Source organism: Priestia sp. JV24, from assembly GCF_025910025.1.
In the GTDB taxonomy this organism is placed as follows: Bacteria; Bacillota; Bacilli; order Bacillales; family Bacillaceae_H; genus Priestia; species Priestia megaterium.
Map to the genome: position 1 here is coordinate 173,015 of NZ_JAPCIN010000023.1, position 57,671 is coordinate 230,685.

Annotated in this window: 51 protein-coding genes and 1 other annotated feature (2 of these 52 running past the window's edge); of the genes, 1 reads left to right on the forward strand and 50 read right to left on the reverse strand. The window is 40.1% G+C overall.

The features are described from left to right. From rsgA to OK414_RS22190, 14 genes are all read right to left on the reverse strand, one after another. A protein-coding gene (gene rsgA / locus OK414_RS22125) for a ribosome small subunit-dependent GTPase A (RefSeq protein WP_013084823.1) crosses the window boundary here: on the reverse strand, positions 1 to 308 show its 5' end (the start). Its footprint begins 574 nt before the window's first position; only the first 308 of its 882 coding nucleotides appear in the window; the start codon lies at positions 306 to 308; the stop codon falls past the left edge of the window. Between the two features lie 13 nt (positions 309 to 321). Then, complete coding sequence (gene pknB, locus OK414_RS22130) at positions 322 to 2,367, reverse strand: Stk1 family PASTA domain-containing Ser/Thr kinase (RefSeq protein ID WP_028410789.1); 2,046 nt, start codon at positions 2,365 to 2,367, stop codon at positions 322 to 324. A gap of 5 nt (positions 2,368 to 2,372) precedes the next feature. Beyond that, positions 2,373 to 3,116, reverse strand: a complete 744-nt coding sequence (locus OK414_RS22135; RefSeq protein WP_034649180.1) for a Stp1/IreP family PP2C-type Ser/Thr phosphatase — start codon at positions 3,114 to 3,116, stop codon at positions 2,373 to 2,375. Between the two features lie 4 nt (positions 3,117 to 3,120). After that, positions 3,121 to 4,212: a 23S rRNA (adenine(2503)-C(2))-methyltransferase RlmN gene (rlmN, locus tag OK414_RS22140; protein ID WP_034649178.1), complete on the reverse strand. Its 1,092-nt coding sequence runs from the start codon at positions 4,210 to 4,212 to the stop codon at positions 3,121 to 3,123. A gap of 2 nt (positions 4,213 to 4,214) precedes the next feature. Then, a complete protein-coding gene (gene rsmB, locus OK414_RS22145) occupies positions 4,215 to 5,555 on the reverse strand; it encodes a 16S rRNA (cytosine(967)-C(5))-methyltransferase RsmB (protein ID WP_016765427.1) in 1,341 nt (446 codons plus the stop codon). After that, positions 5,548 to 6,486: a methionyl-tRNA formyltransferase gene (fmt, locus tag OK414_RS22150; protein ID WP_205661911.1), complete on the reverse strand. Its 939-nt coding sequence runs from the start codon at positions 6,484 to 6,486 to the stop codon at positions 5,548 to 5,550. Before fmt ends, rsmB begins: the two co-directional genes overlap by 8 nt. 10 nt (positions 6,487 to 6,496) lie before the next feature. Next, positions 6,497 to 6,970, reverse strand: coding sequence for a peptide deformylase (def, locus tag OK414_RS22155; RefSeq protein WP_013084828.1), 474 nt, complete (start codon positions 6,968 to 6,970; stop codon positions 6,497 to 6,499). Between the two features lie 70 nt (positions 6,971 to 7,040). Further along, a complete protein-coding gene (gene priA, locus OK414_RS22160) occupies positions 7,041 to 9,455 on the reverse strand; it encodes a primosomal protein N' (protein ID WP_047930796.1) in 2,415 nt (804 codons plus the stop codon). After that, positions 9,452 to 10,669 carry a bifunctional phosphopantothenoylcysteine decarboxylase/phosphopantothenate--cysteine ligase CoaBC gene (gene coaBC, locus OK414_RS22165; protein ID WP_263045060.1) on the reverse strand — a complete coding sequence of 406 codons (1,218 nt, stop codon included), beginning with the start codon at positions 10,667 to 10,669 and terminating at the stop codon, positions 9,452 to 9,454. The genes priA and coaBC overlap by 4 nt, the downstream gene beginning before the upstream one ends. Positions 10,670 to 10,849: 180 nt before the next feature. Next, the gene (gene rpoZ / locus OK414_RS22170) at positions 10,850 to 11,071 is read right to left on the reverse strand and encodes a DNA-directed RNA polymerase subunit omega (protein ID WP_013058926.1); all 222 of its coding nucleotides are present in this window, start codon (positions 11,069 to 11,071) and stop codon (positions 10,850 to 10,852) included. 2 nt (positions 11,072 to 11,073) lie between these two features. Continuing rightward, positions 11,074 to 11,688, reverse strand: coding sequence for a guanylate kinase (gene gmk, locus OK414_RS22175; protein WP_013058927.1), 615 nt, complete (start codon positions 11,686 to 11,688; stop codon positions 11,074 to 11,076). A 13-nt stretch (positions 11,689 to 11,701) separates the two neighbouring features. Next, a complete protein-coding gene (locus OK414_RS22180) occupies positions 11,702 to 11,962 on the reverse strand; it encodes a DUF370 domain-containing protein (protein ID WP_013084831.1) in 261 nt (86 codons plus the stop codon). Positions 11,963 to 12,008: 46 nt separating this feature from the next. Beyond that, complete coding sequence (locus OK414_RS22185) at positions 12,009 to 12,884, reverse strand: YicC/YloC family endoribonuclease (RefSeq protein WP_016765431.1); 876 nt, start codon at positions 12,882 to 12,884, stop codon at positions 12,009 to 12,011. A gap of 153 nt (positions 12,885 to 13,037) precedes the next feature. After that, the gene (locus OK414_RS22190; RefSeq protein WP_016765432.1) at positions 13,038 to 15,716 is read right to left on the reverse strand and encodes a calcium-translocating P-type ATPase, SERCA-type; all 2,679 of its coding nucleotides are present in this window, start codon (positions 15,714 to 15,716) and stop codon (positions 13,038 to 13,040) included. A 141-nt stretch (positions 15,717 to 15,857) separates the two neighbouring features. On the opposite strand from OK414_RS22190, the gene OK414_RS22195 reads away from it, so the two are divergent. Further along, positions 15,858 to 17,570: an NFACT family protein gene (locus tag OK414_RS22195; protein ID WP_034649169.1), complete on the forward strand. Its 1,713-nt coding sequence runs from the start codon at positions 15,858 to 15,860 to the stop codon at positions 17,568 to 17,570. Between the two features lie 50 nt (positions 17,571 to 17,620). Here the strand turns inward: OK414_RS22195 and pyrE are convergent, their stop codons facing one another. The 36 genes from pyrE to rsmH form a co-directional block, all read right to left on the reverse strand. Next, on the reverse strand, positions 17,621 to 18,259 hold the full coding sequence (gene pyrE / locus OK414_RS22200; RefSeq protein ID WP_013084835.1) for an orotate phosphoribosyltransferase: 639 nt from the start codon (positions 18,257 to 18,259) through the stop codon (positions 17,621 to 17,623). After that, on the reverse strand, positions 18,256 to 18,978 hold the full coding sequence (pyrF, locus tag OK414_RS22205; protein ID WP_263045061.1) for an orotidine-5'-phosphate decarboxylase: 723 nt from the start codon (positions 18,976 to 18,978) through the stop codon (positions 18,256 to 18,258). Before pyrF ends, pyrE begins: the two co-directional genes overlap by 4 nt. Further along, positions 18,950 to 19,891, reverse strand: coding sequence for a dihydroorotate dehydrogenase (locus OK414_RS22210; protein WP_013084837.1), 942 nt, complete (start codon positions 19,889 to 19,891; stop codon positions 18,950 to 18,952). Before OK414_RS22210 ends, pyrF begins: the two co-directional genes overlap by 29 nt. Beyond that, positions 19,888 to 20,661 (reverse strand): dihydroorotate dehydrogenase electron transfer subunit, encoded by a 774-nt coding sequence (locus OK414_RS22215; RefSeq protein WP_013084838.1) that lies wholly within the window; start codon positions 20,659 to 20,661, stop codon positions 19,888 to 19,890. The genes OK414_RS22210 and OK414_RS22215 overlap by 4 nt, the downstream gene beginning before the upstream one ends. Further along, the gene (gene carB / locus OK414_RS22220) at positions 20,658 to 23,870 is read right to left on the reverse strand and encodes a carbamoyl-phosphate synthase large subunit (protein WP_047930799.1); all 3,213 of its coding nucleotides are present in this window, start codon (positions 23,868 to 23,870) and stop codon (positions 20,658 to 20,660) included. Before carB ends, OK414_RS22215 begins: the two co-directional genes overlap by 4 nt. Further along, on the reverse strand, positions 23,870 to 24,955 hold the full coding sequence (locus OK414_RS22225) for a carbamoyl phosphate synthase small subunit (RefSeq protein ID WP_016765438.1): 1,086 nt from the start codon (positions 24,953 to 24,955) through the stop codon (positions 23,870 to 23,872). The genes carB and OK414_RS22225 overlap by 1 nt, the downstream gene beginning before the upstream one ends. Then, the gene (locus OK414_RS22230; RefSeq protein ID WP_034649165.1) at positions 24,940 to 26,229 is read right to left on the reverse strand and encodes a dihydroorotase; all 1,290 of its coding nucleotides are present in this window, start codon (positions 26,227 to 26,229) and stop codon (positions 24,940 to 24,942) included. The genes OK414_RS22225 and OK414_RS22230 overlap by 16 nt, the downstream gene beginning before the upstream one ends. Continuing rightward, on the reverse strand, positions 26,192 to 27,130 hold the full coding sequence (locus OK414_RS22235) for an aspartate carbamoyltransferase catalytic subunit (RefSeq protein WP_013058938.1): 939 nt from the start codon (positions 27,128 to 27,130) through the stop codon (positions 26,192 to 26,194). Before OK414_RS22235 ends, OK414_RS22230 begins: the two co-directional genes overlap by 38 nt. A gap of 148 nt (positions 27,131 to 27,278) precedes the next feature. Then, positions 27,279 to 28,586: a uracil-xanthine permease family protein gene (locus OK414_RS22240; RefSeq protein ID WP_034649161.1), complete on the reverse strand. Its 1,308-nt coding sequence runs from the start codon at positions 28,584 to 28,586 to the stop codon at positions 27,279 to 27,281. 156 nt (positions 28,587 to 28,742) lie between these two features. Then, positions 28,743 to 29,285: a bifunctional pyr operon transcriptional regulator/uracil phosphoribosyltransferase PyrR gene (gene pyrR, locus OK414_RS22245; RefSeq protein WP_013058940.1), complete on the reverse strand. Its 543-nt coding sequence runs from the start codon at positions 29,283 to 29,285 to the stop codon at positions 28,743 to 28,745. 190 nt (positions 29,286 to 29,475) lie between these two features. Further along, entirely contained in the window at positions 29,476 to 30,390 is a 915-nt protein-coding gene (locus tag OK414_RS22250; protein WP_263045062.1) for an RluA family pseudouridine synthase, read from the reverse strand. After that, positions 30,387 to 30,854: a signal peptidase II gene (lspA, locus tag OK414_RS22255; protein WP_013084844.1), complete on the reverse strand. Its 468-nt coding sequence runs from the start codon at positions 30,852 to 30,854 to the stop codon at positions 30,387 to 30,389. The genes OK414_RS22250 and lspA overlap by 4 nt, the downstream gene beginning before the upstream one ends. 80 nt (positions 30,855 to 30,934) lie before the next feature. Further along, entirely contained in the window at positions 30,935 to 31,222 is a 288-nt protein-coding gene (locus OK414_RS22260; protein WP_013084845.1) for a conjugal transfer protein TraR, read from the reverse strand. 170 nt (positions 31,223 to 31,392) lie between these two features. Then, the gene (gene ileS / locus OK414_RS22265) at positions 31,393 to 34,158 is read right to left on the reverse strand and encodes an isoleucine--tRNA ligase (RefSeq protein ID WP_263045063.1); all 2,766 of its coding nucleotides are present in this window, start codon (positions 34,156 to 34,158) and stop codon (positions 31,393 to 31,395) included. Positions 34,159 to 34,228: 70 nt separating this feature from the next. Continuing rightward, positions 34,229 to 34,449, reverse strand: a binding site (T-box leader). A 69-nt stretch (positions 34,450 to 34,518) separates the two neighbouring features. Continuing rightward, a complete protein-coding gene (locus OK414_RS22270; RefSeq protein WP_013058945.1) occupies positions 34,519 to 35,013 on the reverse strand; it encodes a DivIVA domain-containing protein in 495 nt (164 codons plus the stop codon). A gap of 84 nt (positions 35,014 to 35,097) precedes the next feature. Continuing rightward, entirely contained in the window at positions 35,098 to 35,871 is a 774-nt protein-coding gene (locus OK414_RS22275) for an RNA-binding protein (RefSeq protein WP_034649154.1), read from the reverse strand. Between the two features lie 51 nt (positions 35,872 to 35,922). Further along, positions 35,923 to 36,192 (reverse strand): YggT family protein, encoded by a 270-nt coding sequence (locus OK414_RS22280; RefSeq protein ID WP_241096561.1) that lies wholly within the window; start codon positions 36,190 to 36,192, stop codon positions 35,923 to 35,925. Between the two features lie 3 nt (positions 36,193 to 36,195). Next, positions 36,196 to 36,660: a cell division protein SepF gene (locus OK414_RS22285; protein WP_013058948.1), complete on the reverse strand. Its 465-nt coding sequence runs from the start codon at positions 36,658 to 36,660 to the stop codon at positions 36,196 to 36,198. A 16-nt stretch (positions 36,661 to 36,676) separates the two neighbouring features. Beyond that, positions 36,677 to 37,360 (reverse strand): YggS family pyridoxal phosphate-dependent enzyme, encoded by a 684-nt coding sequence (locus OK414_RS22290; protein WP_016765443.1) that lies wholly within the window; start codon positions 37,358 to 37,360, stop codon positions 36,677 to 36,679. A 7-nt stretch (positions 37,361 to 37,367) separates the two neighbouring features. Then, positions 37,368 to 38,189: a peptidoglycan editing factor PgeF gene (pgeF, locus tag OK414_RS22295; RefSeq protein ID WP_263045064.1), complete on the reverse strand. Its 822-nt coding sequence runs from the start codon at positions 38,187 to 38,189 to the stop codon at positions 37,368 to 37,370. A 74-nt stretch (positions 38,190 to 38,263) separates the two neighbouring features. Then, positions 38,264 to 38,518, reverse strand: a complete 255-nt coding sequence (locus OK414_RS22300; protein WP_013058951.1) for a YlmC/YmxH family sporulation protein — start codon at positions 38,516 to 38,518, stop codon at positions 38,264 to 38,266. A gap of 348 nt (positions 38,519 to 38,866) precedes the next feature. After that, positions 38,867 to 39,646, reverse strand: a complete 780-nt coding sequence (gene sigG, locus OK414_RS22305) for an RNA polymerase sporulation sigma factor SigG (protein WP_013058952.1) — start codon at positions 39,644 to 39,646, stop codon at positions 38,867 to 38,869. Between the two features lie 148 nt (positions 39,647 to 39,794). After that, on the reverse strand, positions 39,795 to 40,514 hold the full coding sequence (gene sigE, locus OK414_RS22310; protein WP_013058953.1) for an RNA polymerase sporulation sigma factor SigE: 720 nt from the start codon (positions 40,512 to 40,514) through the stop codon (positions 39,795 to 39,797). Between the two features lie 30 nt (positions 40,515 to 40,544). Continuing rightward, complete coding sequence (spoIIGA, locus tag OK414_RS22315) at positions 40,545 to 41,468, reverse strand: sigma-E processing peptidase SpoIIGA (RefSeq protein ID WP_013084851.1); 924 nt, start codon at positions 41,466 to 41,468, stop codon at positions 40,545 to 40,547. Between the two features lie 276 nt (positions 41,469 to 41,744). Continuing rightward, complete coding sequence (gene ftsZ, locus OK414_RS22320; protein WP_263045065.1) at positions 41,745 to 42,902, reverse strand: cell division protein FtsZ; 1,158 nt, start codon at positions 42,900 to 42,902, stop codon at positions 41,745 to 41,747. A gap of 41 nt (positions 42,903 to 42,943) precedes the next feature. After that, a complete protein-coding gene (gene ftsA / locus OK414_RS22325; protein ID WP_013058956.1) occupies positions 42,944 to 44,239 on the reverse strand; it encodes a cell division protein FtsA in 1,296 nt (431 codons plus the stop codon). Positions 44,240 to 44,664: 425 nt separating this feature from the next. After that, on the reverse strand, positions 44,665 to 45,423 hold the full coding sequence (locus tag OK414_RS22330) for a cell division protein FtsQ/DivIB (RefSeq protein WP_016765445.1): 759 nt from the start codon (positions 45,421 to 45,423) through the stop codon (positions 44,665 to 44,667). A gap of 153 nt (positions 45,424 to 45,576) precedes the next feature. Beyond that, positions 45,577 to 46,482 (reverse strand): UDP-N-acetylmuramate dehydrogenase, encoded by a 906-nt coding sequence (murB, locus tag OK414_RS22335; protein ID WP_013058958.1) that lies wholly within the window; start codon positions 46,480 to 46,482, stop codon positions 45,577 to 45,579. Positions 46,483 to 47,022: 540 nt separating this feature from the next. Beyond that, complete coding sequence (gene spoVE / locus OK414_RS22340; protein WP_013058959.1) at positions 47,023 to 48,123, reverse strand: stage V sporulation protein E; 1,101 nt, start codon at positions 48,121 to 48,123, stop codon at positions 47,023 to 47,025. Positions 48,124 to 48,184: 61 nt separating this feature from the next. After that, positions 48,185 to 49,534 carry a UDP-N-acetylmuramoyl-L-alanine--D-glutamate ligase gene (gene murD, locus OK414_RS22345; RefSeq protein ID WP_034649143.1) on the reverse strand — a complete coding sequence of 450 codons (1,350 nt, stop codon included), beginning with the start codon at positions 49,532 to 49,534 and terminating at the stop codon, positions 48,185 to 48,187. Further along, positions 49,535 to 50,509, reverse strand: a complete 975-nt coding sequence (mraY, locus tag OK414_RS22350) for a phospho-N-acetylmuramoyl-pentapeptide-transferase (protein ID WP_013058961.1) — start codon at positions 50,507 to 50,509, stop codon at positions 49,535 to 49,537. It abuts the gene before it with no gap. 61 nt (positions 50,510 to 50,570) lie between these two features. Next, positions 50,571 to 52,034, reverse strand: a complete 1,464-nt coding sequence (locus OK414_RS22355) for a UDP-N-acetylmuramoyl-L-alanyl-D-glutamate--2,6-diaminopimelate ligase (RefSeq protein ID WP_263045066.1) — start codon at positions 52,032 to 52,034, stop codon at positions 50,571 to 50,573. 211 nt (positions 52,035 to 52,245) lie between these two features. Further along, positions 52,246 to 54,162 carry a stage V sporulation protein D gene (locus tag OK414_RS22360; protein ID WP_263045067.1) on the reverse strand — a complete coding sequence of 639 codons (1,917 nt, stop codon included), beginning with the start codon at positions 54,160 to 54,162 and terminating at the stop codon, positions 52,246 to 52,248. Positions 54,163 to 54,231: 69 nt separating this feature from the next. Further along, a complete protein-coding gene (locus tag OK414_RS22365; RefSeq protein WP_263045068.1) occupies positions 54,232 to 56,490 on the reverse strand; it encodes a penicillin-binding protein in 2,259 nt (752 codons plus the stop codon). A gap of 5 nt (positions 56,491 to 56,495) precedes the next feature. Continuing rightward, on the reverse strand, positions 56,496 to 56,855 hold the full coding sequence (gene ftsL, locus OK414_RS22370; protein ID WP_013058965.1) for a cell division protein FtsL: 360 nt from the start codon (positions 56,853 to 56,855) through the stop codon (positions 56,496 to 56,498). A gap of 33 nt (positions 56,856 to 56,888) precedes the next feature. Further along, positions 56,889 to 57,671 carry the 3' portion of a 16S rRNA (cytosine(1402)-N(4))-methyltransferase RsmH gene (gene rsmH, locus OK414_RS22375; RefSeq protein WP_013084858.1) on the reverse strand. The gene runs 153 nt beyond the window's last position, so 783 of the gene's 936 nt are visible here — the last part of the coding sequence; the start codon falls outside the window, past its right edge; it ends in the stop codon at positions 56,889 to 56,891.

The following is a 57,671-nucleotide window of genomic DNA, read 5'->3' on the forward strand; positions in this document are numbered from 1 at the left end:
TTAGACTCCACTAACACTAAAAATCGGTCAAGAAGCATCGTGCTAAAATCAGGTTCAATCGCTGAAAAAACAAGCAGCGCCTGATCAACATTTGAAATTGGGGGACGAACTAATTCATTTTTACGTTCTTTAATTTCAAGTATATATCCTTCAAGCTTATTTTCTGCCTGAAATACTACATTGTCACCGACTAAAGGCGTTACTTTCTTTTTACGAAAAACACCTCGTCCTCGACATTGCGTTACTTGTCCGTCATGAAGAACATAATAAAATCCGCTAAGGGATTTAATAATTCTTCCTTCTGGCATAACCTCACTCCTATCACTCTGGATATTCAACGTCTTTTTCTTCAATAACTTCCCCGTCTCGGACAATTTTATAAGACGCTTTTTCATTTTCATCAACTAAAACATCGAACGATTCTTTTGTTGTTTCAGTAATCGTTAGTTCTTTAGCAGGAACGGACATATCGTTATCTGCATCTTCGATATAAATTTGTACTTTTTGCGGCTTTGGCTTTTCCTCTTCTGTTCCGGTGGCATCGCCTGTTTCCGTTGCGTCGCCTTGTTCCGTGCTTGCTTCGGTGTCAGTCTCTTCTTTATACGGAATAGTCACATCCACTGATACCGTTTGAGGAGCTTTTGGCTCCTTGCCCATTGAGACCGTAATGGTGAGCTTATCACCTTGCTCGATACTCTGCTCCGCTGCAGGCTTTTGAGACATCACAAGACCTTTTTCAACAGTGTCGGAATACGCTGTTTTTACATCCACTTCAATATCTTCATCTGATGCATAATCTTTTACGCTTTTTTCCGTCCAGCCCGAGAAATCCTTTAATGTAATCTTCGGCGGCCCCTTACTTACCCATAGCGTAACCGTTGTATCCTCTGGCACGACTTGTTCGGTTTCTTTAGGCGTCTGATCTGTAATATTGCCTTTTGGTTCTGTGCTTTCAACTTCGATGGATTGGATATCTTTATAATTCTGCTTTTCTAACAGACTTTTTACTTCCGTAAAGCTTCTTCCAATGTACCGGTTAAATGCTTCTTTTTTCTTTCCTGTACTTCGATAAATAATGACATTAGATCCTTCTTTGATAACGTCTCCCGCTTCTGGCATCGTTTTAACCACGTCGCCTTCTTCCACCTCATTATCGGATATATCTTTAGGATTCTTCACTTTAAAGCCTAAAGAAACTAAATCGGTTACTGCTGATTCATAATCTTGATTATGTAAATCAGGAACCTTTACGTCTTTTGGCAGTAATAAAGCCGGAATAAATGTAACGGCGGCTACGCTAGCAGCTGCCAGCAGCAAAAAAATTAAAACAAGCGTTACAATCAGCTTGCTTTTGCCTTTTTTCTTTTTCTTCTTTTTTTTCTTCGGCTTTAACTCTTCTTCCTCTTGTTCTTCGCGCTCTAAGTGAGGAGGTTTTCTCACAGGTACGTGCGTTTCTTCGGATTCAACAAAATCCTCCTTAATAACTGGAATGGCTTTTGTCACTTCTTCATCATCAGGCACCGTAAACCTTTGTTCATTATAACGATTTGGATGAACAGCAGACTGTAAATCCGCTTCGAGTTCTTCGACGGAACTGTATCGGTAAAATGGATCTTTAGTTGTTGCTTTTAATACAACATTCTCCACGCTTTGAGGGATAGATGGATTCCATCTTTTTGGAGAAGGTGTTTCTGTCTGTAAATGTTTTAATGCAATTGACACAGCCGATTCCCCAGAAAAAGGGACTCGACCCGTTAGCAATTCAAATAGGACGATGCCAAGCGAATAAATATCAGAACGCTTATTCGCAAGCCCTCCCCGTGCCTGTTCAGGAGATAAATAATGAACAGAGCCCAAAACAGAATTAGTATGCGTAATGGTTGTAGAACTTAGTGCTACGGCAATGCCGAAGTCAGTAACTTTAATGGTATCATCATGATCAATTAAAATATTTTGAGGCTTAATATCCCGATGAATAATTCCGTACTGATGAGCATGGGCAATAGCTGATGTAATCTGCGTCATAATATGTATGGCTTTATCAAGAGATAGTGGTGATTCTTGCAGAATGTATTGCTTTAATGTCATACCCGGTACATATTCCATGATGATATAATAAATATCTTCTTCTTCTCCAACATCATAAATACTGACAATATTAGGATGAGCAATACTCGTAGCAGATTGTGCTTCTCGATGGAAACGCTTTATAAACGCATCGTCACTTGCAAAGTCTAAACGAAGCACTTTAATTGCCACATCACGATCCAAAATCATGTCGCGACCTAAATAGACGTTTGCCATTCCGCCTCCACCAATTACTTGCAATACCTTATAACGGTCGTTTAGCCGTCTACCTATTAGCAACACTCTCACCCACTTTCAGATGTAAAGTCCACAATTGCAAGTGTAATATTGTCTTCTCCACCAAGCTCATTTGCTAATTGAATCAGGCTCGTACCCTTTTCGTGAAGTGATGAACTTGTTGATAACGTTTCGTTCAGCTTTTGTTCCGTTACCTTATTTGTCAGTCCATCTGAACATAATAATAATCGATCTTCTTTTTCCACTTCAATTGTTTTTACATCTAAACTAACATTTTCTTCGGTACCTAGTGCTCGCAATAAGATATTTTTTCGTGGATGATGCTCGGCATCTTCTTTTGTGATTTGACCATTTTTTACGAGTTCATTCACAAGGGAATGATCTTCTGTTACTTGTTGAAATCCATATTCATTGGAAATATAGCATCTGCTGTCTCCTATATTACCAATCGCACAAAACGTATCGGCGCATAAAGCAAGTACAACTGTTGTACCCATCCCTTTACACTCTTCATGCTCCTGAGCATACTGATAAATATCTTGATTAATTTGCGAAACATGCGTACGAATCCACTGCGTCGCCTCATCAGGAGACGTTACTTTGTCCGCTTCTGCCCACGCTATTTGCAATTTTTGAACCGCCATCTCACTGGCGACGTCGCCAGCTCGATGACCTCCCATACCATCAGCCACAATTGCAAGCAGCTGATTGTGTTGGTTCAAAAATACCCCTCCGTTATCTTCATTGTGTTGTCTAACTCTCCCTCGGTCTGTCATGAAGACAGTTGCCATACAATCACCTCGTCTCTTCTTTACGCTCCTTCGCACGTAATTGGCCACAAGCTGCATCGATATCATGACCTTGCTCACGTCGAATAGTCACGTTAACGCCACGCTTTTTAAGCGTACGTTCAAATGCAAAAATCTGTTCACGTGGTGTACGAACATAATCACGCTCAGGCACATAGTTTACCGGAATCAAGTTCACGTGGCATTTCACGTCTTTAATCAAATCCGCTAATTCCTCGGCATGCTCTACTTGATCGTTTACTCCTCCGAATAGACCATACTCAAAGCTAATACGTCTTCCCGTTTTATCCGTATAATATTTAATGGCTTCCATCAAATCAGGAAGTTTGTACGCACGGTTAATGGGCATTAAGCGTGAGCGGATGTCATTGTTTGGAGCGTGAAGTGAAATCGCAAAATTGATTTGCATTTTTTCATCAGCAAACTTATAGATTTTCGGAATGATTCCACTTGTCGATACTGTGATATGACGTGCACCAATATTTAATCCATCATCACTGTTAATTGTTTTTAAGAAGCGCATCATTTCATCATAGTTATCAAATGGCTCCCCAATACCCATAATTACGACAGAGCTCACGCGTTCTCCTTGTTCATCTAGCGCTTTTTGTACTTTTACTACTTGCGCTACGATTTCTCCAGCTTCTAAGTTACGCTTTAAACCGCCAAGAGTAGACGCACAGAACGTACAGCCAATGCGACATCCAACTTGAGTCGTTACGCAGACAGAATTTCCGTATTCATGACGCATAAGCACTGTTTCAATCGTATAACCGTCATGGAGTTCGAATAAAAACTTCATCGTGCCGTCCCCAGACGTTTGCTGAACGACTGTTTTTAATGTCGTTAATGCAAATTTGTCTTTTAATTGTTCACGTAACCCTTTAGATAAGTTTGACATATCGTCAAAGTCCGTTACGCGTTTAACATATAACCAGTCAAAAATTTGTTTAGCACGGAACTTCTTATCTCCGTGTTCTACTAACCAATTTTCTAGGTCGTTCATTTCTAATGAATAAATAGATGGTTTTTGCGCTTTTTCTTCTGCTTTTGCTTTTCTTTTAGCTACTTCTTCCATTTTTACACCTTCTTCTGTAAACATGCAATATAAAACCCATCGCTTTGTGCATCTGGCAGCAATTGAATTTCACCATGTTTTACGTTTTGTTTAAGCTTTTGCGGCATGCGTGCAGCGAGTGTTTCATCTTTTTGAAAATCAGCATGATCTGCTAAAAATGCTGCTACAACATCCCCATTTTCATCCCGGTCAATTGTACATGTACTATATACAAGGGTCCCACCTTTTTTTAATAAAGGCGCAACCGCATTTAAAATATCTTGTTGAATACGCGCCAGCTGCTTTACATCTTGCTCAGTTTTTGTATATTTCAAATCAGGTTTACGTCTCATTACACCAAAACCTGAGCACGGAGCATCTACTAAGATGCGGTCAAACATTTCTTTATCAAACTGTTCGCCTGCTTTGCGGCTGTCTTGAACCGTCGGCTCAATATTGGTAAGGTGCAGACGCTCTGCCTGTTGGGCAATCAGCTTTACTTTATGGTCATGAATGTCCAAGGAAATAACTTTACCACTGTTTCTAAGCTGCTCTGCAATATGAGTTGATTTTCCTCCCGGTGCAGCACAGCTATCTAAAATTAGCTCTTCTGCCTCTGCACCGAGCGCATGAGCCACTAACATAGAGCTTTCATCTTGAACGGTAAACATTCCTTCACGAAATGCTTGTGTATGAGCTGCATTTCCTTTTTGAACTTCTAGCGCTTCTTCTACAAAATGGCCTGGTTCTACAACAATACCTTCTTTTTCTAGCGCTTCTTTTACTTCATTTTGCGTAAAGCGTGCACTGTTTACTCGGATTGTTTGTTTAGGGGCCATTAAATTAGCTAAACAGATTCCGCGTGTTTTGTCCAATCCATATTGTTCCACCCAGCGTTTTACAAGCCACAATGGATGACTCGTTTCAATCGCCAAGCGCTCCACAGGATTTTGTATTTCTTCTAAAGAAGGCGTGCCGCTGCGCTGGATATTTCGTAAAACGCCGTTTACCATTGAGGCAATTCCTTTGTGACCGCGTTTTTTGGCAATTTCTACTGCTTCATGGAGGATTGCCCGGTCAGGCACTCGGTCTAAATATACCATTTGGTAAAGTGATAAACGAAGCAGCACTCGCACCCAAGGCTGAAGCTTTTTTGGATTTTTCAAGAAAGGCGCTAACCCGTAATCTAACGTATCACGTCTTTGAATCGTTCCATACACAATTTCCGTTAACAACCCTGCATCTTTTCCTTGAATACCCCGTTTTTGTATGCTGTTATTTAACAATAGATTGCTGAATGCCTGATTTTTTTCAATAGCTAGTAAAATATCTAAAGCTATGTCTCGAACGTTGTACTTACTCATTGACATCCCCTAATACTGTTCCGACTTCCACGGATGTACCTCGTAAATACTGCGCTGCATCCATACGTTTTTTTCCAGCCGGCTGAAGTTCCGTCACTTTAATAGCTGTTTCATTTCCAGTTGCTACTATAAATCCGTCCTCTTCAAGTGATAAAACGGTACCCGGTTTGCCTGATGCGGATACTTTTTCTCCCCACCAAATTTTCATGACCTGACCGTCTGCTGTTGTATAAGCAACGGGCCAAGGATGAAGTCCGCGGATATGGTTATAAATTTCTTCTCCTGTACGGGCCCAATCAATTTTCTCTTGTTCACGCTTAATGTTAGAAGCAAATGTCGCTTCGTCATCGTTTTGTTTAATCGGCGTAATTTCACCTTTTAAAAGAGAAGGAATGGTTTCTGAAAGCAATTTTGCACCAGCAGCGCTGAGTTTATCATGAAGTGTGCCAACGTGATCACGTTCTTCAATCGGAACTTCTACTTGTGTTAAGATATCACCTGCATCTAATTTTTCTACCATATACATAATTGTAACACCAGTTTTCGGCTTACCTTGTAGAATTGAATAATGAATCGGCGCGCCTCCGCGCAGTTCAGGTAACAGAGAAGCATGCACGTTAATACAGCCGTATTTAGGCGCTTCTAAAATAGGGGTTGGTAAAATTTGACCAAAAGCCGCTGTTACAATTAGGTCAGGCTCATACGCTAACACTTGCTGATATTCTTCTTCTAAACGAATCTTTTCTGGCTGCAGTACAGGTATTTCATGCTTTAACGCCTCAACTTTTACAGGAGGAGGTGTTAATACGCGCTTGCGTCCTTTTGGTCGGTCCGGCTGTGTAACCACTGCGACCACTTCATATCCATCTTTAAGTAATGTTTGTAAAACCGGCACTGAAAAATCCGGCGTTCCCATAAATACGACTTTCATCGTGTAAAACCTACCCTTCTAGTTCATCCTCTTCGTAATACTTTGTTACTTTTTCCGTGAACAATACACCGTGTAAATGATCAATTTCATGTTGAATTGCTCGTGCTAAAAAACCTTTTGCCTCTATAAAATAAGGTTTTCCTTTACGATTTTGCGCACGTACTTTCACATAATCAGCTCGAGCCACGTCACCAAAAAGGCCCGGAAAACTTAGGCAGCCTTCTGGACCGATTTGTTCGCCTCGTTGCTCAATAATTACCGGATTAATTAGTTCAATTTTACCGTGTCGGTCATCCACGTCTACCACTGCCACTTGCTGCAGAACTCCTACTTGAGGAGCAGCTAGACCCACACCGTCTGCTTCAAGCATTAAATCATACATGCCGTTTAGTAATTTCGCTAATTTATTATCAAAGTTCTTAACGACTTCACATTCTTGTTCAAGTACTTCATTAGGATGGTAAACAAGCTTAAGCTTAGCCAAATAGGCACCTCCTTTATCCTTTCTATTTATATCCAAAAAGCTTCTTCTTTAACGCCATCAAGACGACTAGTTACATCATCGAGTATGGATTCAAATCAATAGTGATCGTTAAATTCTCCTTCTGCATTTCCGCTTGATAACGTTCTAATATATATTTCAACAGCGGAATCAGGCTTGGTTCCAGCTTGTATTTTAACATGCATTGATAGCGATATCTATCTTTTATCTTAGCAATCGGAGATGCGACTGGCCCTAAGATCGTTGTTTGCGGCGAAAGTTTCTGACGCAGATACTGCGAAATTTTGTCTGTAACAGACACCACTTTTGCAATATTTTCATGAGATACCGTTACAAGCGCCAAGTAAAAGAAAGGGGGGTATTTGTGCATTTTACGAATTTCCATCTCGTGCTTATAAAACGCATCGTAATCATGCTGACTCGCAAGTTGAATGCTGTAGTGTTCAGGCGTGTACGTTTGAATCACTACTTCTCCTGGAAGTTTGTGGCGTCCTGCTCTTCCGCTTACTTGTGTTAAAAGCTGAAACGTTTTTTCAGATGCACGAAAGTCAGGTAAATTCAGCATCGTATCTGCTGTTAAAACGCCTACAAGCGTGACGTTTGGAAAGTCCAGTCCTTTCGCAATCATCTGCGTCCCTAGTAAAATTTGCGCTTCTCCACTTGCAAACTTGTTCAGGAGCTTTTCATGGGCGCCTTTTCGGCTTGTCGTATCAACATCCATTCGAACAACTCTAGCCTCGGGCAGCACTTTTGTTAATTCTTCTTCCACTTTTTGTGTACCAGACCCGAAAAAGCGGATATGTTCGCTGTGGCATTCTGGGCACTCAGTGTGCACATGTTCTTCGTGTCCGCAATAATGGCATTTTAATTTATTTTGATAGCGGTGATACGTTAGTGAAATTTCACAATGCTCACATGTCGGAACGTAACCGCAGTCTCTGCACATAACAAAAGAAGAATGACCTCTTTTATTTAAAAATAAAACGATTTGCTCCCCTTTTTCCAAACGGTCTTTCATCTTTTCAAACAGCATAGTTGAAAACATAGAGCGGTTGCCGCTACGAAGCTCTTCTCTCATATCAACGATATCCACCGAAGGCATTGATGACTTATTCATTCTTTGCTTTAACGTCAGTAGCTTATACACACCTTTTTGCGCTCTTGCAAAGGACTCAAGCGTTGGTGTTGCACTTCCTAAAATGACTGGACACTGATGATGCTGCCCTCGGTAAATAGCTACATCTCTTGCATGATAACGGGGGTTTTCTTCTTGTTTATAACTCGTCTCATGTTCTTCATCGATAATAAGAAGGCCCAAATTTTCAAATGGAGCAAATACAGCAGAGCGGGCCCCTACTACAACGGATACTTCTTTTCGCTGAATTTTTCGCCATTCATCGTATTTTTCCCCAGTAGACAAGCCGCTATGAAGTACAGCAACTTTTGAGCCGAATCGCTCTTTAAAACGCTTGACCATCTGAGGGGTAAGTGAAATCTCCGGAACAAGCATAATCGCTTCTTTCCCTTTTTTTAGCACTTGATCAATTGATTGGAGATACACTTCTGTTTTTCCGCTTCCGGTTACTCCGTACATTAAAAACACATCGTGAAGATTTTCTTCGATGTCCTGCAGAATCGGTGCGATTGCCTCAGCTTGTTCATCGGTCAATTGAAATGGCTTTGATGGTGTAAAGTATCGATCTTGATAAGGATCACGGTATATTTCAATTTCCGTTTCCGCTAAGAGCCCTTTGTTAATCAGCGCTTTTATAGGAGCGGAGGTAATCTGCAAATCTTCCGCTATTTCTTTTATAGCTACTTCTTCATTTCGATTCAACATAAAAGACAGCACTTGTTTTTGCTTTTCTGCCTGCTTATTTAACTCGCTCATAAACTGCTGAATTTCTTCAAGGCTTTGATTCAGTTTTACGCCTTTTGCCGTTTTTTTGTTTCCTTTGTTTTTCACGACGTAGACGACTTCAATTAGACCTTTTTGAATATCACGGTGAAAAGCAGGAGCAGCGGCTGTTTTTTCTACTTCACTCCACTTCAGCGAGGATCTTGACTGAAAAAACGGCTTTACTTGCTCATGAAGCTGTTCGTATGCCTCTTTTGAAAGGAGTGACAGTTCTTTATCATATTTTGCTTTCATCGCCGCAGGCAGCATGACTTGAAAAGCCGATATCATAAAACAAAGCGTTTTTTCGGTTAGCCAGTGCCCAATCTCTAACAGTTCGGGAGTCAGAACCGGCGTTAAATCAAGCAAGTCAGCGATTGGTTTAACACGCTTAACTTCAGCCTCTTCTTTAAGAGCCACCACAAACCCTTGAACTTTTCTAGGACCAAACGGAACGACAACTCGCATACCCGGAACAATAATTCCTTTCCATTTGTCGGGAATAGCGTAGTCAAAAGCTCGATCTGTTTGCTTAGCAGCCACGTCCACAATTACACTAGCTACATTCATTTTTTCAGCCCTTCTAACATTTCCTTCACTTCTTTTAACACCTCGGTAGCTACATCGTGTTTTGAAAGAATGGGAAGTTCTTTAGACTCTCCGCTTCGCTTATAGAGCGTTACAATATTTGTATCCGTCCCAAAACCTGCTCCTTCTGTCGTCACGTTATTGGCTACAATCATATCCAAGTTTTTAGATGCAAGTTTCTTTTGTGCATATTCATCCACTTGTTCTGTTTCTGCTGCAAAGCCGACTAAAATCTGGTGTTCTTTTCGCTCTCCAAGCGTGCGTAAAATATCTGTTGTTCTCTCTAGCTCTAGTACTGCTTCACCAGGCTGCTTTTTCATCTTTTGATCAAACACATGCTTTGGCCGATAATCTGCCACTGCGGCTGATTTAATGACAACATCTGCTTCATGATAGCGCTGCATAACAGCTTCAAGCATCTGCTGCGCACTTTCAATTTGAACAACCTGCACTCCTTTTGGATACTCTAAATTCGTCGGTCCCGTTACAAGTGTTACCGATGCACCTAACTTAGCAGCTTGTTCTGCAAGGGCATAGCCCATTTTCCCAGTAGAGCGATTGGTGAAAAATCGGACGGGATCAATGCGTTCTACCGTAGGTCCTGCTGTAACTAATACATTAACACCTTCAAGGATCTTTTGTGTATGTGATGCTTGTGAAAAATAAGATCCGATTAGTGAAACAATTGTTTCTGGCTCTTCAAGACGACCTTTTCCTACATAACCGCATGCCAAATACCCTTCTCCTGGTTCTACAAAAGAGTAACCAAATGATGAAAGAGTGCTCATATTTTTTTTAACAGCTGGATGATCGTACATATGAACATTCATTGCAGGTGCAATCCACACAGGTGCAGTAGCAGCCAGCAACGTTGTGGAAATCATATCATCTGCAAGACCATTTGCTATTTTCCCTATCATATTTGCCGTAGCAGGAGCTACTAAAATTAAATCAGGCCAATCTGCTAAATCAATATGTGCAATTACAGATGGATCTTTTTCATCAAACGTATCTGTATAAACTGGGTTTCGAGACAGAGCTTGAAACGTAAGCGGCGTTACGAACTCGCATGCTGAAGCAGTCATCATTACTTTAACTTCCGCTCCCGCTTGTACTAATTTACTTGTTAAAGCTGCGGCTTTATATACGGCGATTCCGCCGCTAACACATAATAAAATTCGTTTTCCCTTCATCATTATGCCCCCATCTATTTATCCCGCTCAACCAGCATCCGCTTGTTTAATCGGGTAACTATCTAAAGCTTTTCAATTCAATTATTATACCATTTTTGTAGTGAGACATTCACTATCCTGCTTGAACACAGATAAAAGCATCAAAAAAATAACAACCTATGAAGTAGGTTGTTATTTTTTCACTTACTGATGTTTAGAATCTTCTTCTGCTACACCTTGCTTATAGCTTAATTGTTCAGCATTAATTTCTTCTAGAGCACAGCCTACAAACTTATAAGAAACCGGCTTTTCAATCGGCGTATCATTGTGAAGCTGTAATTGACGTGCACGTTTTGCAGCTACTGTCACAAGCGTGTACTTAGAATCTAATTTTTCCATTAGAGAATCAATTGATGGATAAAGCATGTTTATTCTACCTCCAGCATTCTTTTATAGCGCGCAGAAATACGATCACGACGGCAGTGTTCAGCCGTTACGATAGCACGGATGCGAGCACAAGCATTTTCTACTTTGTCATTTTCTACAACATAATCGTAGGCGTCCATAAGTTCAATTTCTTCTTTTGCCACGCGCATACGGTTATTGATTAAATCTTCTGTTTCAGTACCGCGATTTACGATACGACTTTTAAGCTCTGATAAACTCGGCGGTGCCAAGAAGATGAACAAACCTTCTGGAAATGCTTCTTTCACTTGAAGAGCACCTTGCACTTCAATTTCTAGAAATACGTCTTTTCCTTCAGATAACGTTTGTTCTACATAATCAACCGGGGTACCGTAGTAGTTACCTACGTATTCAGCCCACTCTAATAACTTCTTGTTTTCAATCATGCGCTCAAACTCTTCGCGTGGTTTGAAGAAATAGTCAACGCCGTCTACTTCACCTTCGCGGGGCTTTCTTGTTGTTGCAGAGATAGAATACTGCAATTTAATGTCTTCTTGCTCAAACAATGCTTTTCGTACCGTTCCTTTTCCAACACCTGATGGTCCGGAAAGAACAATTAATAAACCTCTTTCAATCATCGGTTCAAGTGACCTACCCTTCTAATAATTCTTCTTTGTTTATAAGTCGCTGTGACACAGTTTCTGGCTGTACAGGAGCTAAAATAACATGATCGCTATCCATAACAATAACAGATCGTGTTTTACGTCCTTGCGTTGCATCTATTAAAGAGCCTCGATCTTTTGCATCTTGAATAATGCGTTTGATTGGAGCTGATTCAGGATGAACGACAGAGATTATACGATTAGAAGAAATAAAATTTCCAAATCCAACGTTCACTAATTTACCGCTCATAAGAAGCCTCCTGCTATACCAATATAATCTTTATCTTACACGAAGGCTATTCAATATTTTGAACCTGCTCTTTTATGCGTTCTAATTGTGCTTTCATACTAATAACATACTGAGCAATAGTACCATTGTTTGCCTTCGCACCAATTGTATTCATTTCACGATTCAGCTCTTGAACAAGAAAATCCAGCTTGCGTCCTACTGAATCAGGTGTATTTAATGCTTGAATAAATTGTGAAACATGGCTTTGAATTCGCGTAAGTTCTTCGCTAATATCTGCTTTTTCAGCAAAAATAGCTACTTCTGTCAGCACTCGCTGCTCATCGAAAGTACCTTCTAAATAGTCGCTCAGCTTTCTTTTAATACGCTCGCGATATTGTTCAGCAACTTCAGGAGCAAGCTGTGTAATTTTTTCGCGAATGTCTTGAATGTCCTGTAAGTACCCCATTAAATCGTGATACAGCTCTGATCCCTCTCGTTTCCGCATATCCACTAACTGATGCACAGCAGCTTCAACAGCTTCAAAGATTGCACCATGAATACTCGTCTGATCAGCTTCTTCTTCATAAGTTGTCATCACTTCAGGCATGTGTAAAATGTCTTGGATTTGAACAGATTGTGACAGTCCATGCTTTTCTTTTACTTGCTGCAACGCATGCATGTATTCATCAAGCAGCTGCCAATCCGTCTGGAGTTTCTTTTTTGCCATTTCTTCACCTGAAATAGTAACAAATACTTCTACTCTACCACGTTTTATGTATGTTTGAACGATTTTTTTTATTTTATCTTCAATTTCAATTAATTGTCTTGGCATACGAATAACAATTTCACAAAAACGATGATTAACAGACTTCATTTCGACTGTTACTGATCGATTTTCCACTTCCGCTTTTCCGCGGCCAAAACCAGTCATACTTTTTATCATTATCATCACATCCACTATGTACATCTTACATAAAAAGTATCATAAAAGAAAGTGTTAGCAAAAAAAAGAAATCTCTCTTCTTTATTCAACCTGTAAAGGCTGCCTTCATGAGTTTTCTCATTTGGGACAGCCTGTATTAAAGTATAGCACAATTTATGAAGGTTTTCTTGTTAAAAGTGAACCGGCAAGTAAAAAAGTTGGAAGACTTGCAAGTCCTAAAATAACGAGCCATTCCCGCGGTGCAATGGCCATTGTATGGAAAATAGGCTGCAGGGGCGGATAGTAGATAGCCACCAGCATAAGGATAATAGATGAAATAACGGCTCCTACAAGATATAAGTTCTGAAATGGATTGCGATCAAAGATTGATTTTTCACTTCGGCAGTCAAATACGTGAATAAGCTGTGCCATAACAAGCGTGGCAAATGCAATCGTCTGAGCATACTGCAGACGATCTGGGTCATTGTCGTAGACAATCATGAATGCAGCAAGTGTAGCAGCTCCAATTAAAAATCCGCGGCTGACTACTTTCCACCCTAATCCTCTTGCAAAAATACCTTCGCGCGGATGCCTTGGATGACGCTTCATCACGTTGTCCTCCGGCTGGTCTAAGCCAAGAGCCATCGCAGGCAAACCGTCTGTTACTAAGTTTACCCATAGTATTTGAATTGGCACTAGCGGAAGCGGAAGTGCTAAAATCATTGCAAAGAGCATAACTAAAATTTCTCCTACATTTGATGCAAGCAAGTAACGGATAAACTTTCGAATATTTTCATAGATGTTTCGTCCTTCTTTGATCGCTGATTTAATAGTAGCAAAATTATCATCAAGCAAAACGAGCGAAGACGCTTCTTTTGCTACGTCTGTCCCGGTGATGCCCATCGCGATGCCTATGTCTGCTGCTTTAATAGCCGGTGCATCATTTACGCCGTCGCCCGTCATAGCTACAATGTGATCTTTTGCTTGAAGAGCTTTAACAATTTTAAGTTTATGTTCAGGCGATACCCTGGCATATACGTAAACATCATCCACTACTTCTTCTAGCTCTTCCTGCGTCATTTTGGATAAATCCGTTCCTTCCAAGACTTGACCGTTTTTCGGTAGAATGCCTAGCTGTTTTGCAATCGCCTGTGCTGTAATAACGTGGTCACCTGTAATCATAACGGTTTTGATTCCTGCGTCTCGGCATTCTTTGACCGCTTGCTTGACTTCTGGTCTTGGCGGATCAATCATTCCTTGAAGCCCGAGGAAAGTAAGGTCTTTTTCCGCTTCGTTCTCTGTATGAACGCTCTCATGGTCTCCTAACGGCCGATAAGCAATCGCAATGGTTCGAAGCGCTTGGCTAGCTAACTGATCAATCGCTCCTTTTACTTCATTATGAACCGTTACCGACAGCGTTTGTTGTCTGCTTTCCCACAAAATATTTTTGCTGTTTACAAGCAGCACATCAGGAGCACCTTTTGTTATGACATAGCGCTTATTAGATGCGTCTTCAATGACTACACTCATCATTTTACGCGTTGAATCAAATGGAAACTCTTCAATAATCGTAAACTGCTTTTGAATGTTTTCTTTTGTCAGCCCCGCTTTCATCGCGGCCACAAGCAAAGCCGCTTCAGTAGGATCCCCGTCGATGACATATTCTTTATCTTTTCTCGAAATAGACGTTTGATTGCAAAGCAGACCAAACACCAAAAGCTGCTGAAGCGGTTTTTCACTCCGTGTATCAACTTCTCTTTCCTCTCGCGAAAATACGCCCGTAGGTTCATACCCTGTCCCTGATACCCTCCACGTCATTCCTCCTGACCAGAGGTGAGTAACCGTCATTTTATTTTGCGTTAATGTGCCCGTTTTGTCTGAGCAAATGACTGATGCGCATCCTAGTGTTTCAACAGCAGGAAGTTTGCGAACAATGGATCTTTGCTTAATCATGCGCTGTACACCAAGAGATAGCGCTACGGTTACGATGGCAGGAAGACCTTCGGGTATGGCAGCAACAGCTAAGGAAACTCCCGCTAAGAACATACTGTATAAATCATGACCTTGCAGCACACCAATCCCGACAACTAATACAGTAAGTGCAAGAGCTACAACGATTAAAATTTTACCTAATTGCTCTAACTTCCGTTGAAGAGGAGTAATCATGGCTTCAGCATTTTGAAGCAAATCAGCAATTTGTCCCATCGCTGTTTTCATTCCAATCCCTACAACGATACCTGTTCCGCTTCCTCGCGTCACAAGCGTACCCATAAACGCCATATTGTCCTGATCTCCAAGCGGCACTTCATCTCCTGGCAAAGCTTTTATTTGCTTGGCAACAGGCAAAGACTCTCCCGTAAGCGCTGATTCTTCAATTTCTAGACTTTTAGCTTCCATAATTCGAAGGTCAGCCCCGATACGGTCTCCGCTCGAAAACTTTACAACGTCTCCTACTACCAGCTCTTTAGATGGTAACTTAACCCATTTCCCTTCACGCATAGCTGCTACTTGAGGAGCAGAAAGCTCTTTTAATGCATGAAGAGATTTCTCGGCTTTTCTTTCTTGAAAAAAACCTAGAAATCCATTAATTACTACAATGGCAATAATAGCAACCGCATCGATGTATTCGCCTAAAAGCCCTGAAATAAGCGTGGCAGCTAGTAAAACCAGTACCATAAAATCTTTAAACTGCTCTAGAAACACAAGAATGGCCGGTTTTTTCTCACCTTCAGTCAATTCATTAAATCCTTGCTGCTGCTGACGTGCTTTTACTTCTTTGTGTGTAAGACCATGCTGCCTATCTGTTTTTGTTACTTCTACTATTGCTTTTTCACCTAATTCATACCATTTCATTGCATCTTTTCACACCCTTTTATTTGTAAATGCACCTATTAGATTGTTACAATCTTATATCGTATGCTTATTCAGACTCGTCCTAAAAAATGCTATACTTTTCTATAGGACAATTTTCAATTACTTAAGGATGTGAGCACTATGTCATTTGATGGTATTTTTACATATGGCATTTTACAAGAATTATCTGAGACCTTGGTTTCAGGACGAATTTCAAAAATATATCAGCCGTTTCCAAACGAGTTGATTTTACAAGTACGCGCTAAAGGTGAAAACCGCAAACTTTTAATCTCAGCTCACCCTAACTATTCACGCGTTCATTTTACAAATGAGCCCTATGAAAATCCATCTGAGCCTCCTATGTTTTGTATGCTGCTTCGCAAACATTTAGAAGGAAGCATTATTGAACACGTGTATCAGCTTGGATTGGACCGCATTTTAGTCATTGAAACAAAAGGACGAAATGAAATTGGCGACGTGACGTACAAGCAGCTTATTATTGAAATCATGGGAAGACATAGTAATGTTGTGCTTGTAGATAAAGAAAAACAAACGATTATCGACAGCATTAAACACGTTCCAATGGCCTTGAACAGGCACCGTACGCTTCTACCCGGAGCACCTTACGTACTGCCTCCTAGTCAAGATAAGCTTCATCCATTTGAAGCCGATGAAGAAACCGTGGTTAAAAAAATTGATTTTAATAGCGGAAAGTTAGCCACCCAGCTAGTGCAAACCTTCTCGGGGCTTTCTCCTTTAATTGCAAATGAAGTGGTGTTTCGCTCTGGCTTAGCGAATCGTTCTACCCTTCCAAAATCATTCGTCGAAACGATGACGCTGATCAAAGAAGGTCAGTTTACACCGACTCTGACAACCGTTAATCAAAAAGACTACTTTTATTTACTGGAATTAACGCATTTAGAGGGTACGAAAAAAACGTATGCAACCATCAGCGAGCTTCTTGACCGCTATTACTACGGGAAAGCAGAGCGAGATCGTGTAAAGCAGCAAGCGCATGATTTAGTACAGTTTATTTCTACCGAGAAAAAGAAAAATGAGAAAAAAATAAAAAAACTTGAGCAAACGCTGCAAAATGCAGAAAAAGCATCTGATTATCAGCTAGCCGGTGAACTCCTTACCGCAAATTTACACCTTGTCAAAAAAGGAGATGCGAAAGTGGATGTTATTAATTATTATGATGAAAATAGCGGTACACTTACGATTTCATTAGATCCGCAAAAATCACCGTCTCAAAATGCTCAAAGCTATTTCACAAAGTATCAAAAAGCGAAAAATTCCGTTTCGATTGTAATCGAACAAATTGAAAAAGCAAACGAAGAAGTACAGTATTTTGAATCACTTATTCAGCAAATGGATACTGCTACTCACAAAGACATTGCAGAAATTCGTGAAGAGCTTGTGGAAGAAGGATATTTGCGCAACCGTCAGCAAAAACAAGCGAAAAAACAAAAAAACACCACGCCTACACTTGAACAATACGTTTCAAGCGACGGCACGACGATTTTAGTTGGAAAAAACAATAAGCAAAATGAGTATTTAACAAATCGCCTTGCTGCTAGGGATGACGTTTGGTTTCATACGAAAGATATACCGGGTTCTCACGTTGTTATCCGCAGCCAAGAGCCTTCAGAAGAAACAATTTTAGAAGCGGCTCATCTTGCTGCTTACTTTAGTAAAGCTAAAAATTCAAGTTCGGTACCCGTGGACTATACAAAAATTCGCCACGTAAAAAAACCAAGCGGTGCCAAGCCTGGTTTTGTGACGTACGATAACCAGCAAACGGTGTACGTAACGCCTAGCGAAGAACTTGTACTGAAGCTGCGTCAGTCATAATAAAACCCCCTCTTTCTATATAGAAAGGGGGGGTTTTATTATGACCTAGTTTAGTTCATCCATGAAGGGTCTGAAGGGTTTTCACGCCATTTAAATAGCTTGTCCATCGCTTCTTCTTCAATGTATCCCGCTTCGTTTGCCGCTTCTACTAGCGTAGAGTAGTCTGTTAGCGAATAAACTTGAAGTTCTTTTTCTTTAAACAGCTGACGCGCTTTTTCCAGCTCATATGTAAAGATAGACACAACTCCCAGCACTTCACACCCCTGCGCTTTTAATGCATCGACTGCGGTAAACACACTTCCTCCAGTTGAAATCAAATCTTCAATCACAACTACTTTTTGACCTTTTGTTACTTTTCCTTCGATTTGATTTCCTTGGCCATGTTCTTTTGCTTTGCTTCGCACATAGCACATTGGAAGCTCTAGCGCTTCACTTACCCATGCTGCATGAGGGATACCAGCTGTAGCGGTACCAGCAATCACTTCTGCATTGGCAAAATACGTTTTAATTAAATGCTGCAGACCTTTTGCAATTTCTTTTCGCACTTTTGGGTAGCTAAGCGTTAGACGGTTGTCACAATAAATAGGCGACTTAATTCCCGAGGCCCACGTAAACGGATCGTTCGGTTGAAGGCTTACTGCCTCAATATCAATTAATTGTTTTGCAATTTCTTTTCGTAGTTTTGTCATCGCGTAATACGCTCCCCTTTCCACTGCTGTAACATCTCATAATATGCTTTAAGCGGGTCTTTTGCTTTAGTAATAGAACGTCCAACCACAATGGCACTTGAGCCATATTCTCTCGCCAGCTGAGGCGTTGCCACACGGACTTGGTCATCTACTGAATCTGCGCCCATACGAATACCCGGCGTTACGGTCAAAAAGTCCTCTCCTGCTGCTTTTCGAATCGAAGGCACTTCATGAGTAGAACATACAACGCCGTCTAGTCCGCTTTTTTTAGCAAGCGCTGCATAATGCGTAACCACTTCTTGCATCGAGTGGGTAATGAGCTGCTGCTCTTTTAGCATTTCATCCGATGTACTCGTTAGCTGAGTAACCGCAATACAATCCGGACGCTTTTTGCCAGCAGCGGTTCCTAAGTCAAGTCCTTCAACGGCTGCTTGCATCATGTTCATCCCGCCGACTGCGTGAACGTTAACCAAATCCACTTCAAGAGAAGCCAAAGACTTCATTCCTTGCTTTACCGTATTTGGAATATCATGAAGCTTTAAGTCTAAGAAAATCTGGTGGTTTTGCTCTTTTAATGCAGAAATAATGGATAGCCCTTCTTTATAAAACAGTTCCATGCCTACTTTCACAAATAATGATTCTTGTTGAAAAGGCATTAAAAACTGCTGTACATCGTTAATTGATGAAAAATCAAGAGCAATGATTAACGGTTGCTTCACGCTTTTTCCAGCTCCTTCCAATACATTCTGAAACATGCTCGTACCCTAATGATGCTAATAGCCTTGGCAGTTCGTCAATGATGGTCGGGCATACATACGGATCAACAAAGTTTGCTGTCCCAACCGCTACTGCACTTGCACCTGCATATAAGAATTCAAGTGCATCTTCAGCAGTCGTCACTCCGCCCATACCGATAATTGGAATGTTCACTTTTTGGCTCACTTCATACACCATTCGAATCGCTACCGGTTTAATTGAAGGTCCTGACAGTCCGCCTGTGCCGTTCGCTAAAACCGGCTGAGCTGTTTTCAAATCCAGACGCATCCCGAGAAGCGTATTGATCATCGTTAAGCCATCCGCGCCGGCTTCTTCAACAGCCATTGCCATGTCTACAATATTTGATACGTTTGGTGATAGTTTAACATAAACTGGAACATTTGAAACATCTTTTACTGCTTTTGTTAAACGAGCAGCAATGACAGGATCTACGCCAAACGCAATTCCGCCTTCTTTTACGTTAGGACATGAAATATTCAATTCAAGTGCTTTTACATTTGATACGGTTGAAATTTCTTTTGCCACGTGCACATATTCTTCAATTGAAGCACCGGCTACGTTCGCGATAATCGGCACATCATATTGCTGAAGCCAAACGAGCTCTTCGTTCATTACTTTTTCTAACCCAGGATTTTGTAATCCAATCGCATTTAACATTCCTGCAGATGTTTCTGCTACGCGAGGAGTTGGATTGCCAAAACGAGTGTCCGCAGTAGTCGCTTTAATCATAATGGCTCCAAGTGCATCAAGTGAATAAAATTGAGCATACTCACGCCCAAATCCAAAACAGCCGGATGCGGGCATAATTGGATTTTTCAAATCTAATCCTGGCAATGTCGTTTTTAGCATACTCATAGAAGCACCTCCCCTGCTTGAAAGACGGGACCGTCGCTGCAGATTTTTTTATACGCCGTAGAATCTTCACTTTCTCTGCATACACATGCAAAACAAGCACCGATTCCACAACCCATTCTTTCTTCTAAAGAAATGTAAAGCGGCTTGTTTGTATAATTATTTTCTAGTGCTTTTAACATCGGAGTTGGACCGCATGAAAACATAACGTCATATGAAAACTGCTGCTCGTCAATCACCGTTGTGACAAAACCTTTTGTTCCGTAAGAGCCGTCTACCGTTGCAATATATGTTTCTCCTAAAGCTAAAAACTCTCGCTCGTAAAATACGTCTGCTTTTGATTGAAAACCTAGGACGTGAATAACCTGCACGCCTTTTTCACGAAGTCTTTTTGAAAGCTCATAGAGCGGAGGCACTCCAATGCCTCCCCCTACTAATAAAGCCGTTTGACCCGACTCTATCGCTTCCAATGGAAAACCGTGGCCAAGCGGACCTAACACGTCAATCGACTGTCCGGCTTGTTTTTCGGCAAGCAGCGATGTTCCCGCCCCTTCTGCACGGTAAATCATCGTAAATTGTTCGTGCGTTTGGTCAATTTCTGCAATACTGATTGGTCTGCGAAGCAGTGGCAAATAGTCGTTGTTGACGCGGATATGCACAAACTGCCCCGGCTCATTCATGAAACGAACAAGCTCGCCTTGAAGGGTTAATTCATATACATTGTGTGTTAACGGTCGCTGACTGACGACTTGCATCATTTCATGTTTGATCATACGGTTGTCACCTCTTTAGTTGGACGAACTTTTTTCATTGGTGTTGTATGGAAGCTGATCGTTTCAAGCACTCGTAAAATCGCTTCTGCTGTATCAAGTGATGTTAAGCAAGGTACACCATTTTCAACTGCTTCACGGCGAATTTTAAATCCGTCACGCGCAGGCTGTTTTCCTTTTGTTAGCGTGTTGATGACAAGCTGCGCTTCACCTTTTCGTATCACATCTAAAAGATTGTGATCTTCATGATGAATTTTATTTACTACTTTTACGCGAATGTCTTCTTTTGTAAACGTTGAAGCTGTTCCTTCCGTTGCAATCACCTGGTAGCCGATGTTAGCAAAACGCTTCGCAAGCGCTGTTGCCTCTTCTTTGTCTTTATCCGCTACTGTCATAAGTACTGAACCGTACGGCTTAATGGACATACCTGACGCAATTAGTCCTTTATATAATGCTTTTTCGTACGTTGAATCTTGCCCCATTACTTCTCCAGTAGATTTCATTTCAGGTCCAAGCGTAATATCTACGCGACGCAGCTTTGCAAATGAGAAGACCGGCACTTTTACGTAGACACCTTCTTCTTCAGGGTGCATGCCTGATTCATAACCAAGCTCTCGCAAACTTGTTCCTAAAATAACTTTTGTTGCGACATTCGCCATCGGAATACGCGTAATTTTACTTAAGAACGGCACCGTACGGCTTGAACGAGGATTTACTTCAAGAACAAACACTTCTCCTTTTGATAAGACGAACTGAATGTTGAGCAGTCCAATAATGTTTAAGCCTTTTGCAATACGTGTTGTGTAATCAATGATTGTATCTTTTACATCCTGTGACAGAGTTTGCGGTGGATATACAGCAATGGAGTCACCTGAGTGTACACCCGCGCGCTCTACATGTTCCATAATCCCTGGAATAACCACTGTTTCACCGTCTGAAATGGCATCGACTTCAATTTCTTTTCCAGTTAAGTAGCGGTCGATTAACACAGGGTGATCAGCGTGTACTTTTACCGCGTGTTCCATATAGTGAAGCAGTTCTTCTTCTTTATACACAATTTCCATTGCGCGTCCGCCTAGTACATATGAAGGTCGTACAAGCACCGGATAACCAATTTCTTTTGCCACAACCACTGCTTCTTCTACGGATGTAACTGTCTTTCCAAGAGGCTGAGGTACTTCTAAACGCGCTAGCGTCGCTTCGAATTTTTTACGGTCTTCCGCTGCATCTAAGCTTTCAAGCGACGTTCCTAAAATCTTGACCCCTCTTGCTTCTAGCTCGTCTGCTAAGTTGATTGCTGTTTGACCACCGAACTGTACAACCACACCTTCTGGTTTTTCTAAATCGATGATATGCATCACATCTTCAATCGTCAGCGGCTCGAAGTATAATTTATCTGAAATACTGAAGTCAGTTGATACTGTTTCTGGATTGTTATTGACAATAATCGCCTCGTATCCAGCTTCTTTAATCGCCCACACGGAGTGAACTGTTGCATAGTCAAACTCAATTCCTTGCCCGATGCGGATTGGTCCTGACCCTAACACTACAACGCTTTTACGATCTGTAACAATCGATTCGTTTTCATCTTCAAACGTACCGTAGAAATATGGTGTTGTAGATTCAAATTCTGCTGCACATGTATCTACCGTTTTGTATACTGGCATCACGCCATTTTGTTTGCGGAAGTCATATACTTCACGCTCTGTTTGATTCCACAGCTTAGCAATCGTGCAGTCTGCAAATCCCATTTCTTTTGCTTCCTGTAAAACTTCTACGTTATGAATCTCTTCTTTTAACACATTTTCAAAAGCAATCACTTTTTCAAGTTTTACTAAGAAGAAGAGATCGATTTTGCTCCAGTCATGAATTTGCTGAATTGTTACGCCGCGGCGAATCGCTTCTGCGATGTAGAATAATCGCTCATCACCAGCTTTGCGAATACGTTTTTCAATAATGGCATCATCAAATTCATGCGCATCTTTCAGCTCTAAGTGATGAACGTTTGACTCAAGTGAGCGTACAGCTTTTAAAATTGACTCTTCGAACGTGCGGCCAATTGCCATTACTTCCCCTGTTGCTTTCATCTGTGTACCCAGTTTACGGTTAGCTGATTCAAATTTATCAAACGGCCAGCGTGGAATTTTAGATACGATGTAATCTAGTGCTGGTTCGAAACATGCGTATGTCTTCCCAGTTACCGGGTTCATCATTTCATCTAATGTTAAGCCTACCGCAATTTTTGCTGCTAATTTTGCAATTGGATACCCTGTTGCTTTTGATGCTAAAGCCGATGAGCGGCTTACACGAGGGTTTACTTCAATTACGTAATACTGGAAGCTTTCTGGGTCTAGTGCTAGCTGAACGTTACATCCGCCTTCAATTTTAAGCGCTCGGATAATTGTTAGTGACGCATTTCTAAGCAGCTGATACTCACGGTCGCTTAGCGTTTGGCTTGGTGCTACAACAATTGAATCTCCTGTATGAATACCGACCGGATCAAAGTTTTCCATATTACATACTACAATCGCATTATCGTTTGCGTCGCGCATTACTTCATATTCAATTTCTTTAAAGCCTGCAATGCTTTTCTCAAGTAAGCACTGTGTTACAGGACTGTGTTTTAATCCACTTGTTACAATTTCAATCAACTCTTGCTCGTTGTTACAAATTCCGCCTCCCGTACCGCCAAGCGTATAAGCAGGACGCACGATTACCGGATAGTTTACTTGTTCAACAAACGCATACGCTTCGTCTAGCGAATGAATGATTTCACTTGCTGGGACAGGCTGATTTAGTTCATTCATTAGTGAACGGAACTGCTCACGATCTTCAGCTTGTTCAATCGCCGATAATTTTGTCCCGAGAATTTCTACATTAAATTCTTCTAAAATACCCGTTTCGTGTAATTCTACCGCTAAGTTCAGTCCCGTTTGACCGCCAAGTGTTGGAAGCAGTGCATCCGGGCGTTCTTTACGAATAATTGAGCTTACAAATTCAACCGTTAGAGGTTCAATATATACTTTATCTGCCATTTCTGAGTCTGTCATGATTGTTGCAGGATTGGAGTTCACAAGAATAACTTTGTATCCTTCTTCTTTTAGCGCAATACACGCTTGCGCTCCTGCATAGTCAAACTCTGCCGCCTGTCCGATGACGATTGGTCCTGATCCGATTACGAGAATTGTGTTAATATCTTGACGTTTTGGCATTAGCAATTACCTACTTTCTGATTGTTTTTCATAAGATCCATAAATTCGTTGAACAATCCGTTTGCATCTTCAGGTCCCGGTGATGCTTCAGGGTGATATTGAACCGTAAATGCCGGATATTCTTTATGCTTTACTCCTTCAACTGTTCCATCGTTAAGCGCAACATGTGTCACTTCTAATGGCGTGTTGACAAGAGATGGCTCACATACTGTATAGCCGTGGTTTTGAGATGTAAGAGCTACTTTATTGGTTTTTAGATCCTTTACAGGATGGTTGGATCCACGATGACCAAATTTCATTTTTTCTGTATCTGCTCCGCATGCTAGCGCAAACAGCTGATGTCCTAAACAAATTCCGAAAAGAGGAACCTTTCCTAAAACCCCTTGAATCATCTCGATTGCTTCAGGTACGTCTTTTGGGTCTCCAGGTCCGTTGCTCAACATGATGCCATCTGGATTTAATTGAAGAATTTCTTGCGCAGTTACGTTATAAGGAACCACAATCACGTCGCATTGACGAGCTGTTAATTCGCGTAAAATTCCGTGTTTCATTCCAAAGTCAACGAGTACCACTTTTTTACCTCTGCCTGGGCTTGGGTAAGGCTTCACTGTTGATACTTTTTTTACTGAATCAGTCGGAAGTTCATGATTTTGAAGCTGTGCTACCACTTCTTCTACATTGACTTCCATGTTGCACACGCGTCCGCGAAGCGCACCGTGCTGACGAATTTTTCTCGTTAATTTTCTCGTGTCGATTCCAGCTAATCCTGGAATATCTTTTTGTTTTAAAAATTCATCTACTGATAGTTCGCTTCTGAAGTTTGAAGGAGCATCACAAATTTCTTTTACAATCAAACCGTGTACAGCTGGTTCAATCGACTCAAAGTCATCGCGGTTAATACCGTAGTTTCCGATTAAAGGATATGTTAATGTCACAATTTGTGCACAGTATGATGGATCAGATAGAATTTCTTGATATCCTGTCATTCCCGTGTTGAAAACAACTTCTCCTATCATTTCTTTGTCGCTGCCGAATCCTTTTCCGATAAATACTGTTCCATCTTCTAAAATTAGTTGACGTTGCATGCTTTAACATCCTCCCATACTCGTTTACCTTCTACTAATGTCATTACCGGCCAACCTTTGCATACCCAGTTAGCAAACGGCGTATTTTTACCTTTTGATACAAATTCTTCTGGATTAATTGCTTTTTCTGTTTCAAGATCAATGATAGTTAAATCTGCTGGTTTCCCTACTTCGATGGTGCCATAAGGAAGGTTGAACGTGTCAGCAGGCTTGTTTGTTAAATATGATACTAGCTGCTCTAGCGTCATTACTTCTTTTAATACCAAGTTTGTATAAAGAAGCGGGAAAGCTGTTTCAAGTCCCACAATCCCAAACGGCGCAAGCTCCATGCCTTCTGCTTTTTCGTCGGCTGTGTGCGGTGCATGATCAGTGGCGATAAAATCAAGCGTTCCGTCTAATAAAGCTTCAATTAATGCCTGTTGATCATCTTTTCCTCGAAGCGGTGGATTCATTTTAAAATTTGAATCAAGCTCAGGGATGTCTTCCTCATTTAGCAGTAAATGATGAGGCGTTACTTCTGCGGTTACGCGAATGCCTGCTTTTTTTGCATCCCGAATGGCCCGAATGGATTCTTTTGTACTTACGTGACACACATGGTAGTGACAGTTTGCTGCTTCAGCAAGCAGGACATCTCGTGCAATTTGAACGGCTTCACAGATAGAAGGAATACCGTTTAGTCCATGTTCTTTTGCAAATTTTCCGTCGTGGACGCAGCCTTTGTTGATTAAATCATTATCTTCACAGTGTGCAACGATTGCTTTATTTAATGAAGCGGCTTTCTTCATCGCTTCTAGCATCATTCCTGTTGACTGAACGCCTACTCCATCATCTGTAAAAGCAAATGCGCCCGCTTCTTTTAAGCCTTCAAAGTCCGTTAGTTCTTTTCCTAATTGGCGGGTGGTAATCGATGCGTATGGCAATACGCGAACATGTGCTGTTTTTTCAATACGCTTGTTTACCCACTCCATTTGTTCAACAGTATCCGGAACTGGACGCGTGTTTGGCATTGCAGCAATTGCTGTAAAACCGCCCTTTGCCGCTGCTAGAGTACCCGTTTCAATCGTTTCTTTCTTTTCTCCCCCTGGCTCGCGCAAATGAACGTGGACATCGATTAAACCCGGTGATAAGAAGTTCCCGCCTGCATCAATGACTTCTTCATTCTTTACGTCGATGTGTGAAGCTATTTCAGCAATTACACCATTTTCAATTTTCAGTTCGACTTGTTCAATTTTCCCTTCATTTAACCATGTAGCATTTTTGATAATTGTTGTCATTATTAAGTCCCCTTTCAATTGGTTGTAGCGCTCTTGCTAATACTGCCATACGAATGTACACGCCATTTTGCATTTGTTTAAAAATTCTTGAGCGTTCACATTCAACGAGCTCATCTGCAATTTCGACTCCTCTGTTTACAGGAGCTGGATGAAGGATAATGCTATGTGATTTCATTTTCCGCTCTCGTTCAACGGTCAATCCGAAGCGGCTGTGGTAGTTCTGTGCAAGCTCTGAAGTGTTCTCTTCATGCCTTTCAAATTGAATACGCAGCAGCATCACAACATCGACCGTTTCGATTGCTTCATCGATATCAAGATATGTACCGTGTCTGTTCTCTTCATCTTTCCATTCTTCAGGTCCCGCAAAATATACGGTCGCCCCTAGTTTTGTCAGCATTTCAGCATTCGATCTCGCTACGCGGCTATGTCGCAAATCTCCGACTATTGCGACTTTTAATCCTTTAAACGAGCCGAACTCTTGGCGAATCGTCAGTAGATCAAGCAGACACTGAGTTGGATGCTGACCGCATCCGTCTCCTGCATTAATGATGGGAATCGATACTTTTTCCTGCAGTGCTTCATAATAACGATCTTGCGGGTGGCGAATAACAACTGACTGAACGCCGATTGAAGCTAATGTTTCAATCGTGTCATAAAGCGTTTCTCCTTTTTGGACGCTTGAAGTTGTTACTTCAAACGGAATTGTTGTTAATCCTAGCTGCTGTTCTGCCATTTCAAAGCTGCATCGAGTACGCGTGCTCGCTTCAAAAAATAAGTTGGCAACAAACATTTTCTCTTCCGGTTTCCAGCCTTGTTTATTCGTTCGATAGTTTTCAGCGCTGTCTAAAATCTCTAGAATTTCATTTGTTTCTAGTGTTGAGACTGTCACTAAATGTTTCATATCGATTCCCTCCATTTTTGCTTTCCTCGCATTTCTTTATAAAAAACACCCTTTCTAACTTAGAAAGGGTGTAAGAAAACAAGCTTCGTCTATAACGCGCTTTTCACACACCCTTAGAAACCTCTCTGGATTTCAATTAAAAGGCGTTCTATGAAATTTTTCGTGCTGACGTTTGTTGAACGTTTTCTGCTTCTTTTATCTTCTCTTTCGGCAGAACTAGATTCAGCAGAACTCCCATGATAGCAGACAGTGCCATGCTATCAACCTTTACATGTTCTGAGATATCTAAGTGTGCTCCTCCGATTCCTAACACTAAGATAATCGAAGCAATCATTAAGTTTCGTTTTGATCCAAGGTCTACCTTTGCATCCACCATCATGCGCAAGCCTGATGAAGCAATGATTCCGAATAAGAGAATTGAAATCCCGCCCATGACCGGCGTTGGTATACTTGAAATAAGAGCGTTGATTTTGCCGACAAACCCGAACAAAATCGCGAAGACTGCTGCTCCTGCTATCACAAATACGCTAAGCACCTTTGTGATGGCTAACACTCCGATGTTCTCACCGTATGTTGTATTTGGCGGTCCGCCGATCAGCGCAGCAAGCATAGTTGCTACTCCGTCTCCTAAAATCGATCTGTGCAGCCCTGGCTTTTCAATATAGTTTCGATCCACAATCTTATTTAAGACAAGAATGTGTCCGATATGTTCTGAGAGTGTTACGACTGCTACAGGTACCATTATAAGCACAATCCCTAATGAAATGGACGGCGTGTATGTGACGAACGGCACGTAGAAGTGAGGTACTTCAATCCACTCCGCTTTCACTACCTTTGAAAAGTCTACCAATCCTTGTGTATAAGCGAAGATGTATCCGCCGATAATTCCCATCAGTACCGGAATCAGGCTGATAATGTTTTTAAAGAAGATTGAGCAAGCAACTGTTATCGCTAGTGTCACAAGCGCAACCATCAGGTAAGTTAAGCTGTAATTTCCTTTTGCATCGTTCATAGCCATGCCTACTGCTGTATTAGCCAGTCCTAAGCCTATAACCATAATAACTGGTCCTACTACAACCGGAGGAAGCAGCTTCATAATCCAATTGATTCCTGTTCCTTTTATAATCAAAGCAACGATTCCATAAACAAGTCCGGCTAAGAAACAACCAACCATCGTTTCTTCAGGTCCAAACGAAGCTTTAGCGAAAATGATTGGCGTGATGAACGCGAACGATGAACCAAGATAAGAAGGAATTTGACCTCTTGTAATGAGCAGGAAAGCAAGCGTTCCTACCCCGCTTGAAATCAAAGCAATTGCCGGGCTGAACCCGACTAGGAACGGCACTAACACCGTCGACCCAAACATTGCAAACAAATGCTGTAGACTCAATGTTAACCAATTTACTGCTTTTGGTTTATCATGTATATCAAGTACAAAATCTCGTTGTTGACTCATATGTTTTTCCTCCTATCACTATTAAAAAACCTCTTTACGCAGAGGCAAAGAGGTTTTCAGCATACAAGGAAGACGCTATACCGCAGTATAGTTTTCCTTGTATAGTGACCCCCCTTTTGCAGCCTCACGGGACTACCATTTAAAAGGGTATATAATTTATTTTTCGTAAATAGACACGTGGTCTTTTTCGTCTACTTCCATTAAATGCACCGCAATTTTTTCACTTTTAGCTGTCGGTACATTTTTACCAACATAGTCTGCTCGAATCGGTAGCTCGCGGTGCCCTCTATCCACTAAGACAGCCAGCTGAATGAGTTCAGGTCGGCCGATATCAATCAGTGCATCAAGTGCTGCTCGAACCGTACGGCCCGTATATAACACATCATCTACTAAGATGACGTTCTTATTTGCAATATCTGTCGGAATATCTGATCCTTTTACAAGAGGCTCATCATTGCTTGTCACTTTCGATAAATCATCTCGGTAAAGCGTGATGTCTAGTTCTCCGACTGGCAATGTATTTCCTTCAATTTGTGCAATTCGTTCTGCTAAACGTTTTGCGATATAAATACCTCGCGTTTTAATCCCCACTAGCACACAATTTTCGATTCCTTTATTCTTTTCAATAATCTCATGTGCAATTCGAGTTAAAGCGCGGCGTATAGCCTGTTCATCAAGTACGGTAGCTTTTACGTTCACTGTTTTCACCTCAAGTTGTTGACATAAAAAAATCCTCTTGCCTTGAGGCAAGAGGATTTGGTTTTAAACATATTTCTTCAAAAAGGCTATAAATATGCCTTTTCTGCACCGTTTCCTTCTCAGCCTCTCTGGACTGTTCTTAAAGGTTCTTATTAAGTTAATACAAGTATGCCATCACTTATGGCAGTTGTCAACTTCTTTTTTCAATAAGCTCTAGCATCTCATTAAACTCTTTTGGAGCCGGTGCTTCAAATTCCATATATTCATTTGTACGAGGGTGAATAAAGCCTAATACACCTGCATGAAGCGCTTGTCCGTCAATCGGAAGCGTTTTTTTCGGTCCGTACTTCGGATCCCCGGCAAGCGGAAAACCAATATACTTCATATGAACGCGAATTTGGTGTGTTCGCCCCGTTTCTAGCTTACATTCGACTAGTGAAAAATCTTTAAAACGCTGCAATACAGTAAAGTGCGTCACTGCATCACGACTGTTTTCATCAGTCACCGTCATGCTTTGACGATCTTGTTTATCTCGGCCGATTGGCGCATCAATTGTACCGTGATCGTGCGCAATTACTCCGTGAACGATAGCTTTATAACGACGCGTCACTGTTTTAGCTACAAGCTGACTAACTAGTGATTCATGAGCTAAATCATTTTTTGCAACCATAAGTAAACCGGATGTATCTTTATCAATTCGATGAACGATACCAGGGCGCATAACGCCGTTAATACCAGATAAATCTTTACAGTGAGCCATTAGGCCGTTTACAAGCGTGCCGCTATGATGACCAGGAGCTGGATGTACAACCATGCCGCGAGGTTTATTTACAACAAGCACATCTTGATCTTCATAATAAATATCTAAATCCATTTCTTCCGCTACCACATCAAGCTCTTCTAGTTCCGGCACTTCGATAATAATAACGTCTCCTGTTTTACATTTATAGTTTCCTTTAACGGTTTTATCGTTCACTTTTGCGTGACCTTCTTTAATCCATTGCTGCACTTGTGAACGTGACCATTCTGCATTTACAGTCGAAAGTACTTTATCAATACGTTCTCCCGCTTGTTCTTCATTTATAACTGTTTCAATTACATTCATTCTTTGTGCTCCTTCTTCATTTTCCCTTCAAACAGCGTCATAATAAACATGATGATTACTCCGACGACAAGTGCCGAATCAGCTACGTTAAAAATCGGAAAATCATACGTAAAGATGTATGTATTTACGAAATCAACTACTTCTTTACGGACCACTCGATCAATAAAGTTTCCAATGGCGCCGCCTAACATTAATGCTAGCGCAATACCGAACCATTTATCTTGTTTTTTGAGCTTTTGAATATAAATTATTAAACCGACTACCACAACCACCGTAATCAGATAAAAGAACCACATCTGTCCTTGTAAAATCCCCCACGCGGCTCCTCTGTTACGATGAGAGGTAATGTAAAGAAAGTTTTCAATCACGGTGATGCTTTGTCCATAATACATTTCTTTTACAATCATCCATTTTGTTACCTGATCAATAAGTATAACAGCTAAAGCGATAAGATAATAAAACACACACGTTTTCCTCCCGCAATAAAATCAAACGAATCCATACTAAAGCATTTTAGCACATAATTCATTTTTTTTCTCGCTTCTCACCATAAAACAAATAAATCTTCATTTGTGCGGGCCGTCGGCATTACTTTTAATTTATGAATAGACATCACTTCGCCAGTTAGTTCATCAATTCCGAACGCACCAACGTCAAGCTTTGCTAACGCGTGTTCTACATCTTTTAAATCGGCTTTAATCATTTCTATTACGTAACGTTCCTTTTCATCTATATAACCAGATTGTTCTGTAGCATATCTCAATAGGCGATCTTGTAATTCTTCTTTAATAAGAGCTAATTCCTGTCCAATGGAAAGATAATTTTCATACATTCAAACGCCTCCTGTGCTGATAAGATGAAGTATTAATGATGTTAGGTTTACCGAGTTTTCCATCGAATCTACAACACAAGTTTTTCCTAAGGCTTTAAATGCTTTATACCATTGTATTTGGGAATTTCGTACAGCAAAAAACACGCCCAAAAAGGACGTGTTTTTGTTAATTACTGCTGAACGTAGTGATTTTTTACAACATCCGCACAGCGTGTACATAAAGTCGGGTGATCTTGATCTTCGCCAACTGTTGGTGATACAACCCAGCAGCGCTCACACTTCTCACCTTCTGCTTTACTTACAACAATTGAAGCATAGCTGAATTTTTGTGCTTCAGCAGGTGCTTCACCTTCTGCTACCTCAAGATCTGAAACGATGAAGAGTTGACCTACATTTTCAGAAATAGATGCTAACAGTTCTTTCGTATCTGCTGTTGGATATAGCGTTAATTTTGCTTCTAAAGACTTACCGATTACTTTTTCATTACGAGCCTGTTCTAGCGCTTTTAATACTTCATCACGAAGCTCCATGAATGCATCCCATTTCTCTACTAATTGATCTGCTCCTTCGATTTCTTGAACCTCTGGCATATCAACTAGCTGCACGCTTTCTTCCGTTACATTTGGAATGTGAACCCATACTTCGTCTGCTGTATGAGAAAGAATTGGAGACACTAATTTCGTTAACGATAATAACGTTTCATAAAGGACCGTTTGAATGCTGCGGCGCTCTACATTATTTTCTGCTTCGATGTACAATACATCTTTTGCAAAGTCTAAGTAGAATGAACTCATATCAATTGTACAGAAATTATGCACTGCGTGATAAATGCTTGAGAATTCATATGAATCATAAGATTTTTTCACTTTATCCATTAATTTGTTCAACTTCACAAGCATGTAGCGGTCTACTTCACGAAGGTCTTCAACAGCTACAGCATCAGTTGTTGGATTAAAGTCCGCTAAGTTTCCTAGTAAGAAACGGAACGTGTTGCGGATTTTACGATATACTTCTGCTACTTGTTTTAAAATATTATCAGATACACGAACATCAGCTTGGTAATCTACAGAAGCTACCCATAAACGTAAAATATCTGCACCTAGTTGTTTCATTACTTTTTCTGGAATTACAACGTTTCCTAATGACTTACTCATTTTGCGACCTTCACCGTCTAAAGCAAATCCGTGGCTAAGTACCCCTTTATAAGGTGCTTCACCCGTTACAGCTACGCTTGTAGAAAGACTTGAATTAAACCAGCCGCGGTATTGGTCAGAACCTTCTAAATACAAATCAGCCGGACGCTGTAAGTCTTCACGTTCTTCAAGAACAGCTTGATGTGAAGAACCAGAGTCAAACCATACGTCCATGATGTCTGTTTCTTTTGTGAAGCGGCCATTTGGGCTTCCTTCATGAGTAAAGCCTTCCGGAAGCAAGTCTTTTGCTTCACGCTCAAACCATACGTTTGATCCATGTTCTCTAAATAGATTTGATACGTGTTCGATTGTTTCGTCCGTAATGATTGGCTCCTCATTTTCAGCATAAAATACCGGAATCGGAACGCCCCATGCACGTTGGCGAGAAATACACCAGTCGCCGCGGTCACGCACCATGTTATAAAGTCGCGTTTCACCCCAAGTAGGCACCCATTTTGTTTTTTCTACTGCTTTTAATAAATCTTCACGGAAATCTTTAATAGACGCAAACCACTGTGCTGTGGCACGGAAAATTGTTGGTTTCTTTGTACGCCAGTCATGTGGGTATGAGTGGGTAATGAAACTTAATTTTAACAGCGCGCCTTCTTCTTCTAGTTTGTCTGTAATCGGCTTATTCGCTTTATCATAGAATAACCCTTCAAATCCTGGTGCTTCATTCGTCATATGACCCTTACTGTCGACTGGACAAAGAACTTCCAAACCGTATTTTTGACCAACGATAAAGTCGTCTTCCCCGTGTCCCGGTGCTGTATGAACACACCCAGTACCAGCATCCGTTGTTACGTGATCGCCAAGAACAACTAATGACTCACGCTTGTAGATTGGATGCTCAGCTACTACACGCTCAAGTTCTGAACCTTTTACTGTACGAAGCGTCTTATAGTCAGCCCATTCAATTTCTTTAGCAACTGTTTCAATCAGTTCAGTTGCCACTACATATTTTGCTCCATCTGCTTCAACTACGCTGTACTGAAGCTCAGGATTGACAGCAATCCCTTGGTTAGCTGGCATTGTCCATGGTGTTGTCGTCCAAATGATGAATTTTTCATCTTGTTCAAGCACACCTTTACCATCTTTTACGTTAAACGCTACATAAATAGAAGCTGAACGCTTATCATAGTACTCAATTTCCGCTTCTGCTAAAGCAGATTCACTTGAAGGGGACCAGTACACAGGTTTTAACCCTTTGTAGATGTAGCCTTTTTTCGCCATGTCACCAAACACTTTGATTTGCTGCGCTTCGTACTGCGGCTGAAGCGTTACATATGGATTATCCCAATCTCCGCGTACACCTAAACGCTTAAACTGCTCACGCTGGCCGTTTACTTGTTCCCAAGCATACTGTTCGCAAAGCTTACGGAACTCAGCTACCGTCATTTCTTTGCGGTTTACTTTTTTATTTTTTGTTAAAGCTGTTTCAATTGGCAAACCGTGTGTATCCCAGCCTGGTACATAAGGTGCGCAGAAGCCTGACATCGACTTATAGCGAACGATAAAATCTTTTAAAATTTTATTTAATGCATGTCCCATGTGAATATCGCCATTCGCATATGGAGGTCCATCATGCAGGACAAATAGCGGACGGCCTTCCGTACGTTTTTGTACTTTTTCATAAATATTCATTTCAGCCCACTGTTCTTGCATTTTAGGCTCGCGGTTCGGTAAATTTCCACGCATTGGAAATTCAGTTTTTGGCATCAATAATGTATCTTTATATTCCATGTTTTACCCTCCAAAAAAAACGTAAATTTCATATCTTTTTGTACCATAACAAAAAGACCTCCTCATCCCAAAAAGGGACGAGAAGGCCTCCCGCGGTACCACCCTAGTAGATTTGCTGTACGCAAATCCTCTTTGCATTCGTAACGTGAATAAACCGCCACTGCTTACTATCATCAGTTCAGCAATGGTACTCTAGGGTGATTTTCACTTTTTTGTTTGTTATCGAGCTCACACCATCCTCGATTCGCTTTGACAAACTAAAAAAGCTACTGTCCCTGTCTCCGTACTGTTTGATATGAAATTTCATCTGTTACCAAATTATATGACAACAAAACGTGAGAAGTCAAGATGATGTCTGGACTAGTCAATTTTTTCTTCTAGCGCTGGCATCTCATAATCCATCAACTGATCCCAGTCGTCGCTGTTTAACATTTCAAGCTGTGCTTCGATTAACATTTTGAAACGAGTTCTAAATACTTTAGACTGCTTTTTCGTCTCCTCAATGTCCATCGCAATTTTACGAGACTTAGACAGTGCTTCATTAATAATACGGTCCGCATTTTTTTCTGCTTCTTTTATAATGAGCTTCGCTTCTTTTTCAGCGTTTCGCTTCACATCTTCCGCTGCTTCTTGAGCAATTAAAATTGATTTATTTAACGTTTCTTCGATGTTAGTAAAATGTCCAAGACGATCTGTTAATTCAGATACTCTTCCTTCTAACTCCTTTTTATCACGCATGACCAGCTCATAGTCTTTAATTACTTGGTCAAGAAACTCATTTACTTCATCTTCATCATATCCGCGAAATCCGCGATTAAACTCTTTGTTATGAATATCCAAAGGGGTTAAAGGCATCTAGGCCACCTCCGTGTTGTCTCATTACGTCATTAGTAATGGTTTATTCGACATATTTTTAAAATTTCCTGCTAGTAGATTTCTTTATTTCTGCTTTCCTACAACAATTCGCCATTTTTCTTTTTTGGTTTTGCCTTCAAGTGAAACGATACGACTTCTGCCGTGACCACGAAGTGACAAAATATCACCTTCATGACATTCAAAAGAAGGCTGTTCAATGACTTTAAAATTTACTTTTACCGCTCCATTTGCAATAAACGGCTGGACTTTTTGTCTTGATAAATTGTGAATGGTCGACAGCAAAACATCAAGCCTCATTGAAGAAACTGTATAAACGTGTTCAACCAGCTCTTCTTTTACAACATGCAGCTGCTCTCTTTGAATAGAAGAAAGTGAAACTTTGGCTTTTCCAATTGATGTTAAATTCATCTCAATATAAGAAGAAATTTCCTCTGCAACTACGAGCTGAATATCGTCTCCCGCGACCAAAATATCGCCAAATTTTGAACGGCGCAGTCCTAAGGACATCGCCGAACCAAGAACTTGAGGATGTTCAATCTTCACAAACTTTTTAGGATAATTGAGCTCGTACATATGCAACTGAAAATCTTCACTTTCAGGTACATAGTAATCCGGGTATAGCAGCGCACGCTTGCGTTCAGCAAACGGTTGTCCACCATCAAATGAAACTTGAACCTCTCCTTCAGTCCCGACAATAGCCGTCACAATATGCTGCTCTCTTGGATCTAAAAAGTCCGTTAGCTTTGGGCTGTATTGATGTAGGACATCTTCTTTCCACTGAAGAACCTGGTCAATAAATCCATGTTCTTCTTGCCTAAAATGTTCATAAATAGACATATTATTACTCCTACTATTGGTATGTAAAAAAGGAATCCAGCGATTCCTTTTTTAAATAAAACCCACCACATTATTAAGTGAATACACGCCTCTTTCAGCAAATCGCAATAAAAAGATTGCAACAAGAGGTGAAATATCAATCATGCCAATAGGTGGAATGATTTTACGAAAAGGCTCTAAGTAAGGCTCACAAATACTGCCAAGCAGCTGACCAAACTTAGACGCCCTTACATCGGGTACCCAAGACATCAAAATGTAAATAATCAGTGCCCATGAGTAAAGACCAATCAATTGTCCAAGAATCCCAAAAACGATGTGCAAAAACTACCACCTCTTTACGTTTGTTGTATCGTGTTCTCCCATCATATCTGAAATGCTTCCGCTTACGTCTACATTATCAGGTGTACATAAAAAGATGTCGGTTCCAATTTTTTGAATGTCCCCGCCTAAAGCATAAACTGTACCACTTAAAAAGTCGACAATTCTCACTGCTTGATCTCGTTGAATGCGCTGTAAATTAACAACTACGACTTTACGATTTTTTAAATGATCCGTAATTTCTTGTGCTTCGGCATAGACGCGAGGTTCGCAAAGCATCATTTTTGATGATTTTTGAACGCTTTGCAAGCTAATCACGTTTTGCTGCTGATTCGGCTGCTGACTAGCTTTCGCTGGTCTCGACTGCTGTACAGGCTCTTCTACCGACTCTTCTTCTTCGTAATGTTCTTCTACATATTCAGTATCGTCATCAAGAGCAAAAAAACTTCTAAAGCGATTTTTCATACTCATCTTGAATTACACCTCCTTAACGTTCATTCCCAACTAACGTGGTTCCTAGTCGAATGAATGTTGCTCCTTCTTCAATTGCAATTGCATAATCGTTTGACATTCCCATTGATAGCTCTGTACACGGTGCATATGGCAAATTTAGTTCTTGTATACGACTCTGCAATTTTTTTAGACCTTGAAAACAGCTGCGAAGCGTAGACTCTTCATCTGTGTGAGGAGCCATGGTCATCAATCCGACCACTTGGATATTTGCAAATGCTTCAAGAGATTGAATAAATGGAATTACATCTTCTACAGCAAGGCCATGCTTTGATTGTTCTTCGGCAACATTAACTTGTACAAAACATTTTATACGATGTTCTGCACGTTTATCAATTTCTTTTGCTAAAGATAATCGGTCTAGTGAATGAATATAGTCAACTTTATCAATCACATTTTTTACTTTTCTTGTTTGTAAGCTTCCGATAAAATGCCAGGTCGCTTTCTCACCGATTGATTCATACTTTTCTAGAAGACCTTCATCCCTGTTTTCTCCGAGATGTAAAATGCCGGCATCCACTGCTTCTGCTGCTCGTTTTGTGGAAACGTATTTTGTTACAGCAATCAGCTCTACATCTTCTCGATTTCGATTAACTTTTTTACACGCTTCAGCAATTGTTTGTTGAACTGCTTCTAGATTTTCACTTACGCTAGCTGTCACTATGTAATTACTCCTCCTTAAAGCCTATGAAGTTAAACATGCGTCCTGTTTTCCCTTGGTCGCGGCGATGTGAGAAGAACAGGTCATCTTCACAGCTTGTACAATACGACGATGTTAAAATTCGTTCCGGCAATACGCCTGCGTTTTGAATCAGCAGCTTATTGACTTTTTTTAAATTAAGCGCGTATTGTCCAGGACTTACTTCTTGATATCCATTTTGGCCAACTACTTCGTTTACTTGTGTAATGACGCGGTTATCGACGACATAACAGCAATCTTCAATCGAAGGACCAATCGCCACGTAAATATCTTCAACCGGGACATTTTCTTGCTCTACCCAACGTCGAATCATATTTCCTGCAATATCTTTCACTGTTCCTTTCCACCCAGCATGAGCTAGACCTACTAAATGGTGATCAGGCGCATAGAAGTAAAGCGGAACACAATCTGCATAACATAAAGCTAACAAAATATCAGATTCATTTGTATAAATGCCATCCGTTGCTTTTATGCCCTCTTCATACTTGTAGAGTCCTTTTGCACAGTCGGCTTTTGTTACTTTTTGAACAGTTGCTTCATGTACTTGTTGAGCACATACAAAGCTTTCAAAAGACATGTCTAGTTCGGCTGCTAAAATTTTTCTATTTGTAATAACATCTTCTACGTTATCGTTTACGTGAAGCCCTAGGTTAAAAGAAGCAAATGGAGGTTTACTCACGCCACCATTTTTTGTGGTAAAACCAGCAACAAGTATATCATTCTTTTCTACCCAAGGGCTCAGCCACATAAACGACTCGTGATGGCTTTTTTTTAATGGCTCAGGATTCATGTATGTGACACATCCCTTGTTTCATTTGTTCTCACATATTGTACCACAGATTGCTAGGTGCTGTTGACAAAAAACTAATTCTCTTCAGGCTGAAATGCGTCTTTATAACGTACTAAAATGACATCAGAACCAATTTTCACAATATTTTTCCATGGAATCACAATTTCATCATCTTTTCCAAAGAAGCCCAATACACGAGAGCCTCCGATAATGACGGCCTGTATTTTTCCCGTTGTTAAGTCAATATCAATATCCCCTACATTTCCAAGTTTTTTGCCATCAGCTACATTCACTACATCTTTCAGCTGGAATTCTGAAATCTTTAACATGCTCTCTCCTCCTATAGCCAACTTTATTCCTTAGCCTATATATATTTTCAAATTTTCATTTCATGAAGGAAAAGCTTATTTTTTCTCTGCCATTCTCGTTCTATAGGCATTTTGTCCACTAATTACACATTTTTTCATCAAAAGACATTCTCAACGAGTAGCTAGAAGTCCTCACAGCAATAGGAAACCGGATATGAATATCTTTTGGTCATGTATTATACATTGATATATACAAAATAAGCACCGTGTCTGTTTTTATAGACACGATGCTTATTAAGTTGAACATCAAATAAAGTGAATGGTATTAATTGTATGAACGCGAGCAGCTGCCAGTTTAGATAGCTTTTGTTAACTTTGAATATTTTTATTCATCTGTTTAATAGCAGCTTTTTCTAAACGAGAAACCTGCGCTTGAGAAATACCAATTTCTTCAGCAACTTCCATCTGTGTTTTACCTTGGAAAAAGCGCTTTCGTAAAATTAGTTTTTCTCGCTCGTTCAATCTTCTCATACCTTCTTGCAAAGCAATTTCTTCAATCCAAGTTGAATCACGATTGCGTTCATCGCTTAGCTGATCCATGACATAGATTGGGTCTCCACCATCATTGTAAATAGGTTCAAATAGAGAAACCGGATCTTGGATAGCATCTAAAGCAAACACAATTTCTTCATGCGGCACTTCTAGGACTTTTGAAATTTCCTCAGCTGTAGGTTCCTTGGATGTTTCACTCATAAGCCTTTCACGAACTTGAAGAGCTTTATAAGCAATATCACGAAGGGAACGAGAAACACGGATTGGATTATTGTCACGTAAATAGCGGCGAATTTCCCCTATAATCATTGGGACAGCATATGTAGAAAACTTCACGTTTTGACTTAAATCAAAATTGTCAATGGATTTCATTAATCCAATACATCCAACCTGAAATAAGTCATCAACAAATTCTCCACGATTGTTAAAACGTTGGATCACGCTGAGTACGAGACGTAAATTTCCGCTTACTAGCTTTTCTCTTGCTGTTCCATCTCCAGCCTGCATTTGTTTAAACAACTTTCGCATTTCTTCATTTTTTAATACGGGAAGTTTCGAAGTATCTACTCCACAAATTTCTACTTTATTTCTTGTCAACTCTTTCCCTCCTAACAGGAGATGATGTTCTGAATTCAGTATCTCCTCAGAAGGAAAAAATATGCACTTTTACAATTCTGACAATTCCACGCTAAAAAAGCTGATTGTATAAGATGCTTCTCAGCCCTTATACAATCAGCTTTTTTACTTAAACCATTTTATTAAATTCTTTTCGCAGCCGTTTAATAATTCGTTTTTCAAGCCTTGAAATATAAGACTGAGAAATGCCTAGCATATCAGCTACATCTTTTTGCGTTTTTTCTTCTCCGCCGGCTAGCCCAAAGCGCAGCTCCATAATTTGCTTTTCACGATCATTTAATTGGTGCAGTGCTTTCAACAAAAGTTTTCGATCCACATTCGCTTCTAGGTCTTTTGTGATGATATCTTCTTCGGTTCCCATCACGTCAGATAATAGCAGTTCGTTTCCATCCCAATCAATATTTAACGGCTCATCAAATGAAACTTCAGATCGAATTTTGTTGTTGCGGCGCAAATACATTAAAATTTCATTTTCAATACAGCGAGAGGCGTACGTCGCTAGCTTAATTTTCTTTTCAGGATTAAACGTGTTTACTGCTTTAATTAAACCGATGGTGCCAATGCTAATTAAATCCTCAATATTGATTCCCGTATTTTCAAACTTGCGGGCAATATAAACAACAAGTCGCAAATTACGCTCAATCAACAGCGAACGTGCTGCTTCATCTCCTGATGGAAGTTTTTTTAAGAGCACTTCTTCTTCATCTTTTGTTAAAGGGGGTGGAAGAGCTTCACTTCCTCCTATATAGTACACTTCATCTGTTTTTAGCTTAAGTTTAATTAATAATTTGTACCACCATAATTGAAATCGAATTCGATATGTAGCCATTTTGTATCCTCCTTTATTTGTTCACACCTTTTACGATGCGGAACTTACTTCTCCAATAACAATAAGCTTCGGATGAACAATACACTCATATTGCTTCTCCACTGAAAGCGTTGTATGACTAATACCTACTAATACTTTAGTGACTTCAATCGTGTTGGACTGATGCACCAGCCTTACCATATCTGGCTTTAGAGCAAGCAGCAACTGGTTGGCTTGGCCTACGCTTCGATAAGGGACAAAGCGGACTTTTGAATACCACTCTTGATCAATATCTTCGCTGTGTGAAAAGGATTGGACATTTTTGCTTAATTCCATTAAGCCTTCAGGCAATATTTCCTTTAAAGAATCTGCTGTAACAATCATAACCGGGGTTTTCGTCAGCGGATCTACAAGCTGGTTTCCACTATCAATAAGTCCTTTCATCGACAGCGTCTGTTCGTTTAAAATAACTTCCACATCTACCAGCTGATCAAATGTAATATTTTTCATTCGCAAATCATCAACTCGTGCTTTTGAAAAATAAGATAATAGCGGAAAACCGATAAGAACAAATATCCAGCTAATAGGATCACCAAACTGTGGAGATTTCGTATCAACCATTTGATTAAGAACAAGGAACTGATCTTGAAATAAAAAGTGAACGCCCATTAATCCTCCACCAACAACAAAGGTTGCAAAATAAAACGTTAATAAATTCTCAAAGAAAAAGCGCAGTCGTTTATAACCAAACGTCATCAATACCATAAAAAAAGAGAATAAAATTTTAATAGCAGGGTGAACCATAAGATGAGAAAAAGGCGTAAACATAAGAAGGACAATCAATGAACCGATAAAGCCGCCAAGCAAAAGCCTCCACCACTTGTAATTCCGTTTAAGTACAACTGCACATAACATTAGTAAAATCGTATCTAATCCAAAATTCAGCATCCATATTAAATCTAAATAGATTGGCAATGTTTATAACCTCTCCATTCTTTCTGAATTTTTCTGTTAAAAATTAGTATATAGTACATCCTATTAGAAAGTCTGTCAGTTCATGCCGAGAAACAAGCAGTATTTTTGAGGAAATCATTCGATATTTGTCACACCACTTTTAGAAAGAAAACACAAACCCTTTGAAGGCATCATATTGACCATGTCGAATGCTTTTTATATCCTTTTGGAGTTTTCTAGCTTCATGGCATAAAAAAAGACCTCTGTATAAAACAGAGGTCTTGGCTTTTTATTTTATTAGCGTCTACGATTACGGTTTCGTAAGAATGTTGGAATATCTAGCGCATCTTCAGACTGTGGCTGAGATGGACGCGTATATTCTTGCTGTACAGGTTCTTCACGCTTTACTTCACGCTTCGGCTGTGGAGCCGGCTGCTGTGTCGTTTGCTGCATGCGATTCGCCGATAAAGAAGGACGACCTGGTTTTGGCTGTGATAAATCTTGGTCACTAAAGCCAGTTGCAATAACTGTAACAACAATCTCGTCTTTTAGGTTTTCGTTAATAACAGATCCAAAGATCATGTTCACTTCTTGGTCAGAAGCCGAAGCAACGATATCTGCAGCTTCTTGTACTTCGTAAAGACTTAGGTTTGTACCGCCTGTGATGTTCATTAATACACCCTGAGCTCCATCGATAGATGTTTCAAGAAGTGGACTTGAAATAGCTTTTTTAGCGGCTTCAGCAGCGCGGTTTTCACCAGTTGCAATACCGATACCCATAAGGGCAGATCCTTTGTTAGACATAATTGTTTTCACGTCAGCGAAGTCTAAGTTAATTAATCCAGGAACTGCGATTAAATCTGAAATACCTTGCACACCTTGTCGCAATACGTTATCCGCTTCACGGAACGCTTCTAGCATTGGCGTGTTTTTATCAACGATTTCCAATAAGCGATCATTTGGAATAACAATCAGCGTGTCCACTGCTTCTTTCATTGACGCAATGCCGCCTGCCGCTTGAGTAGAACGCTTACGACCTTCGAACGTAAACGGACGAGTAACAACACCTACCGTTAGTGCTCCTAGCTCACGAGCAATTTGGGCAATGACTGGAGCTGCACCAGTTCCAGTTCCTCCACCCATACCAGCTGTTACGAAAACCATATCTGCACCTTTTAGGGCTTCTTGGATTTGTTCCTTACTTTCTTCAGCTGCTTTTTTACCAACTTCTGGATTAGCACCTGCACCTAATCCTCTTGTTAATTTAGCGCCGATTTGCATTTTTGTTTCGGCTTTTGATAAATTTAATGCTTGTGCATCTGTATTAACTGCAATAAATTCTACACCTTGGACGCCATGTTCAATCATTCGGTTAACCGCGTTGTTACCGCCGCCTCCGACACCGATTACTTTAATCGTCGCTAATTGGTCTACACTTGTATCAAACTCCAACATGATAGTTCCTCCTAATTCTTCGAAATTACCAATCCGTAACGTTAATCAAAGAAGTATCCAAAAAACTTCTTCATTAAATTTTGGTCATTTTTCTTTTTCGGCTGCTCAGCTGATTGTTGCGGCTGCTGTGGTTTCGGGCTAGGTTTGATCATTTCTTGCTCAATCGGCTCTTCTTCCACAACTGGCGCTCCAATTTCCCGGCCTTGTATTTTAGCATTTTTGTATGCAAATTTTATTAATCCTACGCCTGTTGTATAATGCGGCTCACGTACTCCAATATAATCAGGCACTGCTATGCGCACGTTATTCTTTAAAATCACTTGAGCTAGCTCAAGAATACCAGGCATCGCTACTACTCCGCCTGTTAAAACAAATCCTCCTGGAATATCTTTGTATCCTAGGCGATTTACCTCTTGCGTAATCATATCTAAAATCTCTTCTAGTCTAGCTTCAATAATATCAGAGATTTCGAGCTGATTAAACTGCTGATGCTGATCGCTTCCAATGATCGGTACACTAAATACTTCTTCTTCAGAAGCATGATCGTAGAAAGCATGTCCATGCTTTATCTTAATATTTTCCGCATCTTCAGTCGATGTGCGAAGGCCAATCGATAAATCCTTGGTAATGTGCTCTCCGCCAACAGCTAGTACATTTGTTACTTTCAAATGTCCTTGGTCAAAGATCGCAACCGTTGTTGAACCTCCACCGATATCTACCAGTGCGACACCTAAGTTTTTTTCATCACGAGATAATGCAATTGAACCAGCGGCTAGAGGCTGTAAACAAATATCACTGATTTCTAAACCAGCTCTTTCTACACAGCGTAATAAGTTATGTAAAACCGTTCTAGATCCTGTTATGATCGTGCCTTCCATTTCTAAACGTACCCCAATCATACCTCTAGGATCATTAATACCTTCTAAGCCATCTACAATAAATTGCTTTGGAATAACATCAATGATTTCACGATCTGGCGGGATAGACATGACTTGAGCAGCATCAATTACTCGATGAATATCTTCGTTTGTAATTTCACGATTCTCGCTTGACACGGCTACTACTCCGTGACAATCCTGTAAAAATACATGATTTCCGCTTATGCCCACTACAACCTTTTTAATTGTAATGCCTACCATTCGTTCAGCTTGTTCTACTGCTTTTCTAATAGATTGAACTGTTGCATCTATATCAACGATAGAACCTTTTTTTAGTCCGTGTGATTTAACATTCCCTACACCAATGATATTCAATGAATCGTTACTCATCTCTCCGATGATTACTTTCACACTGGATGTACCGATGTCTAAACTAACGTATATTTCATTGCTGTTCATTCTTTGGCACCTCCTTTTTCTTTCTGCACATGTCATCTTAATAAATTAAGAAGAACAACAATATTAATTTTTTATTATATGAAAATATTCAACAAATACATCTGTTTCCCTTTTGTAAAATCAATTTTTTTCAAGTTTTTCACAGACTTTATCTCTTTCAAAGAACAAAACGTTCTGGTTTTGACTTTTTTTTAGATTTAAGCCTAAAATTCACTGAAAAAAGCTATTTAACTACAAGTCTACACTAAGATGTACACTGAGAAAAGCGAAACTTACCTAGAACAAATATTACATTTCCATTTCACAGCAACGGAGAAGAAAATCATATGTATGCAGAATACTTGCATGTGATTATACAATGTACGAGGGCTAGTTTGCCAGTCTCAACTCATCTATTTCCTTTAATTAACACTTATAAAAAATAATTACTGCTTGCTCTTTTTATAAGGTTTAAATGCATATCCTTCTTCTAAATCAATAATACCTTTTTGATCATCACTCAATTTACTTGCAATAGCCGGGTAATGAACAATTTTATCAGAGAAGTTGCTAATTTTCCCGCTTACTTCACGCGTATCATTCATAAACACCTCGATGTGAAGAGGTTCTGATTTTGTCGGCGCGTAGTAAATCTCAGAAATAGCCCCTTTTATGCTCTTAGGCGTTTTAGCTAATTCTTGAACCATGCTTTGTATAGCGTCTCCGTCTTTCCAGTCAATTAGCAGCGGAGCGTCGGATGACACTTTCTTAGCACTTACTTCTTTTAGAACTTTCCCATTTTCATTCACAGGGAAATATTTATTCCCCGAGGTTACATATGCAATTCTTGCGTACTCTTTTACGTCGATTACGACCTTATTAGGAAATGTTTTGTGAATGACAGCTTCCTTTACCTCAGGGTTTTTTTCGACTTTTTCTTGAATTTGATCAGCATCAGCTTTCCAGTAGCTGGTTTTTTTGGACAGACCACTCGCTTTGACAATATCCTTATCACTTACATGTTTATTCCCTTGTACTTCAATGTTAGAAACATTACTCAGAGAAGATTGAGAATATACAATAAATAAAATAAGGATGAAAAAGAGTGATAAATACAAAATCAGCCGTCTATTTGCTTTTTGCTTTCGCTGTTCTTGCAGCTTCGGTACCCGATCTTCTAAAACAATTAACTTACCTTTTTCCATTTTTTTCACCCTTATCCATTTGAGAAAATAAACGAGGAATTACCATCTATTTATTTCCAATCTTTGCTTCATGAGAATATCCCCATTATAGCATAGAATAAACACATAAAAGCTACCTTTTCACGCATAACCATACAGCCACGGGCTGGGTAATTAGCGACCGATAATCTCAACTTCTGTATGAATATCAATATCGAATTTCTCTTTAATTGTTTTCTTAACATGAGCAATTAAATTCAGCACATCTGAAGCCGTTGCATCTCCTGTGTTGACAATGAAGTTCGCATGCTGTTCACTAATTTGCGCCCCACCTACTGAAAAACCTTTTAAGTTGGACTTTTCAATTAAGTCTCCTGCATAATTTGGAAGCGGATTTCTAAAAATACTGCCTGCACAAGGGAAATTCCAAGGCTGTGTTTCGCGGCGATAGTCTTTATTTTTCTGCATGACCGCCACAATATCATCTTTCGTTCCCTTTTTCAAACGCAGCACGGCTTCTACACATACTCCAGGACGGTCTTTTTGTAGAATTGAATGACGATACGAAAATTGAAGCTCTTCATTTGTCAGCCACTCAAGAGTGCCATCTTCAAATAAAATAAGCGCTTTTTCGACTACATGAGACATATCAGAACCATGGGCACCTGCATTCATATAAACAGCGCCTCCCACAGATCCAGGAATTCCACTTGAAAACTCCAGCCCAGACAGACCTTGTTTTGTAATAACTGTTGCAAGCTTGATGCTAGGGTATCCCCCACCTACAGTAACCGTCTCTCCATCTACTGTTAAATCATCTAATCCGGCTCCGAGCTTAATGACCACACCTTCAATTCCCTTATCAGAAACAAGAAGATTAGATCCTCGACCAATCGCTCTCCATTTCACGCCGTGTTTTTTAATAATATCCATTGTAACTTTTAAGTGATCAACAGAATCAGGTTCTACAAGCACATCTGCTGGACCACCAATTTTCATTGTTGTATGTTTTGCTAGCGGTTCATTTTCACGAACCTTTCCAATATTCGCTTCGACTAACTCTTTTACTAACGCTTCCATAAGAACCTCCTAAAACCCTCTTTGCTGTTATAAAACTTTCATGTCAATGCGCCCTTACTTCTAATGCATAAGAATAATAAGAACAGATTCATAACTAAGCAGCAGCACCTTGTAAGATACCTTTTTTCTACCAAGGCACTCTATTCTGTTGTCAATTTCATCATTTTTATTTATCGTATGACATTCACCCATAGAATGTACGTTCATCTGCTATATAAAGTAATTTTGATTGTTTTTTTATCGTTTTTCATTTAGAAGTTAAACACATGCTGACAGTCATAAAAAAACGCTACGCTCATAAGTGCACATACGTTCACCTAATCACTAAGATAAAACATTTAACCTTACACATCATACCATAGTTGGACTCAAAATTGGTTATCACAACATTACATTTTAAAAACATTTCATACAAAAATATCATCTACCTGTAAAAAATCGAAAATAAACCGCCAACAAAATCCGGCGTGCACTTGGATTTAAGATGACGGTTTACTTCAGTAGACCATTGCCTACTTGACATTATACAATTTTTTTCAATTAATAGCGAGAATATCTACTAACATTTAACAAAACTCCAACTGCTGCCAGCATGAGCGTCAGCGATGATCCGCCGTAACTTAAAAATGGAAGCGTAATTCCCGTAACAGGCATAAGACCTGTTACCACGCCTATATTAATCATGACTTGAATCGCAACCATTGAAATAATTCCTAAGGCTAAAAACGTTCCGTAAAGATCAGGAGCTCCGAGCGCTACTTTAATTCCTCTCCAAAGCAATAAGCTAAACAAAAGAAGAACAAGCGTTCCGCCAATGAAACCGAGCTCTTCTGCCAGAATAGCAAAAATAAAATCAGTTTGAGGCTCCGGCAAATAAAAGAACTTTTGTCTGCTTTGCCCTAACCCTAATCCAAGCAATCCCCCTGGCCCAATTGCATAAAGAGATTGAATGATTTGAAACCCGCTTCCAAGCGGATCTTCCCAAGGGTTTAAAAATGAAGTGATGCGTTTAATCCGATAAGGAGCCGATAAAACAAGCCCTACAAAACCGGCAACGCCAAGCAACCCAAGACCTGCAAAGTGACTTACTTTTGCTCCTGAAACAAAAATCATGACTAAACAAGTTCCAACAAGCACCGTTCCCGTTCCTAAATCCGGCTGCATCATAATAATGCCAAACGGTAAGAAAACCAGTAATAACGCCGGTAACATGCCTTTTCTAAAAGACGTAATCTTCTTCTGGTTTTCTGATAAATATTTCGCTAAAAATATAATCATAGCAAACTTCATAAATTCTGAAGGCTGAATCGAAAACGCTCCAACTCCTATCCAACTTTGCGACCCATTCCGTACTAGCCCTACTCCCGGAATCAATACAAGTACCAGCATAACAAAGCAAATGATTACAATTGGCTTCGCCCACGTACGCCACATCCAATAATCAATATTCATGATGACAAACATTGCGCATACTCCAAGCCCTGCAAATAAGAGCTGGCGTTTAGCAAAGAAAAAAGAATCATTAAACTTGTATGTAGCCCATACCGCACTTGCGCTGTATACCATGATAAGGCCGATGGTTAGCAAGGAAAGCGTAACGATTATGAGAAAAAAATCTGGGGTAGACCTTTTTGTCGACACTGTCACACACCTCTAAAAATAGATTAGGGCTAGTGTATTTTCTAGGTGTTTAGACAAGCCCTTATTTCAGTTTATGCACAGATTCAATAAAGATGTCACCACGTTCTTCAAAAGTTTTAAATTGATCCCAGCTTGCACAAGCAGGAGATAATAAAATAACATCTTCTTCATCTGAACAAGCATATGCTTCTGAAACTGCTTGTTTAACATTATCGACACGTTTTACAATTTGTATTCCCGCTTCTTTTGCTACGCGTTCAATTTTAGGAGCCGTTTCACCAAACGTAATCACAGCTTTCACATTTTTAAACTCTTCTTTTAAATCATCAAACTCATTGCCGCGATCGAGTCCACCTGCAAGTAAAATCGTCGGCTGCGAAAAAGCGGAAAGAGCTACTTTTGTAGCAAGCATATTCGTAGCTTTAGAGTCATTATAAAACTTGCGTTTGTTGATTGTCGTGACATATTGAACGCGGTGTTTAACACCAGCAAACGTTGTGAGCACTCGGTAGATAGCTTCATTTGAACAACCGTACAGCTTCACAACGGATACAGCTGCTAAAATGTTTTCTTGATTATGTTTGCCTGGCAGCACCACATCTTTTAAAGACATCACTTCTTCATCTTTAAAGAAAATGGTTTCGTTTTTAATATACGCTCCTTCTGTCGTTTGAGCTGTAACAGAAAAAGGTACTTTTGTCGCTTTAACATCTGCACTAGCTTTCATCACTAGCTCATCATCCGCATTAATAACGGCAAAGTCTTCACTTGTTTGATTGTTAAAGAGATTTGCTTTCGCTTTGATATATTCCTCTTTTGTGCCATGATAGTCTAAGTGGGCATCAAACAAATTCAATAATAAAGAGATTTTCGGACGGAATTTTTCAATTCCCATCAGCTGAAAAGAAGAAAGCTCCGTTACAATTACATTGTCCTTTGTTGCTTTTTGCGCCACTTCACAAGCTACTGTTCCAATATTTCCAGCAATCAACGGTTGCTTTTGATCTTCTTCTAACATTTTATAAATTAGCGTTGTTGTTGTTGTCTTCCCATTGCTTCCCGTAATTCCGATAAAAGGAGCTTCGCTAATTTCATAAGCCAATTCTACCTCTGTTAAAATCGGAATATTTCGCTTTAATGCTTCTTGCAATAGAACATTTGAATACGGAATCCCAGGGTTTTTTACAATAACATCCGCTTTGTCTAAAAGCTCAAGCGGATGATGTCCACACACAACTTCAATGCCCGTTTTTTCTAATTCCTGTGCTGCTGCGTTCTCTTCGTACGGTTTTTGATCATTAACGACTACTTTAGCACCAAGCTGTTTAACTAACTGAGCGGCTGCTAAACCGCTCTTGGCTAACCCTAAAATAAGTACTTGTTTACCTTGATACGTATTGACTGATTTCATTTAAATCCACACCTCGATATAAATTCCAAGCATTGCAAATAATAGTCCTACAGCCCAAAAAGTCATAACTACGCGCCATTCCGACCAGCCGCTTAGCTCGTAATGGTGATGAAGCGGGCTCATTTTAAACACACGTTTTCCTGTTGTTTTGAAAGATGCGACTTGAATAATAACAGATAGTGTTTCAATAACAAACACACCACCGATAATAACAAGCAAGAATTCCATTTTCATTAAAACAGCCACCGTAGCGATAGCTCCTCCTAGCGCTAAAGAACCCGTATCTCCCATAAATACTTTTGCAGGATGGGCATTAAAAACTAAAAATCCTAACACAGCTCCTACTACAGCAACTGAGAAAATAGATAATTCAAACTGCTCTGCATTCCAAGCAAGAACTGCAAATGCACCAAAAGCAATCGCACTTGTACCAGATACAAGTCCGTCTAATCCATCCGTCAAGTTAACCGCGTTTGAAAAACCAACAAGCCAGATGATGAGGAAAACAACATAAAACCAACCTAAATCGATTGGGTCTTTAATTCCAGGAATCGTCACTTCAGTTGAAAACTCAAACTGTCTTGCAATAAAGTAAAAAATAATTGAAATGACAACCTGACCTAAAAACTTTTGTTTAGATGTTAATCCAAGGTTACGCTTTAACACTACTTTTATAAAATCATCTAAAAATCCTAATAAACCAAATCCGATTGTGACAAATAATAATAGAAACGTCTTATATGTAAGTTCTGCATACTGATTGACCATAATAAGAGTTGCCACAATAATAGATAATAAAATCATGATACCGCCCATTGTAGGTGTACCTGATTTTTTCTGGTGAGATTTCGGGCCTTCATCACGAATACTTTGACCAAACTTTAATCTTCTTAAGAAGGGAATAAAAATCGGCGACAATACAACCGTAATCAAAAAGGCTACGCCGATTGTCAATAAAATTGATTGTTCTAGCACGATGTTCCCTCCTTAACTTCCAACTCATTCCGACTCATTTTGTTCTCTACCCATTTCATTACTACTTTCGCTCCTCAATCATTTTGCGTGCTACTTCTCGATCGTCAAAATCGAATACTTTTTTACCAATAATTTGATAGGTCTCGTGCCCTTTTCCAGCAATGACAATAACATCATCTGTATGCGCTGTTTCCACTGCATAGCGAATAGCTTCTGCACGATCAGCAATCGTCACATAGTTATCTGTATCCAAACCTTCTTCCATATCTTTTAAAATAGCCAATGGATCTTCACTTCGTGGATTATCAGATGTCAAAATAGCTTGTGTACTGTATTCAGCTGCAATTCGAGCCATGATTGGTCGTTTTGTACGATCTCGATCTCCGCCACAACCAACAATAACATATATATTGCGTTTTGCGAATTCTTTTACAGTTTTTAACACGTTCTCTAAGCTGTCCGGCGTATGGGCATAATCAACGATAACCGTAAAATCTTGCTCCGCATCAACCACTTCAAAACGCCCAGACACGCCTTCTAACACTTTTATTTCCTCGACAATAACTGACAGAGGGATACCTGATACTAAACATGAAGCCGTAGCCGCTAATACGTTGTAGACGCTGAATTTCCCAATAAGCTTCATCTCTACACGAACCGTTTCTGTCGGTGTTGTTAAGTCGAACGTTGTGCCGCTGTTTGTAATTTGAATATTGGTTGCACGAATATCACTTTCACGGTCAATACCATAGGTAATCACTGTAGCAGCCGTGTTTTTAATATATTCCTCGGTTGCCGCATCATCAGCATTAAGAACAGCAAATTTAGGACGATCATGGTTATAAGCGTTTCCTAACTGTGCAAATAGCAACCCTTTAGCACGACGATAATCTTCCATTGTATGATGATAGTCCAGGTGATCTTGCGTTAAGTTACTAAATACCGCAACATCAAAGTCGCACCCGTGTACGCGTCCTAAGTCAAGTGCATGAGATGATACTTCCATCATCGCTACTTCTACATTCTCCTCCACCATTTGGTGAAATGTTTTTTGGAGCGTCAGCGATTCAGGCGTTGTGTTTTTCACATCATAAGACGTATCACCAATACGAATTTCAATCGTTCCAATTAGACCCGTCTTTTTATGTTGTGATTTAAAGATATGCTCAATTAAATGTGTAATCGTTGTTTTTCCATTTGTGCCTGTTACACCAATTAAATGCATTTTTTGTGTGGGCTGATTGTAAAAAGCATCCGCTAGCACTGCCATTGCTCGTTTTGTACTCTTCACACGTACAACAGGCACTTCTACATCCACAGGCTTTTCTGCTAAGATTGCTACTGCCCCTTTTTCCACAGCCATCTGTGCAAAGCTATGGCCATCAACCGTATAGCCGTCTATACAAATGAACAATGCTCCCGGCTTAACTTCTCTTGAATCCATTTCAATTGACGTAATATCAATATTCTGTTCAGGAAGCTGAACAAAATCATGTAAATGTGTTAGTAGTTCTCGTAAATCCATTCCTACCATGTCCTCTCTATTTGTAAAGTGAAACGTTTGTTATAAGACGCTATGGCAACTATTCTTCTTTTTCTAGCACCTAACCTATTACATTTTACAGAAAAAGAAGCCCGGAGGGAACACCCCCAAGGCTTATTTGTTGATTTCATGTTCACACGCAGAGTAACCTGCTGATTATCATGCAAGGAAGAATAATGGTTTATAGAGATTTTTATTTTCCCATATAAATTCTAACCGTTTCGCCTTCTTTAACTTTCGTTCCGGCTGCAGGAGACTGCTTGATCACTTTATCTCCTTCGCCACTCACATCTAATTTTAAATTAAGTAGCTGTTCTTGTAACTCTTTTTTTGACATTCCTACGACATTTGGTACTTTTATCATTGGTGTGTCCAGCCACGTTAACTCTTTTTCAATTTGTCCTTTACGCGGTTTAACGTCCATCACACGCAAGCTGTCTTCAATCATTTTACCTACAATCGGAGCTGCTACAACTCCACCAAACTGAATGGTGCCTTTTGGATTATCAACCGCAACATACACGACAATTTCAGGGTTATCTGCTGGTGCAACACCGATAAAAGAAACGATGTGATTATTTTTTAAATACTTTCCATTTTGAGCTTTCTGCGCCGTACCCGTCTTTCCTCCAACGCGGTACCCTTCCACAAAAGCTCCTTTTCCGCTTCCTTGTGCTACTACACTTTCAAGAGCAAAACGCACTTGCTTAGACGTTTCCTCGGAAATAACTTTTCGCTTAGCAACCGGCTTATGACTGCTTACAACCTTTCCGGTAGTTGGATCCACCCACTCTTTGGCAATATAAGGTTCATAAAGCGTTCCACCGTTTACGGCTGCGGAAACAGCAGCTACTTGTTGAATAGGCGTAACAGCAACCCCTTGCCCAAAAGCTGTTGTAGCTTGTTCAACCGGCCCTACGCGCTCAAGTGGGAACAAAATTCCTTTTGCTTCTCCTTGTAAATCAATACCTGTTTTTTGACCAAAGCCAAATTCTTTAATGTATTTGAACAATTTTTCTTTTCCTAAACGTTCCCCAAGCTCCACAAAACCAGGGTTACATGAGTTCTGTACAACTTCTAAAAAAGACTGCTGTCCATGTCCGCCTTTTTTCCAGCAGCGAAGTCTCGCTCCGCCAACTTCCGCGGCTCCATCATCGTAAAATTGATCTTTTAGTAAATCCACTTTCTTTTCTTCAAGAGCAGCTGCCAGTGTAATAATCTTAAACGTCGATCCGGGCTCATATACGCTCCAGATTGGAAGATTGCGATTATACACCTCAGGCTTCACATTTTTAAAATCCGTAGGATCAAAGCCCGGACGACTAGACATACCTAAAATTTCACCGTTTTTAGGATTCATGGCAATGGCAATCATACCATCTGGATTATAAGCTGTCTGAGCATTATCCAACTCACGCTCCATGATCGTTTGCACACGTGAATCAATGGTCAATCTCAAATCCAGCCCGTCCACAGGTGCTGTGTAGTCATCGGCTATATTGGGCATCTTTTTACCTTTAGCATCCGAATACAGTTTAACTGAACCTTTTTGTCCTTTTAGCTCTTTATCATAATATAATTCAAGGCCTGTTAACCCTTGATTATCTACTCCCGCAAAGCCTAATACATGCGACAAATAACTTCCAAACGGATAGTACCGCTTCGAATCCTCAGCTATATATACGCCTTTTAAATTTAAATTTCGCACTTCATTTGCTTTCGCATGTGAAATTTTTCTTCCTTCAGGACGCAAATACACGCTAGAAGAAGCTTTTGTTATTTGCTCATATACTTTTTCTTTTGATGCTCCCAGCACTTTTGCTAACTTTTCAGCTGTAACAGCTGGATTTTCAACTTGTCTTGGCATAACTAAAACGGTCGGTGCACTTTTATTTGTAGCAAGTGCCACATCATTGCGATCTAGTATCTTTCCTCTTTCAGGTTCAAAAGGAATATTCCGACTCCATAAGTCTTTGGCTTTTTCAGTTAGCGTATCCCCAGTCAGCAACTGTACATATCCAAGCCTTGTATCAATAATCAAAAACACAATAAAACCGACAAACAAAACAATGGCTAGCCTTTTACGAACTGTGACTCCTGATACCCGCATATATTAGAACCTCCTCTGAATCGGCTCGTTCCAATATATGCTTGTACAGGATTCACTAGAACTTAATTTCTAGTCAAGTTGCTTATCGTCTTTTTTACTATCAGACTCACTTTTTTCCGTTTCTTTTAACTTATTTAACGTGCTTGAAAATTCTTTAGGCGTTTCAAGTTCTACTTTCAGGTACGTTCCTGCTTTTAACAGATCGCCTGCTTTAATACTTTGACTTACAACATAACCATTTTCAAGTGCGCTAGGTCGAACGTTGACAAATTCACTAAAGCGTATAACATCACGATGTGAAAAACCTGTTAAATCAGGCATTGTGGCTTTTCCATTTGTCTTAATAAACACGCGTTGACCAGTGACAATGGTATCAGAAGTCGGTGATTGGCTTTCTACCGTATCTCCTTTACCTATTACAACAGGAACAAGTCCTTTTTGTTTTAAGTCTTTCACGGCACTATTAACTGATTCATTAACGTAAGACTTAAGCGTAATTTCTGAATCTACTTTTTTATCTTCTGTTTTCTTTCCGTCTTCGTCTGTTTTTTCAGGCTCCACCCCTAAGTACTGCAGGCTGTTTTTCATCACCGGATTAAATACGGCTGTAAGCGGCGCAGTACCCGTCTCTTGAGGCGTGAGAGTTGGATTTTTAACGGCTACATAGACAAGCAGCTTTGGATCTTTAGCAGGTGCAAAGCCCATAAAGGAAATGAAATTTTTCCCGTGTCCATGCAAGTAGCCTCCGGTAGGACCAGGAATTTGAGCTGTTCCCGTCTTTCCAGCGACATCGTATCCTTCAATCGCGTAAGGTTTCCCTGTTCCGTCATCAGAAGAAACAACGGTTTCTAAAATATCTAGCGTTTCGTTCGCTGCTTTTTTAGAAATAGGTTGTCCTACTACGGTAGGTTTTGTTTTCTTAATCGTTTTCTTATTTGTTTCATCGACTACTTGTTTAATCACGTAAGGCTTCATCATTTTCCCGTCATTTGCAATCGCAGTAGCCGCTTGAATTTCTTGAATAGGCGTAAAAGCGGACGCCTGTCCAAATGCAGTAGTTACGCGGTCTCTCGGGTACTTCGTCACTAACTTGCTAGAAGCTTCGTTTGGCAAGTCAATTCCCGTTTTATCCATAAAGCCAAACTTGTCCAAATATTTATACAAACGGTCGGTGCCCAATTTTTCGTTGGCTAAAATGGCTACCGCTACATTTGAAGACCTTTGAATCCCTTCATTAAATGTAATAGCTCCCCAGCCGACTCCGCCGTTGTGATCGTTAATTGGAACGCTGTTTTTCGTTACTTTATAAGATCCCGACTGATAGCGGTCTTCGCCGTTATAGACGCCTGCATCAATCGCGGCTGCTAGCGTAAAGATTTTCATCGTTGAACCAAGTTCATAGCTGTTTTCAACAAACGGATTACGGTAAGAAGTGATATCACGAATATTCGGGTCAAATGAAGGACGGTTTGACATCGCCAAAATTTCACCGGTTTTCGGATTCACTACCGTTGCCATTAGCTCTTCTGGTTTATATTCTTTAGCAGCAGCTGTCATTGCATCCTCTAAAAACGTTTGAATTTTTTCATCAATCGTAAGCGTGACGCTGTCTCCATTTTTCGGAGCTACAATTGACTCTTTTGGATCCGGAAGCTTAATTCCATTTTTAGCAGCTTCGTATTTTACATATCCATCTTCTTCAGAAAGCTGCTTATCAAATACTTTTTCAATTCCCATTTTCCCTACGATTTTACCCGTATCATCTTTTTGTGCGTACCCTAAAATACTTGAGGCGAATACACCGTTTGGATAGAAGCGCTTCGAATCGCGTAAAAACGTGATGCCTGGGAGATTTAGTTTTTCAATTTTTTGCTTTAGCACGTTATCAATATCACGTCCGCCTGGGCCAAGTTCGACTTGGAAGGTACCACGTTTAATTCCTCTTGTTAACATGCTGTCAATTTTCGATTCGTCCATCTTTAATAATGGGGCTAATTTTTCAGCCGTTTTTTCTGGGTCTACTACGTGCTGCGGGTGATCTTTGTCTTTTGTTTGTTTTTTATCTAAAATCGCCACAACCGTATAAGCACCCGTGTCTTGGGCGATTGCTTCTCCGTTTCGATCGTAAATCGTACCGCGCTGTCCTTCAATTTTAGACGTTCGCGTATGCTGTTTTTGTGCAATTTCGGCTAAAGCTTCTCCGTCTGCTTTGCCCGTCGCTTGGATGTAAAAGAACCTGATGGCTAATACAAAAAAGAGCAATGCAAATATTAAAATTAATATTGCTGCTCCTGTACTAATATTGCTATTTTTTCTTGGCGTAGTCATCGCAATTAATCGTTAACGACTTTTACGTTATTTTCATTCAATTTTAGTCCAAGTTCTTTTGCTTTTGTCCAAATACGATCGTATGCACTTAACTCTGTTACCTGTAATTTTAACTCATTGTTTTTTGCTTCTTGCTTGTCAATCTTTCCATCGAGTGATTGCACTTCTTCACTGATGCTATAAAGCGAAGATTGATTTGAAATGATTTGCACAGACCCAAACAGCATGAGTGCGACAAATCCAGAATACACAATTTTTTCACCAACCGTGATTTTTCTTTTTGTCTTCCGAACAACTTGACGTACCGTCTTTTGCTGCTTCTGCTGCTGATCTTGCTCTCTTACTTTGTATGCTACATTGTTCATTCTCGTCCCCTCCTCTTTGATAAAACCCTTTAATTACACTAATTTCTCAACAATTCGAAGCTTTGCCGAACGCGCGCGCTTATTTTCTTCTATCTCTTCTTCTGAAGGTAAAATAGGTTTTCTTGTAATAACTTTCATTTTAGGTTTAAATTCTTCTGGAATAATCGGCAGTCCATGCGGAAGCTGCGGAACCGTGCTTGCATTTTTAAACGCCACTTTACAAATTCGATCTTCAAGTGAGTGGAAGGTAATAACACTTACACGTCCACCTTTTTTGATCACATCCATAGCCTGTTCAATTGCATCTTCAAATACTTGGAGCTCATCATTTACAGCAATTCGAATAGCCTGGAAAATTCGTTTTGCGGGATGTCCACCCGTTCGTCTAGCTGGCGCTGGAATACCATCTTTAATAAGATCAACAAGCTCTAGCGTTGTTTCAATTGGTTTAGACTCTCGATATGCTTCAATTTTGCGGGCAATTTGTTTTGAAAACTTTTCTTCTCCGTATTGGAAAAAGATTTTCACAAGTTTTTCATAAGGCCATTCATTTACTACGTTGTACGCAGAAAACATTGAGTTTTGATCCATGCGCATATCAAGCGGGGCATCATGATGAAAGCTGAACCCTCGCTCTGGTGTATCCAACTGAGGAGACGAGACTCCGAGGTCAAACAATACTCCGTCTACTTCTTCAATTCCGTGTTCCATTAGCTGCTCTTTTAAATAGCGAAAATTACTTTTGATTAGAATAACTCTGTCTAGATACGGGGCCAATTTCTCTTTTGCATTTGCAAGAGCGACATCGTCTTGATC

What these genes read in the sequence shown, in the direction of transcription:
- OK414_RS22135 (WP_034649180.1), bottom strand. Translation starts at nt 3,116, where the DNA reads ATGGCAACTGTCTTCATGACAGACCGAGGGAGAGTTAGACAACACAAT.
- rlmN (WP_034649178.1), bottom strand. Translation starts at nt 4,212, where the DNA reads ATGGAAGAAGTAGCTAAAAGAAAAGCAAAAGCAGAAGAAAAAGCGCAA.
- rsmB (WP_016765427.1), bottom strand. Translation starts at nt 5,555, where the DNA reads ATGAGTAAGTACAACGTTCGAGACATAGCTTTAGATATTTTACTAGCT.
- fmt (WP_205661911.1), bottom strand. Translation starts at nt 6,486, where the DNA reads ATGAAAGTCGTATTTATGGGAACGCCGGATTTTTCAGTGCCGGTTTTA.
- priA (WP_047930796.1), bottom strand. Translation starts at nt 9,455, where the DNA reads ATGAATGTAGCTAGTGTAATTGTGGACGTGGCTGCTAAGCAAACAGAT.
- coaBC (WP_263045060.1), bottom strand. Translation starts at nt 10,669, where the DNA reads ATGATGAAGGGAAAACGAATTTTATTATGTGTTAGCGGCGGAATCGCC.
- rpoZ (WP_013058926.1), bottom strand. Translation starts at nt 11,071, where the DNA reads ATGCTTTATCCATCAATTGATTCTCTAATGGAAAAATTAGATTCTAAG.
- gmk (WP_013058927.1), bottom strand. Translation starts at nt 11,688, where the DNA reads ATGATTGAAAGAGGTTTATTAATTGTTCTTTCCGGACCATCAGGTGTT.
- OK414_RS22180 (WP_013084831.1), bottom strand. Translation starts at nt 11,962, where the DNA reads ATGAGCGGTAAATTAGTGAACGTTGGATTTGGAAATTTTATTTCTTCT.
- OK414_RS22185 (WP_016765431.1), bottom strand. Translation starts at nt 12,884, where the DNA reads ATGATAAAAAGTATGACTGGTTTTGGCCGCGGAAAAGCGGAAGTGGAA.
- OK414_RS22190 (WP_016765432.1), bottom strand. Translation starts at nt 15,716, where the DNA reads ATGAAATGGTATGAATTAGGTGAAAAAGCAATAGTAGAAGTAACAAAA.
- OK414_RS22195 (WP_034649169.1), top strand. Translation starts at nt 15,858, where the DNA reads ATGTCATTTGATGGTATTTTTACATATGGCATTTTACAAGAATTATCT.
- pyrE (WP_013084835.1), bottom strand. Translation starts at nt 18,259, where the DNA reads ATGACAAAACTACGAAAAGAAATTGCAAAACAATTAATTGATATTGAG.
- OK414_RS22210 (WP_013084837.1), bottom strand. Translation starts at nt 19,891, where the DNA reads ATGAGTATGCTAAAAACGACATTGCCAGGATTAGATTTGAAAAATCCA.
- OK414_RS22215 (WP_013084838.1), bottom strand. Translation starts at nt 20,661, where the DNA reads ATGATCAAACATGAAATGATGCAAGTCGTCAGTCAGCGACCGTTAACA.
- carB (WP_047930799.1), bottom strand. Translation starts at nt 23,870, where the DNA reads ATGCCAAAACGTCAAGATATTAACACAATTCTCGTAATCGGATCAGGA.
- OK414_RS22225 (WP_016765438.1), bottom strand. Translation starts at nt 24,955, where the DNA reads ATGCAACGTCAACTAATTTTAGAAGATGGAACAGTATTTATCGGAAAA.
- OK414_RS22230 (WP_034649165.1), bottom strand. Translation starts at nt 26,229, where the DNA reads ATGACAACAATTATCAAAAATGCTACATGGTTAAATGAAGGGAAAATT.
- OK414_RS22235 (WP_013058938.1), bottom strand. Translation starts at nt 27,130, where the DNA reads ATGAAACATTTAGTGACAGTCTCAACACTAGAAACAAATGAAATTCTA.
- OK414_RS22240 (WP_034649161.1), bottom strand. Translation starts at nt 28,586, where the DNA reads ATGAGTCAACAACGAGATTTTGTACTTGATATACATGATAAACCAAAA.
- OK414_RS22250 (WP_263045062.1), bottom strand. Translation starts at nt 30,390, where the DNA reads ATGAATGTAATTGAAACAGTTATAAATGAAGAACAAGCGGGAGAACGT.
- OK414_RS22260 (WP_013084845.1), bottom strand. Translation starts at nt 31,222, where the DNA reads ATGTATGAAAATTATCTTTCCATTGGACAGGAATTAGCTCTTATTAAA.
- ileS (WP_263045063.1), bottom strand. Translation starts at nt 34,158, where the DNA reads ATGGAATATAAAGATACATTATTGATGCCAAAAACTGAATTTCCAATG.
- OK414_RS22270 (WP_013058945.1), bottom strand. Translation starts at nt 35,013, where the DNA reads ATGCCTTTAACCCCTTTGGATATTCATAACAAAGAGTTTAATCGCGGA.
- OK414_RS22275 (WP_034649154.1), bottom strand. Translation starts at nt 35,871, where the DNA reads ATGTCTATTTATGAACATTTTAGGCAAGAAGAACATGGATTTATTGAC.
- OK414_RS22285 (WP_013058948.1), bottom strand. Translation starts at nt 36,660, where the DNA reads ATGAGTATGAAAAATCGCTTTAGAAGTTTTTTTGCTCTTGATGACGAT.
- pgeF (WP_263045064.1), bottom strand. Translation starts at nt 38,189, where the DNA reads ATGAATCCTGAGCCATTAAAAAAAAGCCATCACGAGTCGTTTATGTGG.
- OK414_RS22300 (WP_013058951.1), bottom strand. Translation starts at nt 38,518, where the DNA reads ATGTTAAAGATTTCAGAATTCCAGCTGAAAGATGTAGTGAATGTAGCT.
- sigE (WP_013058953.1), bottom strand. Translation starts at nt 40,514, where the DNA reads ATGGCTACATATCGAATTCGATTTCAATTATGGTGGTACAAATTATTA.
- ftsZ (WP_263045065.1), bottom strand. Translation starts at nt 42,902, where the DNA reads ATGTTGGAGTTTGATACAAGTGTAGACCAATTAGCGACGATTAAAGTA.
- ftsA (WP_013058956.1), bottom strand. Translation starts at nt 44,239, where the DNA reads ATGAACAGCAATGAAATATACGTTAGTTTAGACATCGGTACATCCAGT.
- OK414_RS22330 (WP_016765445.1), bottom strand. Translation starts at nt 45,423, where the DNA reads ATGGAAAAAGGTAAGTTAATTGTTTTAGAAGATCGGGTACCGAAGCTG.
- murB (WP_013058958.1), bottom strand. Translation starts at nt 46,482, where the DNA reads ATGGAAGCGTTAGTAAAAGAGTTAGTCGAAGCGAATATTGGAAAGGTT.
- murD (WP_034649143.1), bottom strand. Translation starts at nt 49,534, where the DNA reads ATGAAATCAGTCAATACGTATCAAGGTAAACAAGTACTTATTTTAGGG.
- OK414_RS22355 (WP_263045066.1), bottom strand. Translation starts at nt 52,034, where the DNA reads ATGGATTTACGAGAACTACTAACACATTTACATGATTTTGTTCAGCTT.
- OK414_RS22360 (WP_263045067.1), bottom strand. Translation starts at nt 54,162, where the DNA reads ATGCGGGTATCAGGAGTCACAGTTCGTAAAAGGCTAGCCATTGTTTTG.
- OK414_RS22365 (WP_263045068.1), bottom strand. Translation starts at nt 56,490, where the DNA reads ATGACTACGCCAAGAAAAAATAGCAATATTAGTACAGGAGCAGCAATA.
- ftsL (WP_013058965.1), bottom strand. Translation starts at nt 56,855, where the DNA reads ATGAACAATGTAGCATACAAAGTAAGAGAGCAAGATCAGCAGCAGAAG.